Consider the following 57,671-nt stretch of genomic DNA (forward strand, 5'->3'; position numbering starts at 1 on the left):
ACAGCACCGGGCATTCCTGATGCTGACTTTGTGACGGACAAAGGTGACGGAAAAGGCATGATCACTAAGCGAGAAGTTCGTCTGGCGATTTTGTCTTATATGAACATAGACGATGGTGACACGGTTTGGGACATCGGCGCAGGTTGCGGTGGTGTGAGTGTGGAACTGGCTTATTGGCATCCGCGCAGTCGAATTGTCGCCATTGAACACCATCCTGAACGTTTAGCTTGTTTAACGGAGAACCAAGAACGTTTCGGTGTTGTGCAGAATTTGTCGATTGTTGCGGGGCGAGCACCCGATGTGCTGGTGGATTTACCGTCTCAAGTTGATACGCCTAACAAGGTATTTATTGGCGGTAGCGATGGTGAACTCAGTGATTTGATGGCACAAGTTTGGGCACGATTACCTGTTGGCGGTAGCTTGATGGTGAGCGCCGTTACTGAAGATACAAAATTCCAAGTGATACAGTTCGCACAGATTAGAGAAGCCGCCAATGATGCTGACGAACAAAGTTTGCAAGTGTCGGTAGCCAAAGGTGAGCGTTTAGCAGGACAACGACTTTATCGTCCGAGTTTACCCGTGACACTGTTCCATTTTAAAAAGCATTCTGAGAAAGATTTGATAGAGACGAATAAGGACACCGCATAATGAGCGTGACAGAAAAGCAAGCCACCCACGGCCGATTTATTGGTGTAGGCGTTGGCCCCGGTGATCCAGAATTGATTACATTGAAAGCTCTGCGTTTGATTCAAGGTGCCAGTGTGGTGAGCTATCTTGCCAATGATCAAGGTGGCTCCCAAGCAAAAAGCATTGCTAGCGAAGCCTTTGCCGGTGTGACGCATACGCAAAATGAGATTGCCATTGTGATGCCTATGTCGACCGACCGTTCGCTTGCGAATGAGGCTTATGACAATGGCGCAAAAGCCATTGCCAAAGAGCTTAAAGAAGGAAAGGACGTTGTATTCTTGTGCGAAGGCGACCCATTGTTTTTTGGCTCTTTTGCCTATTTATTAGAGCGTCTTGAAGGCGATTTTCAGTGCCAAGTTGTACCTGGTGTGTCATCGATTAATGCGGCGTCTTCGGCTCTGAATCATCCTTTGACGGTATTGAAAGAATCTTTTGCAGTTGTGAGTGGTCGCCATTCAGCTCTGCAAATTGATACAGCACTGGAGCAACATGACAGTGTGGTCATCATGAAAGCAGGGCGAGCGCGCCCGAGAATCTTAACGGCATTGCGTAAAACTAATCGTATGCAGGACGCTAAGTATCTTGAATATATTGGTCGAGACAATGAGCGTATCGTGCAAGACGTATCGACTTTGGAGGATAAAGCCGGCCCTTATTTTTCTCTGTTTGTTGTGACTAAAAGCGAGCGAGGCACACGTTGATTCGCATTATTGCGTTAACGCCAGCTGGTGAGAAATTGGCTAAAAAGCTTCAAGGTCGTTGGTCGAATGGAAACAGCTCTGATGGAAATAAGCTTGAGGCGAGTGTGGAATACAAGCCTAAGCCTTTTGCTGAGTTCGTTCAGAATGCTTTTCAGCAAGGGGATTGGCTGGTGTTTATTTGCGCCACGGGCATTGTGATGCGAACCCTTGCGCCAGTGCTTCAAGACAAGTATCAGGATCCACCAGTGTTGGTTTTAGATGAAGAAGGTAAGTTCGTGATTCCGCTATTATCGGGCCACGAAGGTGGCGCCAATGAGTGGGGCGCTCAAGTAGCAGATCGACTTGGCGCGCAATTAGTGATGACTACCGCGAAACCTTATCTGAACCCGATTTATACGCTGGGCATGGGCTGCGAACGAGATTGTCCATTGGAATTTATTGAAAGTCTGATGTTGGCGGCTCTTGAGCAAAAAGGTCTAACGCCAAGCGACATTCATTCTCTAAACAGTATTGATATAAAAGCCGACGAAACTAACTTGATTGCCTTGACCCAAAAGTATCATTGGGACTTCAATACCTACAGCGCCCAAGAGCTTGCCCCAATGGAGTCATTACTCAGCACAAAATCTGACTACATCTTCAAAACAGTGGGCGTCTACGGCGTCGCTGAATCCGCTGCTTTGCTTGCAGCACAAAATGAGTCAGGTTCAGAACCTGAGCTAGTATTAAACAAAATCAAAAATGCCAAAGCGACTGTCGCGATTGCGAGAGGGTTTGTTAATACAAAAAAGAAGCCCCTTGATGGGCTTCTTTAGTTTTTACTGTTTTTCTAAGTCGCTTCTACTCGTTAGACGATTTTGAATTGGCTTAGAAGGTCTTTTTGGTGAGTGGCGAGTTTTGATAAGCCTTCACTGTCTTTTTCACTTTGATCCGATCCTGTTGCGGCTTGTTCAGACATTTCAGAGATGTCTTGAATGTTCTGCCTGATTTCCTGTGCTACGGCGGATTGTTCTTCTGCTGCTGTGGCAATTTGAGTACTTAGGTCTCGGATTTCTGTCATGTTGCGCTGTAGCTCAGTTAAGGCTGTGCCTACAAGGCGTGCTTCTTCCACACTGGCATTGGCGCTGGTGTGACTTTCGTTCATGCTGCTGACTGTCTTGGTGACACCTTCTTGAAGTTGGGTGATGACTCGTTGGATTTCTTCTGTTGAGCTTTGAGTCCGAGTAGCAAGCGTACGAACTTCGTCGGCGACAACGGCAAACCCTCGGCCTTGCTCGCCTGCACGTGCGGCTTCAATGGCAGCGTTGAGCGCTAGTAGGTTTGTTTGTTCTGCGATTTGTTCAATCACATCCAAAATGTTGCCGATATCTTTTGAGTATTCATCCAGCTGATTCACAACGACAGTTGATTCTTCGATTCTTGCGAGTAATTGCTCATTCTTTTGTATATTCGCATCCATTTGAGCGCGGCTTTTTGTTGCGCCTTGGTCAACGGATTGAATTTGGTGAAGAATGGTTTCAGAGCTTTTGGCTACCTGTTCCACGGTGGATGTCATCTCATTCATGGAAGAGGCGACTTCTGTTGTACGCTGGTTTTGTGCGCTCATGAGACGTTTAGAATCGCTCGCGAGACGAACATTATTCGCTGCGGAATCTGCCACTTTATTGGAAGATTGATCAATATCTTTCATAACAGATTGCAGCTTTGAGACAAGTTCGTTTACCCAGCGAGAAAGTTCGCCAAATTCATCTTGTGTGTTTACTTGGCTTCTTTGAGTGAAATCACCGTCGGAAATTTTTCCTAATACGGTCATGACCTCTTTCAATGGATTTTTGATACTACGACTTACCCATAAAGTGACAAGAACTGCTATGGCAATAGAGATGATCAATACAATGCCGATAATGAGGATGGACAAAGACGCCGCTGTGCTGGCTTCTGCCTTTGCGCTTTCTCCCATGTGCTCTGTTTCAGAAAGCAGTTGCTCTACTTCTGTGTTTATTTTGTCCATGCTGGCGGATAGGTTTTTCGCTAGAACCTCGGACTCTTGTTCTAGGCTCACACTTTCATAATGTTTTGCTATTACGCCTTCGTCAGACAAGATGGCAAATTCCAGCTCTTCAATTAGGCTATCGATATTGTCGCTATTGAGGATGGCTTGTTTATCTTTTAATGCTTCAAAAGTGGAAGACATGCTGTCACGCAGAGATTGCATATCTTGTAGGTCTTGTGACTCAAAGTAGTTAACAACAGAGGTTTCTATATTTTGTATGCTGTTTTGTAAGAAGGAAGCGGAAGAGCGAATTTCAAAATCTTCCTCTTCTTGCATGAAGCTTAAATCTTCCAAGGTAAAGAGAAGAGAGCTTTTAAGGTAGCCTTTTTCTTCTTTTACTAGGAGTTGAGTATCCAGCATTTTTTTATAATTAGAAAATGCCATATCTGTGTATGTGAAAAAATGGTTGGCTTCATTATTGATGTTGCTTAGAGCGCTGCGCATGACATCAAGGTTTTCCAGCTGACTTTCTAGTCTTGCAGAAACCTCAGTGTATTCACTTTTTTGCGTTTGAAAGCGTTGAGATAAGCCTTCTAATGAGTCTGGGGATTTGCTCAGTAGATATTGCAGGACAGCGGAATTCGCTAAACTCAAATCGTCTTTGAGGGCGTGGCTTGTAGAAGTAATATCAGAAACCTTTCCTGTCACGATATCCAGTCTACTTTCTATTTTGCTGACTCCCCAAAAGCCTGAAGCGGCAATTAAAAAGAGTAAGAGTAATAAGACGCTGAAACCGCACAGAATTCGTTGAATAACGGATAATGACATAGTAACTCCATGGCTTTTATTTTTTTATTTGTATTACTAATATTCTATAACAATAGTCGATCGGATTCAGCCTGCCTTATTTAAAATAAAATGCGTTTTCTACTGGTAGTTTTTCTTGGCCTTGGTGACTTTTTCTAAGTAATACTGAGACTCGGAGCGTGGGTGATCGTATCTTAATTTTTGATAAACACTGCTTGCTGAGTTTTGATTAAGCTTTTCCATTGCAACCGTTCTGTCGCTGTCAAAAGTCTTCAATACATTTCCTGTTCCGCCGTTATAAGCGGAGATCATTGAGTATTCCTGGCTGAGTTTGTTTGTCACTTTTACAAGGTATCGAGTTTGCAAAATGTACAAATAAGCACTGCCAATATCGATGTTGTTTTCTGGTTGAAATAAGGTTTCTTTGGTTGGTTCGTCAGAGCGCTGTTTTACTAGGTTGTAAACGTCTTTACCTGCTGTGGCTGGCACGACTTGCATTAATCCGTAAGCATTTGCAGGACTGACAGCATAAGGGTTAAAAGAGCTTTCTGTTTCAATAATGCCATAAATAAGCGCTGGATCTAGGTTGTAGCGGTTTGCAGCGGCGATGACATATTCGCTGTATTTTTCTTGGCGAAGGTGTTGATGCTGTTCCACAAGATTAAATTCAACAGCGTAGACGGTTTTGCCATTTTCTTGGCTCTTTAGCAGTTTATTGTTAATTAAATAGTCTGCATAACGTCCCGCTCGCCATGCGTATTGAACGACTTTTCCATCGTGATCAATGACTTGAGGGTATAAGAATGGAACACCTTCAGTATTGGGTGCAGAGCTGGAAAAAATGTCTGTTTTGGTTGGATCTGCTGTTGTTAATAGTGTCGTGGTTATGGCTTCTTTTAATGACGCTAGCGGATTACTTGAAGCAATGCTTTCAACTCGCACTGAGCCTTGGTCAAAGTCCACTACGGTTCTTGCTTGGTAGTCGTTCACGTATTTTACATAGGTTTTTTTGTCTGGCAGAGCACTGTTGTTTGAGCCCCATCTCTGATTCACTTCTTGGTCAAGGTTTTCATATAAGGCTTTAATGGCTTTGATATCTGAGCGGATAAGATTGTGTGTGACTTTCGCTTGTTCTGCGATGGCTTTTACATCTTCTATGCTGTTTGCACTTTTGATTTGAGTGGAAAGCTGTTCTACGGAGTCAACTGAATCGAAGGATAAAAGGGATTGGCAGCCAGCGAGAAACAAAGAGAGAAAGCTGATGACTGGCAATGTGAGTAATGATGGATGAGTGTGCTTTTGCATCGATTGTTGTACTCAAATTAGAAGATAAATTTTTCAGGGCTCATTTTTAATAAATTATATCAGAGTGATTATTTATAGGGGAAAGAGAGCCAATAAGAAAGTTATCTCTTTGTTTAATTTAAGGTTTAGCTATTTTGGTTGCTGAATAGAAGTCAAGCGGTAGCAAAGCGTTAAGTATCTTGTATACTCAATGGCTTTGATATTTTGATGCAAAATTTTTAGACGGTTTTAGAGGTTGAAGATGGTTTCATTCATTATTTTTATGGTGTCGTTAGAACTGACGATATTTTTCTTGTTTTCTAGTTGCGTAAAGATAGTTGGTTTACCTCAAAGTCGGTTTCATGCGCATTTATCTTTCTTTAAAACCTGTGGCCTGAATCAAGGGGCATTATTGACTGTAGGAATGTTAGAGCTATTTGGCGCTGCTACTTTATGGTTTCCTAATTATTTGGGGATACTTGGTGTGTTGGCGTTATGTATTACCTCGGCAGGAATCGCCTACGCTCGTATTCAATTCGACACTTGGAAAAACGGCCTTGTGGCAATGACAACCTTTATTTTATCTAGCTGGGTTTTATACGAAAAGTGCTTTGGTGTACTTGCCTGAATTTTAGGTGTGCTTAGAGAGTCAGTAAAAGAAGGTAAATTATAATGCTTTCAATTTAATGGATTCAGTATGCTCTGACTCTTTATAGATTGTATATGACGGAAAGGAATATGAATGAAAACTTCTAGCTCTTCTATTATAGGCTCGGTTTTAGTGGCTCTCGCTATCATCGCTGTTCTAGTTATCGGTGTGATGATGTTCGGTGCTAAATTGGGTTTGTGGCAGCCAATTGTTGGTTTTGGGTTGGTGCGTAACTATATGAATCCTATTGCTTATGCTGTTTTGGGGCTGGGCATTCTTGGTATTATTTATTATTTGGTTGTGAAAAGCCGTTGTGGCCTAGGCAAGTCGCTTTTCACTGCTGTTGTTGGTATTGCATTATTAGCACCGACAATCTACGGAAAAATAAACCCACCAGTGCGTGTTCCGCCGATTCATGACATTACGACAGACACGACTAATCCTCCGCTTTTTCAAGTACTTGATGAGTCTCGTGAAGGCGCAAGAAATACTTTGGTTTATGGTGGCCCAGAAGTCGCTGCTTTCCAACAACAAGCCTATCCTGATATTGCTCCGATCTTTTCTGAGAAATCAGCTCAAGCGGCTTTCCAAGAAGCCCTAAGAGTAGCAAAGGAAATGGGGTGGGAAATGGTTGCTGAAGATCAAAATGCATTGCGTTTTGAAGCCAGTGCTAAAACGTCGGTTTATCAGTTTGTCGATGATGTTGTAGTGGTTGTATCGTCTGTAGAAGGGCAAAGCCGTGTAGATATTCGCAGCGTATCGCGAATTGGCCGTAGTGACCGCGGTGTGAATGCTGAGAGAATTCGAACCTTTATCAGCTTATTTAATAAATAGTTTAAATCTCGCTATCGAATGCAAAATATAAAGCTCTATCAGACATGATAGAGCTTTATATTTATTGGCTTTTAGTAAGCACCGTCACTGTATATCAATTCATAGCTGTGGCTATAAATTTCCAGAATATTACCGAATGGGTCTTCCATGTAGATCATGCGATAAGGTTTTTCGCCAGGGTAGTAGTAGCGAGGCTCAGGCATGCGTTTTTTACCGCCAGCAGCAACAATCTTGTCAGCTAACTCTTCAACATTTGGGTCTTGTACGCAAAAGTGGAAGATACCTGTTTTCCAATATTCAAAATTGTTTTCTGGGTTTTCTTGGCCTTTAAATTCAAAAATCTCAACACCAATTCTGTCACCTGTTGACAGGTGGGCAATACGGAATTTTTCCCAACCAGCACCGAATACGTCTGTACACATTTCACCAATGGCACTTTTGTCTTCCGTTATTTCTGTTGGCTTCATGATGAGATACCACCCCATAACTTCTGTATAGAATTTAACAGCGGCTTCTAGGTCTGGTACTGAAATCCCAATATGGGAAAAATTGCGTGGATAAACATTGCTCATAATTCACTCCTCTTTTAAAGATGTGGCTAGTTTACAAAGGAGAGGTGATTAAGTTAAATTATCATTTAAAATAGATATGAGTATTTTTTGTAATGATTAATCCCTTTTGGCTACGCACTTTTTGTACCTTGGTTGAAGTTGGTCATTTCACTCGGACGGCAGAAAAATTAAATATGACGCAATCTGGTGTGAGTCAGCAGGTGCGAAAATTAGAAGAGCAAATAGGGACATCTTTGTTATTGCGCCAAGGTAAGCAATTTATGCTGACGGATGCAGGAGATCGGCTTTACCAAGAAGGAAGAGAGCTGCTTAAAGGGTTATCTGAGCTTGAAAAAGGTTTAGGAGAAGACCCTAAATTTGAAGGTGTCGTTAGAGTCGCTTCGCCAGGCAGTGTTGGATTAAAGCTCTATCAGCAGTTGCTTTTGTTGCAGCAGCGTCATCCTAAATTGATTATTCATTATCGCTTTGCGCCCAACCAAGAAATAGAGAAGTTGGTGGCAGAACATAAGGTTGATCTGGGTTTCATGACGCGTTTATCGAGTCTTAAAGATGTGCATATAAAACCAATAGGGCAAGAGGAATTGCTTCTGGTAACGCCGCATACCACTCATGATGCAAGCTGGAACGAGTTACAGCAGCTTGGCTTTATTGACCACCCTGACGGGGATTACCATGTCAGGCTGTTGATTGGCGCCAATTATCCGGAATTTGAAGAAGGGAAGGCGTTTAAAAGAACAGGTTTTTCCAACCAAATTAGTTTGATTCTTGAACCTGTGGCGATGGGACTCGGTTTTACAGTATTACCTCGTCATGCTGTTGGCGCTTTTAATAAACCGAATAATATTAAAGTTCATCGATTGGCTGAGCCAGTAAGTGAAACCTTGTACTTATGCACCCACAGTCAGAAGCGTATTCCGAATCGCGTAAAAATGGTGATAGAGGAAGCAGAAAAAACATTAAGGTAATTTAAGAAAGAGACCAAAATAGAAACTTGTGTGTCTAGTTTGGTCTCTTGAAAAGGCTTTATTTGGTGAGCTTTTGTCGAATAGATGCTTCTATGCCAGAGGCATCCAAGCCAACGCGTTTTAGCATGGCGCTATGGCTAGCATGTTCTTCGTATTGGTCAGGTAAACCTAGATGAAGAACCGGTACATTAATATTGTTTGCTTGTAAAAACTCGCTGACAGCAGAGCCCGCACCGCCCATAATGGCGTTTTCTTCAATCGTTACGATAAGTTTTGCGTCTCGTTGAGCTAACAGGGCTTGCTCATCAATCGGCTTCACAAAACGCATGTCTATTAATGTAGCGTCTAGATTTTTTGCTGCTTCTAGGGCGTCATAAGTAGGGCGACCAAAGCTACAGATAACAATACCAGATTGACCTGTATGTAATGTGCGCGATTGGCCAATATGGATGGTTTCTAGATTGTCTTCGAGCTTGATTCCCTGCCCCGTTCCACGCGGATAACGCACCGCTGCAGGTCCTTCATATTGATAGCCTGTTTGCAGCATTTTTCGACATTCATCTTCGTCTGATGGCGCCATAACAATCATGTTAGGAATGCAGCGTAAATAGCTCAAATCATAGACGCCAGCATGGGTCGGTCCGTCTTCTCCTACTAAGCCAGCACGATCAATGGCAAACAACACATCAAGGTTTTGTAAAGCCACATCATGAATCAACTGGTCATAAGCCCGTTGTAAGAAGGTAGAGTAAATTGCCACGACGGGTTTTAATCCATCGCACGCCATACCAGCAGCCAAGGTCACTGCGTGTTGTTCCGCAATGGCAACATCAAAGTATCGGTCTGGAAAGCGGTCAGCGAAAGCAATTAAATCGGAGCCTTCTTTCATCGCTGGCGTAATGGCAACCAATTTGTTGTCATGCTCAGCGGCATCGCAAACCCATTGTCCAAACACATTGCAATATTTAGGTAAGCTGCTTTTTTCTTGGCTTGGTTTTGGGTCAGGTTCGATTTTATTGATGGCGTGATAGCCAATAGGGTCGCCTTCAGCGGGTTCAAAGCCTTTGCCTTTCTTTGTGATAACGTGAAGAAATTGTGGGCCGGATCGATCTTTTAGATTGGCGATGGTAGTTAACAAATGATCCAAGTCGTGACCGTCGATTGGGCCAATGTAGTTGAAGCCCAATTCTTCAAACATCATGCCCGGCGACACCATGCCTTTCATATGTTCTTCAGCTTTTCGAGCCAGCTCCAAAGCAGAAGGCAAACCGGAAAAAACTTTCTGACCGCTTTTGCGAATATGGTCATAAGTTTTGCTGGCCCAGATACGAGCAAAATAGCTAGAAAGCGCACCAACAGGTTTGGATATGGACATTTCGTTATCGTTTAAGATAACGAGCATGTCAGCTTTTGCATCGCCAGCGTGATTAAGTGCTTCGAATGCCATGCCGGCAGACATAGCACCATCACCAATCACGGCAACTGCTTTACGACCAGTTTTAAGTTGTCGAGCAGCGAGCGACATGCCTAACGCGGCTCCAATAGATGTACTTGAGTGGCCTACACCAAAGGTATCGTATTCACTTTCATCTCGTTTTGGGAAGCCAGAGATACCATTTTCTTGGCGGATATTAAGAAGTGCTTCACGACGACCTGTGAGGATTTTATGTGGGTAAGCTTGATGGCCTACATCCCAAACAATGCGGTCTTCTGGTGTGTTATACAGATAATGTAGTGCGACAGTAAGTTCAACCACACCAAGGCCTGCACCAAAGTGACCACCAGTTTGTCCGACGCTGTATAGCATGAATTCTCTTAGTTCACGCACAAGCTGTGGCAGTTGCTCTTTACTCAAAGCACGCAGATCAGCCGGAATATTGGCTTGGTCCAGTAAAGGCGTGTCAGGTCGTGTTGTTGGTATTTCTTCAAACATTGGCACAGGTTAGGTCACACTCTGTTAATTTAAAAACGCGGTTGTTAAAAAGCGGGTAAGTATATCAGTGGTTGCGCCCAATAATATAGTTTGCCAATTCAATTAACGGCTGTGCCGCGTCACCAAAAGGTGAAATCGAGGTGACGGCTTGATCATGTAAGCTCTTCGCCAGTTCTTGAGCGCCCTGTAAACCGAGTAATTTAGGGTAAGTGGGTTTGTTGGCATCTTCGTCAGAAAACTGTGTTTTGCCCAATGTGGAGGTGTCGCTGGTGATGTCTATGATGTCATCTTGAACCTGAAAAGCGAGGCCAATTGCATTGGCGTACGTGTCTAATGCGGCAAAGTCTGCTGGCGTTGTCGCTCCTGTGCTGATGGCTCCCATACGGACGCTTGCACGAATGAGAGCGCCTGTTTTATGTTGATGCATTTCTTCTAAAGCCTGAACATCAATATTTTTCCCAACACTTGCAAGGTCGATCATTTGGCCTGTCACCATGCCATGACGTCCAGAAGAGTGCGTTAATTCTTGAATGAGCTGTAGTTGTAGAGCAGCGTTCTTATGCTTGGCTTGGCTCAATAACTCAAAAGCAAAGGTTTGCAGAGCATCACCTGCAAGGATGGCGGTCGCTTCGTCATATTTTATATGAGAGGTTGGTTTGCCTCTGCGCAAGTCGTCATCGTCCATGGCTGGCAAATCATCATGGATTAAAGAATAAGCGTGAATGGATTCAATCGCCGCGGCGCTGGCGTCTGTCAGGTCGTTTACATCGCCAAATAATGAAGCGGCGGCATACGTCAGCATAGGACGAACACGTTTGCCGCCATTAAATAGGCTGTACGCCATGGCATCTTGCAAATGCGTCGCGGGTTTGTATTCGTTTAGATGTTGAACAAGATAGCTGTCTACTCGATGGCGAGCGTATTGTGAAAAATCGTCTAAAGTCACGAATTGGTTTCCGGATCAAATGTTTCTAAATGCTCACCATCTTGTTTTTCAAGCAAAATTTGAACTTTTTGTTCTGCTTGGGTGAGGACAGACTGACAGTCTTGGCTCAGTTTAACACCTTTTTCAAAGGCTTTTAGAGACTCTTCAAGAGAAAGTTGATTAGACTCAAGTTGAGTGACGATGTTGTCCAATTCTTTTAGGTTTTCTTCAAAATGGCGGACATTAGTTTTTCGAGACATGGAAGTTACTCTTGATAAAATGACATTTTCTAATGGAAAGATACTCACTTTTTAAGAGAGAGTTAATGAAAATTACAAAAATTACGCAAGAAGATGTCATGGTTAGTGTTTCTTTCGTATAGAATCATATTAATATATTGATCGCATTATAGCTTTTTGTTGGGAGACGTGTGTGGATATCGCAACGTTATTAGGACTTATAGGGTCTTTTGTAGTTGTTGGGGCTGCCATTTTTTTGGGTGGGTCTGCAGGGATGTTTATTGATACCACCTCAATACTTATCGTATTGGTTGGATCAAGTTTGGTTACTTTAATGCAATATCCACTGGGGCAGTTTCTTGGTGCTGGTAAAGTTGCAGGTAAAGCCTTCATGTTCAAAAGTGTTCCAATGGACACATTGATTGATGAAATTTACGGATTAGCAGATGAAGCTCGTAAGGGCGGGTTACTGTCTCTAGAGGGAAAAGAAGTTAGCCATCCTTTTTTATCTACTGGTATACAAATGTTAGTAGATGGTCATGATAGTTCTGTTGTTAAAAATCAGCTTAGTAAAGAAATGAGCCAAGCCTACAACCGTCATAGTAGCGGCGCCAAAATCTTTAAAGCTTTTGGTGATGTGGCTCCAGCGATGGGGATGATAGGAACCTTGGTTGGTTTGGTACAAATGTTAGCCAACTTATCGGATCCAAGCTCTATTGGACCTGCCATGGCGATTGCACTTTTAACGACACTGTATGGTGCGATGGTGGCAAACATGGTGTGTCTACCGATTCAAGCCAAACTCAATGCTCGTGCCGAAGAAGAATTAACCTGTCAAAAATTAATATTAGATGCTTTGCTGGCCATTCAATCGGGTCAAAACCCTCGTGTGCTTGATGATGCATTGAAGTCTTATTTGGCGGAAGGGAAGCGAACTGCACGCGAATAGTGTTAGTTATAAATCATGTTAGTTGTAAGTGGATTCTATAATGAGTGATGAAGAAGAATCAGATTGCCCTGAATGTATAGAGGGTTTACCTGCTTACATGGGAACCTTTGCTGATCTCATGTCGTTATTGCTGTGCTTCTTTGTACTTCTATTGTCATTCGCAGAAATGGATGTCATCAAGTTCAAACAGTTGGCGGGTTCATTAAAATACGCTTTTGGTGTGCAAAGAGAAGTGGAAGCCGATGCGATTCCTATGGGGACGTCTGTTATCGCTTTGGAATTTAGTCCAGGTCGACCTGAACCAACGCCAATTAATGAGGTTAGACAAAAAGTAGACTCTGTTCCAGAGCATACTTTGGAAGTACTTTGTAAGCCGGATACGGCAGAGCTGAATCAGCAGGAAGATTCTGGGCAGCCTTCAGAGGTCACTTATGTCAATAAATCTCAAGCAGATATAGAACGAGAGCAAAAAATTCAAGAAACAGAAGAAGATGCTCAGCAAATTGCTTCTGTGCTACGAGAAGAAATCTCGAAAGGTACGGTCGAGATAGAAACTCAAGAAGAAACCATTACGATTCGAATTAAAGATCAGGGCTCTTTTGACTCAGGATCGGCGGAATTAAACTATGATTTCATTCCGGTTATCGACTTAATACGTGATGTATTGGTTGGGATTCAAGGAACGATTTCAGTCGAAGGGCACACAGATAATATACCGATTGATAGTGTTCGATTTCGTTCGAATTGGCAGCTGTCTTCCGCTCGTGCTATCTCAGTTGCGGAAGAGCTTTTTGCTACAGGTCAGCTAGATCAAGGGCGCTTTGCTGTAACAGGCTTTGCAGATACTCGTCCTCTTGTTCCAAATGATACGGTGAGGAATCGAGGGACTAACCGTCGAGTAGAAATTGTGATTAAACAGAATGATCAATCTCGACCAGCTGTACGTCAAAGCTTAGATGACTTGCCGGAAGAAGGTGTGATTGAGTTTGATTTGGAAACCATTGAAGAATTAAGGCCTAATGAAATCTTTTAATCATTGATTCTTCGTAAAAGGGAGCTTTGGCTCCTTTTTTTATGCCTTCTAAGTCATCTTAATAATTTTAAGGGCTGAGATTTAGGTCATTTTTTGTTATGGTTTGCGAAATTTTTTGAGGAAGACAAGATAATGCGAATAGCAGTGATTGGTGCGTCTGGGCGCATGGGTAAGTATTTGATTACAGCCATTAACGATGCTGAAGGTGCTTCTTTAGGTGCCGCTATTTTGAGACCTGGTAGCAGTTTAGTTGGAGCAGATGCAGGTGAAATCGCAGGTGTCGGCAAATTAGGAGTTGCGGCTGTTGCTAGCTTAGCTGATTGCGTTGGTGACTTTGACGTGCTTATTGATTTTACGACGCCTGCGCTGACACTAGAAAATGCTGCGTTTTGTGTGAAGCATCAAAAAGCCATCGTGGTTGGTACAACGGGTTTAAACGATGAAGAAAAAGCATCCTTGAATCAGGCTGCAGCTCATTCTCCTGTGGTTTTTGCGCCAAACATGAGTGTTGGTGTGAATTTGACTCTTAAGCTGCTTGCAACGGCTGCAGAGATCTTAGGCGATGATTACGATGTAGAGATTGTTGAAGCGCATCACCGTCACAAGGTTGATTCACCTTCTGGTACGGCTTTGCGTATGGGCGAAGTGGTTGCAGATGCATTAGGTCGAGATTTAAAAGAATGCGCTGTGTATGGCCGTGAAGGCCAAACAGGAGCTCGCACACAAAAAGAGATTGGCTTTGAAACCATTCGTGCTGGTGATGTTGTAGGTGAGCACACAGTGTGGTTCGCGACAGAGGGTGAGCGCATTGAAATCACTCACAAAGCGAGCAGCCGTATGACATTTGCAAAAGGCGCTGTGCGCGCAGCAAGCTGGCTTGAAGGTAAAGCAGCTGGCATGTATGACATGCAAGACGTTCTAGATTTAAATTAAGCGATGACTTTTATCTTGGTCGATAAAGCTTATTGACCAAAGTGTCGTGCAGATATAAAAAAACCGCATTCATGTTGAAAAGTGAATGCGGTTTTTTTGAGTGAAAACAAAAAAGCCTAAGTTAATTACTCAGCGCTGTATTCAAGTGTTTCAGCTAAACTTTCAGAACTTAGATCACCCACACATTTACCATTCTCATCCAGAACGGGTAGAGAGTAGTCGGATGTCAATGAGTCAGACAGTGCTTCTTGCAAGAGCATATCAGGCATTAGAACAGGTATCTTGGTGATATCTTCAGGCGTGATTCGGCCTTCTGGACGTAGTTTAATGGCTGCTTCCAATTTCTTGCGAGTCAGAATGCCATGGAACCCAGATTCTGTTTGATAAAACGCGTAACCTTGCTTAGGCAGTTTAGTGATCGCTTCTGCTAAGTTATCTGATTTTATAATCGGCACCGACTGCTGCATGATTGTTTTGACTGGTACCGCACGAGCACGGTTTACATCTTTAACAAAAGCTTCAACGTAGTCATCTGCAGGGTTTAGAAGAATATCCACTGGTGTACCAATTTGTGACAATACACCATCGTTTAGAATGGCTATTCGGTCACCAATTCGTAATGCTTCATCCAAATCGTGAGTAATGAAAATAATGGTTTTCTTCAGCTTTTCTTGTAGCTCAAGTAATTGACCTTGCATTTCACTACGAATCAAAGGGTCAAGCGCCGAGAAAGCTTCGTCCATTAGCAGGATTTCGGCATCAGTACAAAGAGCACGAGCCAAGCCAACACGCTGTTGTTGACCGCCTGATAGCTGGCCAGGATATTGTTCTTCGTAACCCGCCAAGCCGACAGTTGCTAGCCATTTTACGGCTTTTTCAGAGCGTTCTTTTTTCGGAACTTTTTGAATTTGTAAACCGTAAGCAACATTTTCCAGAACCGTTCTATGTGGTAAAAGCCCGAAATTTTGGAAAACCATGGACATTTTGTGTCGTCTAAATTCGATTAACTCTTCTTTAGACAATTTCATAATGTCTTCGCCTTCAACTTTTATTTGACCGGAAGTCGGGTCAATAAGGCGGTTGAAGTGACGAATAAGCGTAGATTTACCAGAGCCTGAAAGCCCCATGATTACGAAGATTTCGCCTTGGTGTACGTCAAGGTTAATGTCTCGTAAACCTACTGTGTGGCCAGTTTCTGCTAGTATGTCTTTTTTGTTTTTACCTGTTTCTAGCATAGGTAAAATACTTTGCTCTTTGGGGCCAAAGATTTTGTATAAACCGTTTATTTCGATGAGAGGACTCGTCGTTTGGTTATCTGTGTTTGTGCTAGTCATGACGATTTCCTAGATGTTTTTGTGAGCGTTTAGCATAAGCCTGAGAGACTCGATCAAAAATAATAGCAAGCGCTACAATGGCCAATCCGTTTAGTAAACCCAAAGTAAAGTATTGGTTGGTAATGGATTTTAAAACAGGTTGCCCTAAGCCTTTTACACCGATCATAGAGGCTACAACCACCATAGCGAGAGCCATCATGATAGTTTGGTTGATACCGGCCATAATGGTTGGCATAGCTAGGGGTAATTGAACACCAAATAATTTCTGGGTATTTGTGGCCCCGAATGATGTTGCTGCTTCCATGATTTCTTTGTCGACTAAACGAATACCTAAGTTGGTTAAGCGAATAACTGGTGGAACAGCATAAATAATAACGGCTATAACACCTGGGATCTTACCAATGCCCAATAGCATAACAACGGGTATTAAGTAGACGAATGCGGGCATGGTCTGCATAATGTCTAATATGGGCGTTATGATGGACTGCATTCTATTTGAACGTGACATCAAAATGCCGGTAGGCACACCAATGACGATTGAGAGTATCGTACAAACGGTAATGACACTTAAAGTACGCATGGTGTCATCCCACATGCCAAATATACCAATGGCAAGTAAAGACGCCAGTACGCCAGTGCAAAGCTTCCATGAGCGAGTTGCGCTGTATACAACAGCCAAAATCACACCTATGGTTAACCACCAAGGGGAAGCTAATAATAATTTTTCGAACCAGACTAAAAATGAGAGTAATGGATCAAAAAAGCTTTCAATAAGTTCACCGTAATTACGAGAAAACTCACGATAGGCACCGTCTAGTGTCTTTTTTACGGTGGTGAGGTCTTTCCTATCTAATTCTGGGAAGCTAGTAAACCAAGAGCTGTCGGCCATTTTTATTGGAACCTTGTTGTGTATTAGGAAAAGTAAAAAAGCACTATCGACATTTATTTCATGACTCTAGTGCTTTGTCATATAAGTTACTTTTAGTTAAGAGCGGCTTTTATTTTCTCTGCAGCGTCTTTAGTAACCCAAGTAGACCAAATGTCTTCATTATTTTCTAAGAAGTATTCAGCAGCAATGTAACCTTCAGCTTGGTTGTCTTCCATCCAAGCCAACAAAGTGTTCATTTTTGCGTTTGTGAATGAACGTTTTGTTAAGTATTCATATACAGCTGGCTTTTCGCTTGCTAATGCTTCTGTTGTGATCGTATCAACAGGGGAAGGTGGGTACATGCTTGGTTTTGGATCTTCACAGTATTCTTGTGTTAAACAAGTTTGGAAGTGTTCCAAGTTAACGCCAGAACCAAAGTCTACTTTTACCATTTCATATTTACCTAAAACAGCAGTAGGCGCCCAGTAGTAACCTAACCAACCTTCTTTACGCTCATATGCTTTAGCGATAGAGCCTGAAAGGCCAGCAGATGAACCTGGATCAATTAGGTCAAAGCCACGCTCTTCCATGTTGAATGCTTCGTATAAGTGGCCAGTAGAGATTTGGCAGTTCCAGCCTGCTGGGCAGCTGTACAATGCGCCCAATGAATCATCTTCTGGATGTTTAAACAATTCAGGGTGTTTTAGGATTTCTTCCATAGAAACAAGTTTAGGATTTTCGTCCACTAAGTATTTTGGAATCCAAAAACCTTCTTCACCACCATCTGATAATGATTTACCAGCGAAACGGATACGTTTGTCTGCAGCACCTTTGTTTAATGCTTCGGCCATAGAATTTGACCATAATTCTGGAGCAATATCAGGCTCGCCTCGTTCGATGATTGAAGCACCTGTTGCGTTTGTATCACCAGGAACTAGTTCAACGTCACAGTCATAGCCTTCACTAAGGATAAAGCTGTCGATGTTTGCGATTAGCGTTGCTGAGTTCCAAGTCATGTCAGCAATTGTTAGATCGCCACATTCATTGTTTGCTGCAAAAGCCGAAGATGCTGAAAGCATTACCGTCAGTGCAGAAAGAGTCTTTATATGCATGATTTGGTTCCTTTGGGTATCGTAAAGAGATTGATTTAATTGTAATTACTTTATAGATCTAATATTTATACATCAAATCTAATCGTCTGACAAATCACGAAAAAACGAATAAGGCTTCTTTGAAACCCAGTATTCACAAGGATTTTCATTATAGATCAATAAAAAAAGTAGTTAGATAAGAATGGGTTTTAGGGGGATTTATTGCAAAATAAGGCAAAAAAGTGACGTTTTTAGTATGAAAATCTAAAAAAAGTATCTTCTTTTTTAGACTCCCATACTAATGAATGAGGCTATTGTGATGTCTTTCTTAAGGTTTTGTAATGATTATGCATTAGGGGAATTAATAACGAGCAAAGGTGCTGCATCCAGAGACTCTGCATCCATCATAACCGCAACTCGTTGTAATGAAGATAGGACTTGGGTTTGTTCCCAGTCGTCTAATGATCCAAATTCGTCGATGAATTTTTCATGCAGCAACGGCGGTGCTGTTTTCAGTATGTCTTGTCCTAAACTTGTTAATCGAGCATTAACAATGCGTTTGTCTTTTTGTGCTCTGACACGTTCTACGAATTTCCTGTCTTCCAAGCGATTTAAGATAGTTGTAACGGTTGCCTGACTTAATGAAACGCTGTCTGAAATACGTCTTACAGTTACGTCACCAAGCTCTTCAATAGAGCGCAGCACCATAATTTGTGGAATGGTTAGGCCGCAGGCTTTAACAACGCGCTTTGATTGCAAATCCGTTGCTCGGATAATGCGTCGTAAGTTAACAAGTACATCATGTAGGTGTTGTGAATCAGACATAACGATAAGAGGGTCCAGAAAGTGTTGTAGAAATTGCTTTTCGAAAGCGTTTATCGCGCTAAGTTTAAATCTATTAGAGTTCAAAGTATAGATGGGGTTTTCGGTATTAGAAAGGTCTAGAAGAAAAACTTTGTTATCGCGTGTTTTTCCCCTAGACCAAAAGGGGGTTATGAAAGGTTTTTTAACTCGTCAAAGGCTGCAATAGCAGCCAATCTAGCAGATTTATAATCCACAATAGGTTCTGGGTAATGACATTTGGCTCTTTGTTCTGAGCTCGGATTGTGTATTGATTTTGAGTCTAGTTCGGCGAGTTCTGGTACAAAGCGTTTAATGAAGTCACCTGTTTTATCGTAAGTTTCAGATTGCCTTGTTGGGTTAAAAACTCGGAAATAAGGTACAGCATCACATCCAGTTGATGCACTCCATTGCCAGCCGCCATTATTCGCTGAAAATTCACCGTCAATCAGCTTGCTCATAAAATACGCTTCGCCTTTTCGCCAATCAGCAAAAAGCAACTTGGTAAAAAAGCTTGCTGTGATCATTCTAAGGCGATTATGCATCCAACCTGTCTGATTGAGCTGTCTCATGGCGGCATCTACGATAGGGAATCCTGTTCTGCCTTCGCACCATGCGTGAAACTCATCTTGATTGTTGCTCCAACGTAATAGGTTGGTGTCTGGTTTAAAAGGTTGATTCATGGACAGCAAAGGGAAGTGTCCCATTAGCTGACGATAAAAGTCTCGCCATGCCAGTTCTTTTAACCAAATGCTGTCTTGCCAATCTCTTTCTTCTTGGTCACAAGTATAAAAAATAGCTTCTAAACATTGCCTTGGTCCTAAGGCGCCTAATGCGAGATAAGGAGAGATGGTACTGGTAGCAGGCTGTATCGGATAATCTCTGCCATCTTGATAATGGCGCTCTTTATGATGACAAAACTGCCAAAGACGTTGTTTGGCAATGTCTTGGTCTGCTGGCCATAAATCTTCCCTGAACGGTTTGCTCCAATTTAAGTCGAGTAAGATAGGTTCTATCGGTTCGGATTGAGGCTCAGGGGCTGGAAATGGTGTGATGTCTTGTTGAGCTAGCAGCGTAACCCAACGTTTAAAAAAAGGCGTGAAGACTTTAAAGGGTGTGCCTTGTTGGCTCAATACAGCTTGAGGAACAATCAAATCTACAGATTGAACATGTGTCTCAATATTGTGCTTTTTTAATGCTTCAAAAACGGCTTGGTCTCTCTGTTGCTCATGCACAGGTAAATCATGGTTGAACCAAAGGTGCTTGATGTCATGTTCCAAACAGAATTGCGTTATTTTATCTGGAAGCTGTGCAAATTTTTCGGCATGAATGACATATAACGGAATGCCAAGCGTTGTCAAAGTCTCATTCAGGGTTTGAATCAAACCTGCTCTCAAGCCTGTTTTTGCATCAGATTCGTTATGCTCTTTCCATTGTTGTGGTGTAATTGTAATAACAACAGCCACTTTACCTTGCTTAGAAGCATGGTAAAGCGCTGGATTATCTATGCTACGGAGATCATTCCTTAGCCAAACTAGGTGTTCAATTTTCATTCGATGTCTGAGTCCTGCTATTCGATGTTTTACTAAATAGTGTTGCGAATACCTAATGGCGTTGGGTACGGAGCAAAGTAGCTTTGTTGATTGATGTATTCGCTGCCGTAATGTTTTAAATAATGTTGAAGTAGCGTCATTGGTGTCGCCAGATTCACTTCCCCACGACGATACTGCTCGACCACATTAATAATGTCTTTTCGTACTGAAACATCGACAGCATGTTTCAGATAACCAATCAAATGCATTAATACGTTACAGTGATTTTTACGCTGTGCTGGTTTAGACAATGTGGTCATTAATATTTCAAAGTACGCACCTCTTAATTCACTCACTGGTCTTGGATCGTTCCCAGAAAGTAGACGACCAAGTTGGCGATATACTGGTTGAGAATGCGCCATCACCATGTATTTGTATCGGCTATGGAATGCAATTAGGTCTTTCATTTGAGTTGATTCACCGACACTGTGACGGAAGTCATGGTGGGTAAATACTCGTAGCAAAAAGTTCTCTCTTAACTTTGGGTCATTCAGACGGCCATCTTCTTCGATTGGCAAAAGAGGGTAGCGCTTTTGTAACTCTTTAGTGAAAAGGCCAGCACTTCTTTGCATGTGAGGATGTCCATTTTCTTGGTACACCTTAATTCGCTCTAAGCCACAGCTTGGTGAGTTTTTCATCACAATGTAGCCATCAAGATGAGAAAGCTTTTCAAGATATGCGTTTGAGCTGGCCATAAAAACATCTGAGACGTTTTTGTCTGTTTGTTTTGTGAAGACCATTCTAGGGTCTTTTGGATCACCTTCTAAACGCAATGTTGGGCGAGGCGTGCCAAATCCGGCCGCTACTTCTGGGCAAAATTTTTGATATTCGAAGTAGTCGGTCAGTACTTTATTGCAATAGTCGGAGTTACTGTGTCCACCATTAAAACGGACATTGTCTCCTAACAAACAAGCGCTGATTCCAACTGGTATTTTTTGTTCTAGCTGATCTGGTGTATGAAATAATGGCATTTTTATTCTCCAAAAGATGAGTTGTTAACTAAAAATAAACGGATAGTTCAACGGCTGTCTTTTATTGCATTTGTGAGGAAAAAGGCGCTTAAAAGGGCACCCTCAGCATCACCTTGAAATAACCAATCGCCAGCCAATCCAACATTGTGTTCGGGGGACCAGGCAAAAGGTTGATTACCTTTGTTTTGTTCAAATCGGCCTAATAACCATCTATGTGGCTCGCCGTGTTTTATCGCTCTTTGTTCTGTATGCTCCGAAAAAGCTTGAAGAAGTGCTTGAGTGATTTGTTTTTTATCAGCATCAAGGTGTTCACTTGTCCACTTTGTATCGGCTTGAATAACCCAGCGATCTACATCATCGCCTTTACGCATAGGCTTATGGTTATCTTTTATCATTCGAGCAATAGGACCTTGATCGAATTCGATCAAAGCATTCAAGTTGCTGCTGCTTGCTTCTAACCACATGGCCCATTGTGACTGATATGCTTTGCTTGCCTGATTTGCTCTTAATAATAGAACGGCTAAATCAGCATGGGTGGCCAATATCATCGCTGCTTGTGGCGCTGGTGCTGTGATGATGATCTTTTTAGCATGGACCACTTTTTGATATTTATCGTCTCTTAACAACCAAGTGGGTTGGCTGTTGTCACTGTGAACCTGATCTATGTGATGAACTCGTGTTTCAGTAATGATTGTCGATTGATTTAGCCAATGGCGAGTAATTGCACTCATTTTTGGTACGCCAACAAAAGCTTGAGCCTCAGGCTTGCTGAATTGTTTCCACGGCGCTGCAATATTTTCTTTTGCTAGCTTTTCCAATATTTCTTTTGATTCTGGTCGGTGTGCGTAGATAAAAGGGGTGCCCAGATCACAGCTGATGTCGTCCGCGATTTTTTTGCTGCTTGCTCGGCCACCGCTTCCGCGGCCTTTTTCTATAACACATACCTTGTAGCCAGATTCTGATAACAGATGAGCGGATAAGCTTCCGGCTAGACCAGCACCAACAATGGCAATATCAAAGATGATCGCTTCATTCTTGTCTCTTGTCTGTGTGCTCATAATGATATTGCTCCGCTTTCTTTGTTGTCTTTCTTATACAATATAGAAACTTGTACAATAAAAGCAAGTTTATTGTACAAAAAAATATTTGTATAGATTTTGCCTGTTGAATAAGTTTAGGTCACAATAGGTTTTATTGTGTGTATCTCTGTTTTTAGTGTTGATATTTATTGGAAATGAAAATGAGCCAATCAAACCAGAATGAAGAAGTGGCGAATGCCGACGCGTCAGATGTGTTGGATGAATCTCTTGTTTTAGACAGTTCTTCTTACTTTCCTATTAGAGAGTTGTCTTTGAAGACCGGTGTGAACTCCGTCACCTTACGAGCTTGGGAGCGTCGTTATGGCTTGTTGAAACCAAAGCGTACAAAGAAAGGTCATCGCCTTTATGATCAAGGTGATGTGCAGCGTGTGGAAGGAATACTGCGTTGGATTCAGCAAGGTGTTGCAGTGAGCAAGGTGCGTGCTTTGTTAGATCAAGGAACGGCCGTTGAAGGTGTTTCGCCATCAAATGAGTGGTTAGATTGGCAGGCGTCTTTGTTAAAAGCATCACAAGGCTTTCAAGAGGAAAAAATAGAGCAGCTTTATCAGCAAGTGTTTTCGCAATATCCCGCTGATATTGCTGTGCGAGACTGGTTGTTGCCCAGTTTTGAAAAGTTGGGTAAAGGAGCGGCATTAGCGTTTTGCGAGTCCGTTATTCTGTCGTGTCTTATTGCGCGAACAAATAATTTTCGATCTCAAGTAAAGCACGCGCCTAAGGTATTGATTACAGGTTTGATGTCTCAGCGAGTGCTTTGGTGTTATATGGCGGCTGCTATGTTGTTAGACAAGGGAATATCTTGTCGAGTTGTGCCAAACGCTCAGCAAGCAGATGACTGGTCTCGCCTAGTTGAAGGTGTTGATGCGCAATCTATATTGGTATTTTGCGAAAATGAACAGGCTCCGAAGTCGTTAGACCTCATCTCACAAATGCAGCAATGGGAAAAGCCTGTTACAGCAGTGGGCGCAGGTTTCTGGTTGGCAGCCCATGAATTAAATATAACCATGCAAGGTAGTGTGGAAGTGTATTCCGAAGCGTTGGAAGGGGTAAGCAGTTTTATAAAACGTATTTAATAAAAAAACTATCAGACAAATATTAATAATATATTTTGGTTATTTAATTTTCTCATCTAATATCTTTATTAAATCAAACGAGGAGATTCAAATGACTAAAACTATTACATTCGCTGTTATGCACTTTTCAATTGCCTTCACTGTGGCTTACTTGATTACAGGAAGCTTTATTGTTGGTGGCTTGGTTGCCATTGTTGAGCCAGCAATCAACACTGTGGCGTTTTACTTCCACGAAGTATTTTGGAACAAATTTCAAAAGCTAAAAGAAGAAAAAGGGTCAAATGCTCAGTCATTTTACTCAGACGCTGAAGCGGCTATTACTAAGACATTTCAATCTGCAGGAGAGAGCTACGCTTTAAGATCTATGTAGGTTTATTGAGTGATTTGGAATCTTCAAAACACCCACTAAAGAGAACTTTAGTGGGTGATGAAGAACTCAAATTAAGACATAGGGAACAGAAGGAAATATAAAACAATAGCGACAGCAACTGGCGCTGTAAATTTCATCGAAACTTTCCAAAGTTTAAATACTGTGTCCGATAGTTCTAGCTCGTCCTGAGCAAACTTGTCTTTTACTACCCAACCGGCAAACAATGCGATCAAGATGCCGCCTAATGGCAACATGATGTTGGCAGTAATATAGTCTAATAAATCAAATGTGTTCTTACCGAAGAAAGTAACATCGGAGATGACATTGAATGATCCTAGGCAAGCTAAGCCCAACGCCCACACACCAGAACCAAGAAGAATAGACGCGGAAGTACGTTTCATTTCAAACTTTTCAACTAAGAAAGCAACAGTTGGCTCTAATAGAGAAATAGCTGAAGTCCAAGCGGCAATGCCGACTAAGACAAAGAACAATACACCGAATAATTGACCGAAAGGCATTTGTCCGAACGCCACTGGTAAGGACATAAACATCAACCCTGGCCCTGCAGCTGGGTCCATATTGTTGGCAAAAATGATTGGGAAAATAGCCAAACCTGCAACCAAAGCCACAATCGTGTCCAATGCACCGATAGCCAATACTGTCTTACCAATAGAGGCTTTCTTCGTCATGTAAGAGCCGTATGCCATGATGGTTCCCATACCCAAAGATAAGGTAAAGAAAGAGTGGCCTAAAGCAACAAGAACGGCATTCCAAGATAGTTGGCTTACGTCAAAATGGAACATGAAATCAACGCCAGCAGCAAAGCCATCTGTCGTCATTGCATAGCCAAGAAGAATTAATAATAGAACGAACAAAGCTGGCATCATGATGCGAGTTGCTGTCTCGATACCTTTGTTGATACCTGCAGCAACAACAGCGATCGACATAACACTAAAAATAGTGTGCCAGATTAGTAGAGTGGCAGGATCAGAAAGCAATGCACCGAAAGCGGCGCTGGCTTGTTCTGAAGTAACATTAGCCATTTCACCTGTCAGCATGACTTTTATGTAATGTAGAACCCAGCCTGCGACAACAGAGTAGAAAGAGAAAATAAACACGCCTGATAGCATGCCCATCAGACCGATAAGTCCCCATTTTTTAGAGCCTTCAGATTCTTCGGCTACATCAACGAGGGCATTGATTGGATTTTTTCGAGCACGACGACCAATAAACACTTCGGCCATCATAATAGGAATACCAACTAATACGATACAAACAAGGTAAACCAAAACGAACGCGCCGCCGCCATTTTCACCTGTAATGTATGGGAACTTCCAAATATTACCTAAACCAACGGCAGAACCCGTTGCTGCCAAAATGAATATCCAACGACTCGCCCAGGAGCCTTGGATAGATGTTTTATTTGTCATAATTATCTCTAAATGATTAAAAAAATAAAAAATATATTGTAGTCAAAGTTTGTTTTGCGACTGCTTTTACACTCTTGTTGCATCAGGAGCAAATGAACGCTTAATAAGCCAAACTTTGAAATCCGGCAGGATTTTCCAAACTTCTGCGTCTATATGCAACAAAAAAAGGCAATTTTGCTTATCTTTCTTTCCCCTCAAAGGCTTATTAATCGTATTTATTGTGTGTTTTTTACCTGCTCTTGATGTGTATATGGTTAGATCTCTAACTATCTTCTAGACGAAATAATATTTTTAGGTATAATGTTTAGACATCAAACTATAGTTTCTGTTGTTTAAAGCGAAGTTTTTAATTTTCTCTTTGTTTATAAATAACTTTTTCTAGTAGTAGATAGATATATCGTTTTCTAAATAATTTGTTTTCTAATGGATGTGGCTATGAATGGCAAAAAAATACTTTTTGATAAACCGAGCGCAATGGATGGAATGGCTGTCCATAAACTGATTGCTTCTTGCCCACCATTGGACACAAATTCTGTTTATTGCAACTTACTACAAGCCAGCCATTTTAGTGAAACTTCTATCATGGCTCGTTTAGAAGATGGTGAGCTAGTTGGCTTTATTTCTGGATACATATTGCCGAATGCTCAAAATACTTTATTTGTTTGGCAGGTTGCTGTGAGCGATCAGATGCGAGGACAAGGGTTAGCTAAGAAGATGTTATCAGCTTTGCTTGAAAGACCTTTTTGTCGTGATGTAACGCATATAGAAACGAGCATTACAGCAGATAACCAAGGATCTTGGGCTTTGTTCAGAAGTTTGACTAATGAGTTAGGCGCCGTATTAGAAAAGTCGGTGATGTTCGATAAAGAACAACATTTCAAAGGACAACATGATACTGAGCACCTTGCCAAAATCGGCCCTATCCCACGCTAAAAAGCGACATGACTAAGACGTTTTATTTTTCTCTTCTAACACTTTTAACTTAACAGGGTACTTAATATGAAAATTTTTGATGAAATTGAATCTGAAGTTCAATCTTACGCACGTTCTTTTCCGCGAGTTTTCCATAGAGCGCAAGGCGCGCATTTATACGATCAAGAGGGCAATAAGTATCTGGACTTTTTGGCTGGTGCAGGGACTCTGAATTACGGGCATAACAACCCAATCTTTAAGGAAAAGCTTATAGAGTACATCTTGGAAGATGGTATTACCCACGGTTTGGATATGCACACAAAAGCCAAAGGTGAGTTTTTGGAAACCTTTAAAAAGCACATTTTAGAGCCTCGTGGCTTTGAGTACATGATGCAGTTTACTGGGCCAACTGGAACCAATGCGGTTGAAGCGGCATTGAAGCTGGCGCGTAACGTCACAGGTCGAGAAAATATCATCAGTTTTACCAATGGCTTTCACGGTTGTAGCTTAGGCGCTTTGTCTGTTACGGGGAACTCGCATCACCGTGGCGCGGCAGGTATGACATTAGGTGCAGGTGTATCGACTGTGCCATTTGATGGCTATTTAGGTGAAGGCATAGAAACTACAGAGTATTTGGACAAAGTGCTTACTGATTCTAGTAGTGGTGTTGATTTGCCGGCTGCCGTGATTGTTGAAACAGTACAAGGTGAGGGTGGCATTAATGTGGCTGGTTTTGAGTGGTTACAGAACCTTGAAGCGGTGTGTAAAAAGCATGGTGTGTTGCTGATTGTGGATGACATCCAAGCTGGTTGTGGTCGCACAGGCACTTTCTTTAGTTTTGAAGGTGCAGGCATTCAGCCTGATATTGTCACCATGTCTAAATCATTAAGTGGTTATGGTTTGCCATTCGCCGTGGTATTGATGCGACCTGAGCTTGATGAATGGAAACCTGGTGAGCATAACGGTACTTTCCGAGGTAATAACCTTGCTTTCGTGACAGCAAAAGCGGCGATTGAAACCTATTGGAAAGACGATGCCTTCGAGAAAGACATTAAGCGTAAGGGTGATTACATCCATCAGCGTACGCAAGCTATCGTAAATGAGTTTGGTGAAGGGAACTTCACTGTTCAAGGTAGAGGCATGATGCGTGGTATTAACTGCGTTAGCGGCGAATTAGCCGATAAAATCACAAAGAAATGTTTCCAGAATGGTTTGATGATTGAGACGTCTGGAGCGGATGATCAGGTAGTGAAATTCCTATGTCCTTTGATTATTAAAGACGAAGATTTAGAGCAGGGCATTGATATTTTAGAGCGCGCTATTCGTGATGTATGTGCGAAAGAAGACGATATGCCAGAAGCCAAAAGCTACTTTGATGAAAATTACGATATTGCCGTTTAAAGATTAACGATAAGAACACGTTTGTTAACCAGCAGGCGTGTTTTTTAGAACAAAATTAGGAGTGAGACATGTTTGCACGAGACCTAGCTCAATGCGAAAAAACAGAACGCCGAGTGGTTTCTCCCGACGGAAACTGGGAAAGTACTCGACTTTTATTAAAAGAAGACAAGATGGGGTTTTCTTTTCATATTACGACGATTTATGAAGGTAAAGACTTCGACATGCATTATCAAAACCACCTTGAATCTGTGTATTGCATTGAAGGTGAAGGTGAAGTGGAAAGCCGTGAAACTGGACAGAAACATTCGATCAAACCGGGTGTTGTGTATGTTTTAGATAAGCATGATGCTCATACATTAAGAGCGTTTAAAGAGTTGAAATTGGCTTGTGTGTTTAATCCACCAATTACTGGAAAGGAAGTTCATAATGCCGAAGGGGCGTATGAAATTCTAGAATAATAATTTGGACTATTTGAGTGCAATTCATACAAAAGTGCTTAAGTTTTTTGCACTATTATGACACTATAGCGATCATTTTTTATTCTGAGCGAATAACGTACTTTTTCGCTTCTAGGCCTTTTAAGAATTGGGTAAGTAATGGGACAGCACACAGTTGAAAAGATCGGCGGTACGTCTATGAGCGACTACCGTTCGGTTAGAGATAATATCATTTTTAAACCGACTCAAGCACATAGCATGTATCAGCGAATTTTTGTGGTGTCTGCTTATGCTGGCATGACAGATAAACTGTTGGAACATAAGAAAACAGGCGACGCTGGTGTGTATGCTTTGTTTGCTTATGACCGTCAGCAGAACCATTGGTTGCCAGCATTAGAAGAAGTGCGCGCCGCCATGCTTGAGATCAACCATAGCCTGTTTGATGCGGGCAAGTTACGCGATCAAGCGGATGCTTTTTTACTTGAGCGTTTAAAAGATGCTCAAGAGTGCCTTGAAGACTTGTATCGTCTTTGTCAGCATGGCCATTTCTCAATCAGTGAGCACCTTGCAACAGTACGAGAAATGCTAGCCAGTATTGGTGAAGCACACAGTGCTTGGAACACTGCGCATTTGTTAAAGCGAGACGGCGTGAATGCTGTTTTTGTTGATCTGACTGGCTGGAACAGCCCAAGTCAAATGTCGCTTGATGAGCGCATTGTTGATGCATTTAAAGATGTTGATCTACATAAAGAATTACCTATTGCTACAGGTTATGCTCATAGTGAGACTGGTCTAATGTCAACATTCGACCGTGGCTACAGTGAAATGACTTTTAGCCGTATTGCTGTTTTGACAGAAGCGCGTGAAGCAGTGATCCACAAAGAGTTTCATTTGAGCAGTGCAGACCCACGTTTGGTCGGCGAAGCGAAAGCTGTGCCAATCGGTCGTACTAACTATGACGTAGCGGATCAGCTGGCTAACCTTGGGATGGAAGCAATTCACCCTAAAGCCGCTAAAGGTTTGCGTCAGAGTAATATTTCTCTTCGTGTTAAAAATACCTTCGAACCAGACCACACTGGTACTTTAATCACAGGCGATTATGTCAGTGATGCGCCTTGTGTTGAGATCATTGCTGGTTGTCGTGGAGTGTTCGCGGTTGAAATATTTGACCAAGAAATGGCGGGCGATATCGATAAATTTGATATGGCGATTCTTAAAGTACTGAGCCAATTTAATGTCCATATTATTGCTAAAGACATTAACGCTAACACCATTACGCACTATTTAGCGATTAACTTAAAAATCCTAAAGCGGGTTATGCAAGTTTTACAAGAGCGCTTTGAAGGTGCTGAGATCACCCAACGTAAAGTGGCGATTGTGTCAGCGATTGGTAGTGATATGAAGACGACTGGTATGTTGGCAAAAGCTGTAAAAGCGATTGCAGAGCAAGAGGTTAATGTCTTGGCTATGCACCAATCTATGCGTCAAGTAGACATGCAATTTGTCGTTGATGAAGAAGACTATGAAAAAGCGATTTGCAGTTTACATAAAGAGCTTGTCGAGTCTCATAATCATGGGCGTGCAATTTGTTTAGCGTCTTAATATAGGCGTTAGAAAATCAAAAAAGCCCCAAGTGCATTTGTACTTGGGGCTTTTTCATGTCTGTTACCTTAATAAACTGCAATTAAGCGTATTCGTTAGATGTTTGGTGTTTAATGGTCAGAGGGATCCTGTAAAAATCAGATCCAGATACGGCTTTGCTGACATAATAGCCTTGACCTAAGTTGCAATGGAAAGACTCAAGCATCTCCCATTGTGATTTTGTCTCTATTCCCTCTGCTAACACTTTTATATGTAGTTTGTGTGCCATGGCAATAATGGCTTCAATGATTTTTCTATCGTTAATGTCATGCTCCAAATCCATAACAAAGCTACGATCAATTTTAAGCAGACTAACAGGCAGATGTTTAAGTTGTGCAAGCGATGAATAGCCTGTGCCAAAATCATCAATAGCAATACACATCCCCATATTTTTGAAGGTCTGAAGTACACGCTTAGCCAGTTTTAAATCCTCAAGTATCAATGTTTCTGTGATTTCAAAGCCAACAGACGATGCTGATACCTGATACTTTAAAAGTAACTCTTGGACAAATTGAACAAGGTTAGGGTCAGAAATCTGCTTCGAAGATAAATTAATATGCAATAAAATTTCTGGTTGTCCATCACGCTTGCGTTTGGCTTGGTAAGCGATGGCATTTTCTAAAATCCAGTAGCCTAACTCAACGATTTTGCCAGAGCTTTCGGCAAGAGGAATAAAGTGGTCTGGAAAAACTAACCCTTTTTCTGGGTGATTCCAGCGAATCAGTGCTTCAGCTGCACATATTTTATTTGTTTTTAGATCGAACTGAGGTTGGTAATACAGCTCGAATTCGTTTTCTCGTATAGCTTGGTCCAGATCATACTCACTTTGCATTTGTGTATAGGCATTCATTTTTATGCTTTCATTGTAAAAAGCATATTGGTTTTTGCCTTCTAGTTTGGCTTGATATAAAGCCATGTCAGAGTTTTGCATTATGGTGACAAGGTCATGCCCGTGCTCTGGGATCATGGCAACGCCAAGTGATGTTGTCAGCGTGAACTTATTGTTATTGATAACAATGGGTTCCTTTATATTGTCTAATATTTTGTTTGCATACTCAGCTGCTTCTTCATAGCTTTGAATATCGTTTAGAATGATTCCGAATTCATCACCACCTAGTCGTATAACTAGGTTAGAGTTGCCTTTTAGAGTGTTGAGACGGTTTGCTACGATAACCAGGATTTGATCTCCGACATCATGTCCAAGGGTATCGTTTATGCGTTTAAAGTTATCTAAATCAAAATAGATAAAAGCAGAGGTCTTTTGGCGCTTTTGAGTCTTATATAAAGCATCAGGTAAATAATTTTGTAAGTAGCGACGGTTTGGTAAGCCAGTTAAAGGGTCTTTGTAAGCAAGCTCTTCTAATTCTTTTGTTTTTTCTTTAACTAAGATTCTGAGGCGCTGAGGCTGTATCAATATTAGATACAATCCAATGGCAATGGTGATGGCCATTAAAAGGCTAATAGAGTAGCCAGTTACATTTCTATTGAATAGCTGCTCTTCCATTGGTTTGCTGATGGTAAGCTTCCATTGTCCGGCAGGAATAATAAGGTCAGCAGAGGCTTGCACTTCTGTAAGAGGTTGTTCGGATTTAGACAACATAACTTCTTGGCCAGAAATGATGTTAATTCTCGAAAGATCGTATCTGTAACCTTCATTAATGAGTTCTTTGAGTTGAGTTGCTTCAATTAACTTATTGAGATTAATAACAGCGGAAGCGAATCCCCAAAAAATTTCCCTTTGAGTGCCTCTATAAAGATAGACTGGTGCGCGACCTATAACAGCGATTCCACCTTGTACAAGGTTTACAGGCCCAACACTAATGAGTTTACGGTTCTTAATAGCAGATAGAGCTTCTTCTTTATGTTGCGTATTGGATAGGATATTAAGACCAATAGCCGCTTCATTTCCTTCTAAAGGAAATATTTTATTGATAATGGCGTCTTGAGCTAGCTGTAAGCTCTCAATGCCATCAATTGAATTTAAAAGAGTATCTGAATACTCATCAAACCAATAATATTCGCCATCATGGTGTTCTACTTCATAAGCCAGAATTTGAGTCGCAGTAAAAGCAGTAGATAAACGACGTTCTAAAAAAGCAGCTTGTGAACGAGACAAGCTACTCAATGTGGAAGTCTGTTGGTTGATTGCTGCTTTATTCATTGAATGAGTCCAATACCCACCTAATGCCACAATGCTTATGAAAGCTGTGCATGCAATAAAAGTAGCAAACAACTTTGTTGCTTTTAATTCTTTCAATCCAAATCCCTGCTTTAAGGTTGTTTAAAATTTATACTTAAATGATACCTATAAACCCTGTATTGATATTTCATATTTTGTAAATAGATGTCATGAATGTTAAGAGGGTAAAGGCTTAATGGAAACTTTTGTAAGTGGAGTGAGATGATTGCGAAGTTTAGTAACTTGATTGTTACAAATATGAAGCGCCATAAAACTTTCGTATAGGAAACTGTATTTTATGGCGCTACATAGAAATTATGCGATTGCTAGAAATAAGCCTGTTAGTGCAATAACACCACCAGTAATGCGTGTTGCAATGTTTACTTGTAAACGGGCAATGAGACTACCAAAGCCAAGGCCGATAAGGTGCAATAGAGCGGTCGCAGAAGCAAAGCCGAATGCGTACAAAGCGCCATTTGCATTCAACGGCATTTCCAAACCGTGTGCTGCACCATGGAACAAAGCAAATGAACCAGCTACTAAAGCACAAACTGCCGTTGGGAAGCGAGTGCTGCCAACCAATAAAGCGCCCATCAAGATAACAGATAACAAAATACCTTGTTCAATAAATGGAACCTGTATTCCAGCAACAGCCATACCACCACCAACTAACATAGCGCCAACGAACGCCAAAGGCACGGTAAACAAAGCTCGACCACCAAGACTTGCTGCCCAAATACCAACTGCCAACATAGCCAACAAATGGTCAAGACCACCGATAGGATGCATAAAACCAGTCATGAAGCTGGAAGAGTGTTCGTGACCAGCGTGAGCCAATGCAAGAGTAGGTAAAGCTGCAAACAATGCCGCTAATCCGATTTTAAGCGTATTAAGACGCATGGTTTAATCTCCTAGATAATAATGAGTAATGAAAGCTTGATTGTAAAAAAGGCTTTCCTTAAACCACCGCTCTTGCGGCTGGTATGGTCGATGATTCTAACATACCTAAGTTGAGGGTAAATTAAATGATGCCTCCTAGTCGCAGAAAGAGAGTTTGTGTTTGATAAACAACTGAATTTTATCTGCTTGGGAGGCGTGGTTATGGTAAGGTTCTGCCTAATAAAAGTAGAGAGAAGGAAAAGGTTGTGGCAGATTCTCAATCTATACAGATCGAAAAATTAGAAAAGCTTCGCACGGCTTGGTTGCCTGCTGTTGAGTTTCTTTTTGGTGAGGCAGTGGCGGAAGCAAAGTTTGATGGCTTTGATGTACTGGATAATATTGCCAAGCCGACAGTGGTATTTGAATACGCTAATGAACCTTATCGTTATAAGGTTCAAATCCCTGCAAGAAGTTTCACAAATGACGTCATGCTATTGGCAGATGTGATTCAAGAAATGGTCAGAGGTCTTTATCCTCTAGGTTCTGGAGAGCAGAAAGTGCCCGCGCTTTGTGAAGGCGTTGCTGTATTTGGCGCCATTACAGCGATTAAGCAAGTCTTTGGTGAAGGTACAGTCGATTCTTACTTGAATGCTCTACGTGAACAGGCGTTCCCTTACTATGATGCTTTTTCTTATGTTGCCGTGCTGCTAGCAGAAGATCCACAAGCCATTAAAAAGCTAAGAAATGTTCAGCCATTTTTATACAAGGTTGAGCGTGAGGATTTTGAAGCGGCTGGTGTGGAATTAGAGCGAAAAATGAAAGACATACTTTTGTTGTCGTTTCGTGCGTGATAGAAGGCTTTTAAGTCTTAACAATAAATGTAAAATGCCCAGTCACTTGCTTGAGTGACTGGGCATTTTTTTATTTTGGTTGAAGCTCGTGTAGCTCTTCACTGAACCAAATTTTGCGTTTAAAGCGAGGGTTCTTAGAAGACATGTCAATTTTATATGGATTCGGCTCCTGAGTATTTGGTAGATCAAGAATATTGCACAGTTCTTGAGCTAGCCATTTCTCTACTTTCAGAACGACCATTTTCTTACGTAGTCTACCTTGCTCATCTCGGTTCAAAATAGTTGGTAGTGTATTCAGGGTTAAGATTTCACCCAAGGCTGGATGTGCCATTCTTTCTCGACCTTCATCACTTGCGTAAAAGTGAGATACAGCAAATACCATGCGTTGCGGGTTAATTTGCTTCAAAAATTGGCAAGATTTAACGACGGTAGAGCCAGTACGAACCATGTCGTCGAACAAGATAATACTAGCACCATCTAAACCATCAAACGTGTGTTCGCTTTCTTTGTGAAGTGTTATTTCTACTTTACGTTCAGCGGTACGTTCTTTATCAAGCATGATGAATTTTGCTTTGCTCAAACCAAGGCGGTTAAACATTTCTTTTACGAAATCTCGAGCGCCTTTGTCTGGTGCACAAAGAACTAAGCCTTCGCCATCTTCGCCGTAATGTAAAATGTCTGAATTCAGCAAGTAATGAGCGTAAATCTCATAGGGAATGAGGTTGTGGAAGTCCCCTTCAAATACTTCTGTAAAAATCTTCTGTACTGAGTCAGAGTGATTGTGAATAGTCATCACAGTGTCCACACCTGACAGTTTCAGCATTTGCGCGTAAAGCTTGGCCGTAAAAGGTTGTCCGTCGAACTTCTTAATATCGTTAATATCTCGTTCGAAACTGGTTTCGCCTAAGCTTTTGTGAGGGCCGCGATCTTGTGCGCTGTAGAACAAATCTGGCTCTACTAGAATAACGCGAGCAGCGCCATTCTCTTTAGCGGCACGAGCAATAATCAAATTCGCCATTGCCAGTTCTTGACGGCTTTTAATGTGGCTGCCTGTACTAACAATAATGACGGATTTATCTTTTAGCTTACGGCCTATGTTTTCAAAGTCGGCTTCATCTGAAATAAATCGAGGACAGAACTCGGAGTTCATGAATTGCTTCATACTGATTAAATCAGCAATGTCATCGTATTGGCCCATTGCATAAGCAACATCAATAGCGAATGGGTTATCTGAAGAGTTACTAACAACTACGACATTGCTTGACTGACTGGTCGACAAAGTCATTAAAGATCCTTAACGAAGGGGTAGGGGATTTGCGCAGATTTTAATACTTGTTGGCAGTTTTCGATAGGGTTGATTGCATATAAATGACATTTTCATGGCCTATGGCTGGTATGTCGCTTTTCGTTTGCTCGTCTTTTAAATAATGATTCTTATTTAAGTTGGTTTGGCTTTTTTCAGACCCAATTTAGCGGTTTCTTAAAAAAGGTATTTTTTACTTCATTGCTAGGAGAGGTTGTTTTCCTCTGCTATCTTTACTCTGTTACGCGGCAGATTTCATAGAGAGCTGTCTCGATTTAAGTTAGATGAGTTAGGTTTTATTGCAATCGCAAGGAATTTTTATATGTTCAAATCTCTCAAGTTGAGAATTTATCTTCTATCATTTGGGCCTTTTTTGTTAATTGCTCTGATCGGTGCCATCACTCAAGTACATACATTAACTAGAGTGAATAATGGTGTTTCTGTTTTAGTTGAAGAAGCGACGATTGAAACAGAAAAAAATCGTTTGGTAACGGTTTTAGATTCAGCTATCAGTATTATCCAGCCAGAGATTAATAAGCCTGGAAAAGAAGGTATGGCTGCAGGCTTAGCTCTGTTAAACACCTATAAGTACGATGGTGGCGAAGGGTATTTATACGCTTACGCGACAGATGGTATGCGATTGATGCATGGGGCAGGCGGAAAAGTCGATGTTAACTTATATGACTTAAAAGACTCTCAAGGGAATCTATTAATACAAGACATTATCAATTCCGCAATGAAGGGAGATGGTTTCAGTCAATTTTACTTCCCTAAGCCGGGAGAAACCGAATCAAGTAAAAAATACGGCTATGGTGTTTATGTTCAGAAATGGGATCTTGTGATTGGAACGGGTTTCTACATTGATAGTGCTGAAAAAATTGTATCTAACATTCAGGACTCTGTAGGTGGAATTCAACAGGAGAGTCAGTGGTTCGCATTTGGCATCTTGGCTGTTGTTTTTGGCGTGTTAACTGCCATTGTACTTTTATCAACGCAAACTGTTTTAGGTCCGTTGGCAACATTGGGTGACGCCGTGAAAAAGCTCGCTGGTGGTCAAGGTGATTTAACGAAAAAATTACCAGCAAGCTCCATCGATATTTTGAATAATATCTCGACAGACTTTAATACTTTCTTAGACAGCATGGCGGTGGATATTAGTTATCTAAAAAGTTCGAGTGACAGCTTGTTATCGATTTCAACTAAATCGAATGAGCAACGAGAAAAGTTAGCGCAAGTATCTGATCGACAAATTAACGAGACGAATCTGGTTGCAAGTGCTATCGAAGAAATGAAGGCAAACTCTAATGAGATTGCAGGAAATGCTGAATCCACTAAACGCTCTGCAGAAAGTACTGAGCTTGAGATTCAAGAAGTCTTGCAGCAGGTTCAATTGTCGAGTCGTCAATTAGATGAGTTGAGCTCTGTATTGAACACGGTTGAAGAATCTATTCATGTGCTGGGCGGAAATGTTGACGAAATCAATACGGCGTTAGGTGTGATTCAAGGTATTTCTGAACAAACTAACTTACTGGCTCTGAACGCTGCCATTGAAGCCGCAAGAGCGGGTGAACAAGGTCGAGGCTTCGCGGTTGTTGCGGATGAAGTTCGAGGTTTGGCGCAACGTAGCCAGCAAAGTACGGTTGAAATTAAGGACATTCTAGAGAAGTTACAAGCCAGTGCATTAAAAGCAACAGAAGATATGCATGGCTCTCTTCAGCGCCGTGAAATGGTTGTTGAGGCCATGGCGAAAATCAGTGAAATTATTCATTCCAGCACGGAATCGATTAAGAATCTGACTCAAATGAATGTACAGGTTTCAACAGCAGCTCATCAGCAATCAGAAGTGGCAACAGATATTGCTAAAAACGTTGTGGGCATTGCTGAACTGGCTGAAAATATTGGACATGAGTCTAATCAAACAGCAGAACAAATGGATCTGTTAGAAGTTCAAGCGAAATCAATTAAAGAAATCAGCGACAAATTTAAAGTGTAAAAGTAAGCTGGTTTAGTTAATGAATAAAAAAGAGTACCTTTGTGTACTCTTTTTTATGTTCTATTTATAGGGAGAGAGGTTTTATTTAGACCATTCCAAGCGATTTCGCCCTTTGTCTTTACCTCTATAAAGCGCCTTGTCTGCTCGTTTGATTACTTTCAATATCAGGTCATTCTCTTGGCTTGTTTCTGTGAGGCCTAGTGTAATAGTCAGAGGCAACTTAAGTGAACTATAAACGCCTTCAGAAATAGTTTGTCTGATATTTTCTGCAATTACTGTTGCTTCAATTTTAGGTGTGTTGGGAAGCACAATAATGAACTCTTCGCCTCCAAATCGAGCGATAATGTCATTCTCTCTGAGGCTTTCTTTGAGTGTGGAAGCAACTTCGACTAAGCAAGCATCTCCCACATCGTGTCCGTGTTCATCATTGATTTGTTTGAAGTAATCCACATCAATTAGCATTAAGCTTAAAGGGGATGTCTCAGAAACTGATTCTAGTGCCTTGCCAAAATGCAGTTCTAAACCTCTTCTATTGAGCAACCCTGTCAGATGATCCTGTAGATTTTCATCTTTCAACTGATCGGTTAATTCAGTGTGTTTTTGTGAGAAAAAACGGCCAAAAAACATACTGAAAATAATGGTGATAACTAGCCAAAAACCACGGCTATAAGACTTTTCATGAGTGTATATTCCGTCGCTAAAATCAATAATATGCTCGCTGTAGTAGGTGAACGTCAGGACAATAATAACCAGTAAAAAGCCTATCAGTAGAGACTCTAAACGGCCGCCCAATAGCGCTGACATGACTGGAATAAGAGGTAAGAAGTAGGCTACTTGGCTATTTACGCCACCAGATATTGCTAAGATGGGCAACAATAGAAATATTGCTGTGACTAAGGCTATGGAGATTTCCCACTTTGCAAATTTTTGGGTTCGGATGATGAAGTAAAGTGAGCTTACGATGACTAAGTCGAATCCAGATACCCAGATAAAATAATGATGGATATCAAATAGAAGAGGTCTGATCGTTAGAGAAATAATCAAGGTTGAGATGGTTAGTTCTACAATGCGTAGGAGTAACTTATGATTGAGCTTGTATTGTCTAGAATTAATCATAAATTTTTATCAACCTGCTTTCACTGTGCAGTATCCAATAAGCATTGCGTTAAAGAATGCTTATCAAGATATGCATTTTTAGTATTTCTTATATATTAGTTGTTTTTATCGGATTATATCAGAAGTCTTCACTTTTTCTTCAAGTTGTTGTGCTTCTGAAGTTTGGTTTTCTTGTTGGGTAGAAATGAAATGGAAGGCTGGAATGAGGGTCGTACTTTTTGATATGAAAAGTGATGTTGCTCGTTGGTGCTGTAATGCACCGCATATCATGACTTTTAATATGGTCTTTTATCTGTTTTTTATTATTTTGTTTCGGTGATATTTGATATGTTTCATTCCATTCAATTTTTAATGGTTTATTTGGAATAAACATGACAGATGTGCAATTGATTGAGCTTGAGTCTCAATGTCGAATATTTCTTGAGTCACTAAATGTATCGGATGCGGCGCACGATTTGAATCATATTCTGCGAGTAGTAAAAATCGCAAAGCAATTGGCCATAGAAGAGAATGCAGAGTTAGCCGTGGTGGTTCCTGCCGCTTGGTTACATGATTGCGTTAACTTACCGAAGAATCATCCGCAGCGTCATTTGGCTTCGCAATTGGCTGGTGACAAGGCAGTTGAGTTTCTGGCGTTTATTGATTACCCCTCTGAGTATTATGCTGGGATACATCATGCTATTTGCGCTCATAGTTTTAGTGCACAAATTGCTCCTGAAAGTATTGAGGCAAAGATTGTACAAGATGCAGATCGTTTGGATGCGCTAGGCGCTGTGGGCGTTGCTCGTTGTATGCAAGTGAGTGGCTCATTAAATCGGGCTTTGTACTCTCTTGATGATCCTTTTTGTGAAACAAGAACACCAGATGATGCAAATTACTCGATCGATCATTTCTATAAGAAGCTATTTAACATCACCGAGACGCTACAAACAGCGTCTGCTCAGCAGGAAGGTAAAAGGCGTGAGGTTTTTATGCACACTTTTTTGAGTGAGTTATCTCGAGAGATTTAAGTTTCTAATTATCTGATTTATTTAAGCAGTTATCTTTGTAAAGCCACAGATTTGATTTGTGCGATGAGAGACTGACCTTTTTCTAGTTTTAATTTGTGCGCAGACAAGGTGGTCACTCTGGCTAAAATGGGTGTGTTTCCAGCTAGGAGGCGAATCATCATCATATTTGGTTCTAGTGTATCTTCAACCATATCATCTAATGTGACCGATAAACGATTGAGGATACTGGAGTCATCCTGGGAACTTAAGGAAAGGCTGACATCTCTTGATTGTATTCTGACACGTAGTTGATCGCCAATTTGTTCTCTTCCTTTTTTGATCATTATGGTGTGCTCGCCAAAGCTAAGCCATGAAAGCCCCCATTCAGCAGATTGCTGAGTTATCTGGCCTGATATAAGGACGCTAGCGTCTTGATGGCTGGAGAATGATGTACCTAATTTACTCAGTAATGGCTGTATTTTACCTTCTTCTTGAACTCTGCCTTTCTCTAATACAAGCATGTAATCGGCCAGACGAATGACTTCATCTAAAGAGTGACTGACATAGAGAATTGGGATCTTTGTTTTATGACAAAGGCGCTCTAGATAAGGAAGAATTTCTTGCTTTAGGCGATTGTCTAAAGCGGCTAAAGGCTCGTCCATAAGAAGAAGTTTGGGCTGAATTAATAACGCTCTTGCAATGGCGACACGTTGTCGCTCTCCGCCAGACAGTTGGGCTGGGTATTGGGACAAAATGGGTGCAATTTCCAGTAAATTAACCACTTCATCATAGGTTATGATTGAATGGCTTTTATCTGCTCTTCGAATAGCAAACTGTAGGTTTTCTTTTGCGGTTAGGTGCGGGAAGAGGTTTGCTTCTTGGAAGACGTAACCGATTGGGCGCTTGTGTGCAGGCAAGGATGTGTCGCTATTTTGCCAGACGTCATTGTTTAGGCTGATTTGATTCTGTTGGCTTCTTTCCAGTCCTGCAATGCAACGTAGCAAGGTGGTTTTGCCAGAACCAGATGGCCCAAAAATCGCAGTGACGCCTGTGTTCGGAAGACAAGTGTCGATTTCCAAAACGAAATTCGAGGCGTGCTGCTGGTGCTTAATTTGGACTTTTAGGATTTGCTTGTCGTTTGTCATCAGTTCTGGGGTCATAAGATGTTGCCTATAACCGATTTATTCTTTTGACGCTTTTGAATGGCGTATAAAAAAGTAAGCACAACAAAGGCAAAAGCGACCATCATGAGAGCCAAACTATGGGCTTGCTCATAAGCGAGAGCTTCGACATGATCGTAAATTTGTACAGAAATAACTCGCGTTTCTTTTGGAATATTGCCGCCTATCATCAAGACCACGCCAAACTCCCCAACAGTGTGAGCAAAGCCTAAAATAGCCGCACTGATATAACCGGGTTTTGCCAAAGGGAGTACTACATACAAAAAGCAATCCCAAGGTGATGAGCGCAATGTTGCTGCCGCTTCCAGAGTTTTGTCGTTAATGGCAAGGAAAGCGTTTTGAATTGGCTGAACGACAAAGGGTAAGGAATAGACCATTGAAGCAATCACAAGGCCTGAAAAACTGAACGGCAAAGGTGAAATTCCTAATGTACTTAATAGGGATCCTGCTGGACCTTCTGGGCCTAAAAATAGCAATAAGTAAAAACCCAAAACGGTGGGAGGAAGCACCAAAGGCATGGCAACAATGGCATTAACTGGGCCTTTTAGCCAAGAACCAGTGCGGGCTAACCACCAAGCAATTGGCGTGCTTATGATTATGAGCAAGAAGGTCACCAAGCTAGCAAGCTTTAATGTTAGCCATATTGCGTCAATGTCTTCTGAGCTAAGCTGCATTTTTGATTAGCCTAATGGTATTGCGTGCTAGGGCACATAGAGTGGTGGATATAACCTTGGTTTAATCGGTTGCTCTGTTAGCGTAACCAGACTCAACAATTTTAGCTTGGTTATCCGCACGCATTAAAAATGCCATAAAAGAAGCTGCCAATACAGGTTTTTGTGTTCTTGATAGAATCACAGCCGCTTGATTTATATCTTTGTAGAGCGACTTTGGTAATTCGAGTACATACTCTTTATTGTCGCCTGATAAGACTTGCGACAAGGCAACGAATCCAATATCTGCGTTTTTCGAATAGGTAAACTGATAGGTTTGCCCTATGTTTTCGCCTAGCACTAATTTGTTTTGGATGTTATCCCAAAGGCTTAAGTTGCGCAGACTTTCTTCTGCCGCTTTTCCATAAGGGGCGAATCTAGGATTCGCCATTGCGATTCGATTTGTATTTAATAATGTTTCTTTCAGGCCATTTGTCGGAATCGGGGTTTGCGACCAGAGAACCAATTGTCCTTTAGCATAAATCGCTAGGCTGTCTGCAATAGCCAGCTGTTTGGTGATCAGCGCTTGTGGTTTACTTTCATCCGCAGAGAGGAAAATATCGTAAGGCGCATGGTTTTGGATTTGAGCGAAGAGCTTACCTGAAGAACCGAAGGACAAAGTGATGGAATGTCCTGTTTCTTGTTCAAAATCCTTTGCGAGCTGTTTGATTGGCGATATGAAATTGGAGGCAACAGCCAAATGCAAAGAATCCGATAGCGCCTGAGAGGGAAGAATGCTCCCGCCTAAAGAGACAAAAAACAAAAGAGTGAATTTTATTTTTCTTAAAAAAATATGCTTCTTTGAGGTCGCTTTTACTCTCATATTTTAGTCAGCTAGTCTTTTTGAATCATGATATGTGAACTAAGCAAAGAGGAGATAGCATTCACCTTGCTCTATACCTATAGTGGCTTTTTTGAGTTGGCTACCTTGACATGGGCCAGTGATACAAGCGCCATCTTTTGGCGAAAATAGTGCGCCATGATGATGACATTTTAGGTAATCGCCATCTTCGTCCAAGGCTTCTTCTGAAGACCAATTTAATCGCCTGTTTTGATGTGGGCAAAGATTCTCATAGGCAATAATACGACCTTGATGTTTAGTAATAAGGAAGTCGTTCTCTGCTACTTTTATATTTAACGCTTTACCTTCTGGGAGGTTATGCGCGTTAGGAATTAAATGCTTCTTAAACACGTGATGACCGCACTTTTTATAATTAGTTATATTGATCCGTTAAAGAAAATTGCCTTGATTAAAAAGGAAAAAAGCTTCGTTCCTTTTTAATTTTATTACGGATTCTCATTGGTAAAGTTCAGGAAAATGTCAGATGTATAAATTTTCCGTGACGGAAGACTCTAAAGCGCTAAGAAGAATGAGTCAATATGCAAGAATTGAGTTAGTTCTATTTTGTAGATTGCTTGCCTGCTTTAAGCTCCTTATACTTGCAGCCTATGAGCAAAAAAACTCCTGTAAAATCTCCACGAAAGTCTTCTCGTAAGCCTTCCAAATCTAAAAAAAAGACCTCAAAACCTTCGTTACTAAGGAGGATGATTCGTTTCTGTTTCAAATGGGGGATGATTGTCGCCTTAATTGCGAGTATTCCATTTGCCATTTGGGTGTGGTGGTTAAACGATCAAGTTGTGAGTCGTTTCGAAGGGCAAAAATGGCAAGTCCCTTCTGAGGTTTACAGTGCGCCAGTTATTCTCAAAAGTGGTGCGCCTTGGAAAAAGCAAGATCTCGAGAACTTGCTGGAGGAAACTGGATATCGTTTTGGACGCAACAGTCAAAAAGTCGGTTGGGCGGCTCGCAGTCAAACCAAAGTCAGTGCGCATTTACGCTCCTATGTTGATCATTTAGGCTTTCATGAAAGCCAACGTCGTATTTTCTCCTTTGAGAATGGTCGTTTGGTCATTCAAGCGCTGAATGGTGATCAAATAGAAGAGGCACGTATAGAGCCTCAACGAATTGGCTTTTTATATGGCGGTAACACAGAAAGCCGTCAAATATTGAAATACGATGAAATACCAGTGCCTTTAATCGATATTCTTATCGCCGTGGAAGACCGAGAGTTTTACCAGCATTGGGGGATTTCTTTAACAGGTATTGCCCGCGCGGTTGTTGTGAACTTAACACACGGCTCTCGTCGCCAAGGTGGTTCTACGCTTACTCAGCAGCTGGTTAAAAACATGTATTTGAGTTCCGAGAGAACTTATACGCGTAAATTAACGGAAGTGGTGATGAGCTTGTTGCTTGAATACCACTATTCCAAAGAAGCGATTATTACCGCTTACATCAATGAAGTGTATTTGGCTCAGTTAGGCAGCAGTGCTTTGCATGGTTTTGCTGCGGCCAGTCAGCATTTTTTCGGTCGACCTGTGAATGAATTAAATATCGATGAGTTTGCTCTTCTTGTCGGTATGGTAAAAGGCCCATCGCTTTATAACCCTGAACGCTCTCCAAATCGTGCAAAAGCGAGACGAAATACAGTGCTTGCTGTTTTGAAAGAGCAAGGGCGCTTAACCAACGCTGATTACAACAGCCTAATCAATCAACCTATCCGTTTGGCTAAGAAACAAAAGTCACGATCTGTTTATGGGGATTATTTAGACCTTGTTGCCATGCAGCTGTCCCGTGACTTTGATGAAACGACTTTGGCGACAAAGAATCTGAAAATTTACACAGGTGTTGATATCCGAGCTCAGCGTGAGGCGAGTTTGGCTATGCAGCGTCAAGTAGCGAGCTTAGAAAAACGTGATCCTAAGTTAAAAGGCCTTCAAGGTGCGATGGTGGTGACGGACAGATTGTCTGGCCAAGTGAGAGCGGTTGTTGGTTCAAGCGGTGATTACTACACAGGCTTTAACCGTGCGTTAGGCGCTGTTAGGCCAATAGGCTCATTAGTGAAACCTCCTTTGTATTTAGCCGCCTTGGCAACGGGGCGCTATACCTGGTGGACGCAAGTGGAAGATAAACGATTACGTTTTCAGGTCGGTGGACAAATCTGGGAGCCAGAGAATTATGATCGTAGAACCCATGGCGTGGTTCATCTATATGAAGCTATGGCGAAATCTTATAACTTGGCGACCGTCGCTGTCGCGCAAGATATTGGTTTTGATCGAGTAGGTGACACGTTAAGGCAGTTGGGCGTGAAACGTCCATTTACTATGCATCCGGCAACCGCTCTTGGTGCTCTTGAGCTTTCCCCGTTCGAGGTGTCCCGTTTGTATCAGCCGATTGCTTCTCAAGGTAGAAGCAGTGAATTAGGAGTTGTTCTGGCCGTAATGGATCAAAACGATCAGTTAATGAAGCGTTTTAATCAAGATACAGAAGTGCCTTTCACGGATGCTGTTTTAGCTGTCACGTTAGACGGTATGACAAAAACACCAAAAATTGGAACGGCGCGTGCGGCACAAGCGGTTTTCCCTAACTTGAACTTTGCGGCCAAAACAGGAACCACCAATCAGCAAAAAGACAGTTGGTATGTGGGAATCACAGGCGATTACGCTTCCACTATTTGGCTTGGCGATGATGAAAACGTTCCGTTAAGTATTACCGGGAGCAGCGGCGCTCAGAAAGTGTGGATCGACTTTACCAAGAATGTGAACCCTAGGTCTTTGCCGGACGATTTGCCAAGTGGTGCGGCACGTTTTAATGTGTTGAATGACAAATTTGAGATTGCGGCAGATCGTTGTGATGATAAAACTACGTTGAGTTTTATTTTAGGAACGGAACCGAAAAGCAGCAGTTCTTGCTTGTGGCCTTTTTAATGTTAGGTTGATGTTGTCGAAATAATATTGATTCTTGTCTTTTTAGTTTGTTTCTTATATTAATGGGTAGAGTCAATATTTAATGACAGAACATAGAATATGAAAAAGTCTACAAAAGGGAAGCGTTAGCGTAGTTGTAGCTAAGTTCAGCTATAGGGGAGGGATGACGTAATTGTTTTTATAAATACGCTATTTTTCAGTTAAAAAAGAGTATTTATATTTTATTAGTCGTGCTTTTGGGAATGACATTTTATGTGGTTACGCAAACATCTTGTACTTTTGCTTCTATCGGCGAGTATTTTCAAAATTGAATTGGCATTAGCCGAGAGTCAAATAGCTTCTGACGAGCAGTGTACCTCGCTGACGGCGTCGGGTAACTCAGAATATCCTCCTTTTTTATGGCGTAAAGATCCTTCATCTGATGAGCTATTAGGCGTGAATCGTCTGATCATGGATGAAATTAGCCGCCGCATTCATATTCCTATTAAATTGATGCATGTTGGGCCTTGGTCTCGTGCTCAGACGGAAGTTAAGAATGGTAATGTTGATCTTATGGCGGGGGCTTTTTATACCAATGAGCGCGCCAATTATATGGATTACTTTACGCCTGTAATGCTGCATACAACGAGCGTTGTTTGGCAGCATAAGGACAAGAGATTTCCCTTCAATAAAAAAGAAGACTTAGAAGGAAAATGGGGCGTCACTGTTATTAATAACAGCTTTGGTCAGGAGTTTGATAAATACGCTTTGCGTCATTTGAATATATTAACTGTGGCGAGTTTATCGCAAGCTTTAGAGATGTTGGCTGCTCACCGTGTTGATTATGTTCTTTACGAAAAAAGCCCTGCTATGGCCTATGCGAATCAAATGAAGTTGGCGAATTCGCTTACCTCTGTAGAGCCTTATATCAGCAGTGAAGGCTTGTATTTAACGATTTCAAAGCAGTCATCTTGTAATCAAGGGGCGCTGAAGTACCATATTGCCAGCGCTTTACAGGAAATGAAGCAAGATGGTTTTATGGAGCAAGCATTGCTTGAGGGAATACAAGAATGGGACAACCAAAACGCCACAAATACCTTTATAAACTAGATTGATTTTAGTGTTTACTTTATGAGCTTCTATTTTTGTATTGTTATCCCCGCAACTTGTGGATAACCCTATTAGTGGAACTGTGATAACTTTCGCTAAGCTAGGTATCCTGCCCCTTTGCGTAAGATTGGTTAATTCTTCTTCTCCCTTTGTTTTTTCATATTTTATTTGGCTAACCTAGCTCATATTTTGATCTATAAATGAGGTTTTCATGTTTACGGGTATTGTACAAGGCACAGCAACAGTTCAAACCATTCAGAGTCTTGGGCGTAATAAGCGCTTAGAAGTCACATTTCCTGCCGGCGTCATGTTGGGGCAACAACTGGGAGCGAGTGTTGCTATTAATGGCGTGTGTTTGACTGTTTCTGAAATAGCTCATGATGTGCTTACTTTTGATGTTATTGATACAACATTGGCCTTGACCAATATTGGTCTTTTGCAGACTGGCGATAGCGTTAATTTTGAACGTGCCGCTAAAATGGGTGATGAAGTGGGCGGGCATGTTATGTCTGGTCATATTATGACGACGGTGAGTGTTTCTCGTATCGAAAAAGTAGAAGAGAGTGTTCATATTCGCTTCACCACAGACCGTCAAAAAGAAGTGGACGCTCGACGTTATTTATTCAATAAAGGGTATGTTGGCTTGAATGGCTCTAGTCTAACTATCAGTGATATTGGTGATGATTGGATTGAGGTGTCTTTGATACCAGAAACCTTACGACTGACAACCTTTGGCCATCTGGCATTGGGTGACAGAGTGAATTTGGAAATCGATGCTCATACTCAAGCAACAGTAGATACGGTTGAGCGAGTGTTGAAAGAGAAAGGGATCATTCTTCCTTAAGTTTTGCTCTGCTTCTAGACTTTCTGTAAAGCCCCAAGAATGAAGGGGCTTTTTTACATTTTCTTAAGAACTTTCTAGTCTATCAACTCCTTCGAACTCCCTGTATAATCCCGAAAATTATTTTCACTGTTTTCTTAGTCTTGTCTAAAAGTCGGTACATTTATGGGTGCGAGGCTTCTTAGAACGACACATTTAGAGTAAAAAATGTCTAATAATCTCAAGCACATACGAAATTTTTCGATCATTGCACACATTGACCATGGTAAATCCACTTTAGCTGACCGTTTTATTCAAACGTGTGAAGGCTTGAGTGAGCGTGAGATGTCTGCTCAGGTTCTTGACTCTATGGATATAGAGCGTGAACGAGGCATTACCATCAAAGCACAAAGTGTGACTTTGGATTATCACGCAAAAGACGGCCAAACTTATCAGTTAAACTTCATCGACACTCCTGGACACGTGGATTTCTCTTATGAGGTGTCTCGTTCTCTCGCTGCTTGTGAAGGTGCTTTGCTGGTGGTTGATGCGGCTCAGGGTGTTGAAGCTCAGTCGGTTGCGAATTGTTATACGGCGATCGAGCAAGGTCTTGAAGTTATGCCTGTATTGAACAAGATCGATTTGCCTCAGGCCGAGCCAGAACGTGTTTGCGAAGAGATCGAAGAAATCATTGGCATCGACGCTATGGACGCGGTGACTTGTTCTGCCAAAACAGGTATGGGTGTAGACGATGTATTAGAGCGCTTGGTTGCTACTATTCCACCGCCAGAAGGTGATGTAGATGCACCTTTACAAGCTTTGATTATCGACTCATGGTTTGATAACTACCTTGGTGTTGTGTCTTTGGTGCGAATTAAGCAAGGTACTTTGCGCAAGAAAGATAAGATCTTTATCAAATCCACGAAACAGGTTCACCCTGTTGATATGGCTGGCATATTCACACCAAAACGCAAAGAAACTGGCGTCCTGAAAGCTGGCGAAGTGGGTTATGTTGTTGCTGGTATTAAAGACATTCATGGTGCGCCAGTGGGTGATACTATTACTCATTCTTCTACGCCTGATGTAGAGCAGCTTGCTGGTTTCCAAAAAGTGAAACCTCAGGTGTATGCAGGTTTATTCCCTGTCAGTTCTGATGATTACGAAGATTTCCGTGTTGCTCTTGATAAACTTACTCTGAATGATGCTTCTTTGTTTTTTGAGCCAGAAAGTTCAGATGCGTTAGGTTTTGGTTTTCGTTGTGGCTTCTTAGGTATGTTGCACATGGAAATCATACAAGAGCGTCTGGAACGTGAGTACGATTTGGACCTGATTACAACAGCGCCAACGGTAGTGTTTGAAGTTGAGATGAACAATGGCGACGTTATTAACGTTGATAGCCCTTCAAAAATGCCAGACCCTGGTAGTATCAGAGAAATGCGTGAGCCAATTGTTGAAGCTAATATTTTGGTTCCACAAGAATACCTTGGTAATGTGATTACCTTGTGTGTAGAGAAACGCGGATTGCAAAAAGACATGCAGTATGTAGGTCAGCAAGTTCAATTGCGCTATGAATTGCCAATGAATGAAGTGGTTATGGACTTCTTCGATAAGCTTAAATCTTGTAGCCGTGGTTTTGCGTCGTTGGATTACAGCTTTAGTCACTTCAGTCCAGCGCCTTTATGTCGTTTGGATATTCTTATTAATGGTGAGCGAGTTGATGCGCTTGCTCTCATTATGCATAAAGATAACGTGCAATATAAAGGCCGTGCTTTATGTGAAAAAATGAAAGACTTAATTCCTCGTCAAATGTTTGATGTAGCTATACAAGGTGCAGTGGGCGCTAAAATTATTTCGCGTACTACAGTAAAAGCCTTGCGTAAGAACGTTATTGCCAAGTGTTACGGCGGTGACGTGAGTCGTAAGAAGAAGCTTTTACAGAAGCAGAAAGAAGGTAAAAAGCGAATGAAGCAGGTGGGTAATGTAGAAGTTCCTCAATCCGCTTTCTTGGCCGCTTTACAAATTGATAACTAGACATTAACAGTGACACCGGCACAAGTTTGCTTTGTGTCGTGATGGAGAGATGTAATGGGTTTTGATTTCGAACTAATTTTAGCCATCGCTTTTTTGGTGACTGGTGCGGTTTGGGTTTACGATCGAGTCGTTTATTTGCCGAAGCGTAAATTGGCATTAGCGGAAATGACACCGGAAGCTCGTAATGCGATTAGTAAAGACGTTAAACAAACACTGGCTCAGACGCCTAAGCTTGTAACAGAAGTTAAATCCTACTTTGTTATTATTGCCGTTATTTTTGGTTTGCGTTCTTTCGTGGTGGAACCTTTTCAGATTCCATCCGGCTCTATGTTGCCGACATTGAAAATAGGTGACTTCATTCTTGTGAATAAATTTGAATACGGTGTCAGGTTGCCTGTACTGAATTCTACAATCATTCCTACCAATGAGCCTGAGCGTGGCGATGTTGTAGTGTTTAAATACCCACAAGACCCAAGCTTGAACTATATTAAACGATTAGTTGGTTTACCTGGTGATAAAGTCGCTTACCGAAATAAAGAGTTAACAGTAAACGGCGAAAAGATCAGTAAGACGCTATTGGCGAAGCTGTCCGTTTCTTTGAACCCAAGCGGAGAGCCGGTTGAAGTGTTTAATGAAACCTTGGGTGATGCGCAACACGAGATATACAACAGCTATCGTTTTACGCCTCATGAAGGTGAATGGGTTGTGCCTGAAGGTCATTACTTTGTTATGGGTGATAACAGAGACAATAGTGCTGACAGTCGATTCTGGGGATTTGTACCAGAAGAAAATATGAAAGGTCGTGCTTTTTATGTGTGGCTGCATTGGGATGACTTTTTCAGCATTCCAAGCTTTAAAAACAATGGTTTGATTGAATAAGTATTTTTTGGAGAAATTTTGAGCTCACTGTATCAGAAGTTGAGTCGCCGCATAGGTTACTTTTTTGCGGATCTTGGATTGCTAGAATTAGCACTTACACACCGTAGTTTTGGTGGAAAGAATAACGAACGCCTCGAGTTTTTAGGTGACTCTATTCTTAATTATGTTATTGCTGAAGACCTTTTTCATCGTTTCCCAAAAGCGAAAGAAGGAGAGCTTAGCCGTTTACGTGCCTCTTTGGTAAAAGGGGATACCCTAGCTGAATTGGCGCGAGAATTTCAATTGGGCGACTTTTTGAAGCTTGGAGCAGGTGAATTAAAAAGCGGTGGTTTCAGACGCGATTCGATTCTTGCGGATGCAGTAGAAGGCATCATAGGTGCTATTTATCTGGATGCGGGAATGGACGTTTGTCGTCAACATATTTTGGATTGGTATAAAGACCGTCTAGACGCAACGTCATTAAAGATTGTCACAAAAGATGCAAAAACCCGCCTTCAAGAGTATCTGCAAGCACGTAAATATGGTTTGCCTCAGTATGAAGTGGTGAAGATTGCGGGCGAGCCTCATGACCAAACATTTTATGTTAATTGTCAGGTTGAAGCCTACGATGGCGTTATCGAAGGTAAAGGTAATAGCCGAAGAATTGCAGAGCAAAATGCTGCAGCCAAAGCCCTAAAAAAATTGGAAAAGAAAGATGTCTGAGGTTGAAGTTGAGATTACCCATTGTGGGTACATTGCCATTGTAGGACGTCCTAATGTTGGTAAGTCTACTTTACTAAACCATATTTTAGGTCAAAAGTTATCTATTACTTCGCGTAAGCCGCAGACAACACGAGATCAAATTTTAGGTGTAAAAACAGAAGGGCATGTTCAAGCTATTTACGTAGACACACCCGGATTGCACTTAGGCGAAAGCAAAACCATCAACCGCATTATGAATAAAACCGCTGCGGCCGCATTAAAAGATGTGGATGTGGTGTTGTTTGTTATTGATGCAGATCGCTGGACTGAGGAAGATGAGTCTGTTCTTCAGAAGGTAAAAAATGCTCGTTGTCCTGTTATCTTGGTAGTAAACAAAGTCGATCAATTGGATCAGAAGGAAGACTTATTGCCTCGTTTGGCGAATTTATCTGACCGCATGAACTTTGCTCAAATTGTACCGATTTCAGCGTTGCGTAATGATAACTTAGACAGACTAGAGCGATTGGTAGAAAGCTACATACCTGAAGGTACTCAGTTTTACCCAGAAGATCAGATTACCAATCGAAGCTCTCGCTTTTTGGCCGCAGAAATCGTACGTGAAAAAATCACTCGTCAACTCGGACAAGAAGTGCCTTATGAAGTAGCAGTTCAAATTGAAGAGTTTACTTACGAAGAGTCAGCGATACACATCAGTGCTTTGATTCTTGTCGAACGTAATGGCCAAAAGCGCATTATTATTGGTGAGCGTGGCGAAAAAATTAAACTGATTGGCAAAGAAGCACGCATCGATATGGAGAACTTGTTTCAACATAAAGTCATGCTGAATCTTTGGATCAAGGTGCGAGCTGGTTGGTCTGATGACACTCGTGCATTAGCCAGCTTAGGTTATCAGGAAGAATAATTGCGATGCGCGCTGCTGCGTATGTGATACATACTCGCCCTTTTCAAGACAGCAAGATCTTGTTGGATGTGCTCACTTATGAGCAAGGGTTAGTACGCGGAGTATGGCGCTTACCAAAAAAAGAGGCTCGGGTGATTCCTGGGCCTTTTTTGTGTTACGAAATAGACTATGTTGGCCGCAGTGATCTGAAAACCGTCAAAAGTTTAGAAGCGGTTAAGTCGGCGTTTCCTCTTGAAGGTTTGTCTTTGTATGCGGCGCTTTATGTCCATGAATTATTGGTAAAGCTTTTACCGCTTAATTTGCCGTTGCCGGATGTGTTTACGCTTTATCGATGGCTGATTGAAAATTTGCACTCAGGCGCACCCATTGCGCCTTTGTTGCGGCGTTTTGAAGTCGGACTGTTTTCAGAGCTTGGCATGGCGATTGATATGTCTTCTACTGGAAGAGGTGAAGCGCTAGAAGCTGAGCAGATGTACCAATTTCATTATAAGTTTGGCCTGCGCCCCTATTATGGTGACATACCTAAGCAAACTCCTATGTTGTTTGTCGAGGGACGGGTCGCATTGAATTATCATTCGGGCCATTGGACAGACAAACAAGTGTTGAGTCTTGCAAAAGAGTTACATCGAAACTGGCTTGATGGCTTGTTGAATGGAAAACCGATCGCATCTAGGCGTTTATTACCTCAACAGCCTTTTCAAGGTGAACGTCATTTAGGCGTGCCCATCTTTCGTTCTCTATGAGCGCTTTTGATCTTTAAAGGAGTGTCAGTTTGATTATTGGTATTGGGACAGATTTGGTGGATATTGCTCGAATTGCTCAATCTGTTGAGCGTTTGGGAGAGCGTTTTATTGACCGTATTTTAACAGAGGAGGAAAAGCTTCGTTGGTCAGACATTCAACATGCAGACCAAGCGAATGCCTTTGTTGCCAAACGCTTCGCGGCAAAAGAAGCGGCGGTAAAAGCATTAGGTACAGGTATAGGTTCAGGCGTTAGTTTTCAGCATTTTTCTGTCAGTAATTTGCCTTCGGGCCAGCCTGTTTTGACAGTTGATGACAGTATTCTTTCCCGTTTCGATTTTTCTGTTACTTGGCATTTGAGTCTGACGGATGAGAAAGCCTATGCTCAAGCGTTTGTGATATTAGAATCTAAAGGTTGAGGCCAAGCAATGAGTTTGCGATGGCTGACCAGTTCTTCTATCGCTTCCATGAAATCTTCAACAACGCCTTCTACTTCTTCTAGTCCTAATTCCTTTAAGTGTGTTTCTAAAAAGCCTGCATGGCGCGCTAAGTTAATCGTTCCTGTATATTTTGATGCGCCATGTATTCGGTGGATCACTTCAATCAGCTTGTCGGTGTCTTGGTTTTCTAGGTGATGTTTGATGAGTTTTTTCTCAGCGTCCAATGAATCGGCCAGCATATCGAACATTTCTTTTGCGATGTCTGCTCTGCCATCCACAATATTAAGAGCCTTCTCTAACGAGAAGATGTCCTGCATTTTTTCATCGACTTGATCTTGGAAGGAGTCTGTATTGGTATGCCATGTTTCAATGGTGTTGAGTAAGATTTCTTCGTCAACTGGTTTGGTTAAATAGGCATTCATACCGCTAGCAAGGATTTGCTGTTGTTCTGATCCTAACGCGTGAGCAGTTAAAGCGATAATCGGCGTGTCTTTATAGCTTTCTAAAAGGCGTAACTGTTGAGTGGTTTCCATGCCGTCCATTTCTGGCATTTGAATGTCCATGAAGATAATGTCGTATTTATCCTGTGTTGCCATTTCGATAGCTTGATGACCACTGTAAGCAAGTGATACTTCCAATCCTTTTGGAGTGAGCCAATGTTTTAGTAGTTGAAGGTTAATTGGGCTGTCGTCCACAGCCAGAACCTTTATGCCTTCCAGTTTCTCCATTTGCACTTCTGGAGCGGGTGCTTCTATAAGGACTGTGTGATCCACATTTTGCAGTACAGTATATAGCCTGCTTTGGCTGACAGGTTTGAGCAAAATGTCTTTGCAAACATCTTTCAGGTCGGTGTAATGGGAGATTTGGCCTGGTGGTTGAATCATCAAGATAGAAGGAATGCCGTGTTGTTGAGACGCATAAAGGATTAACTCTTTTGCCTCTGCAATGCTTTGGGCGTCTGGTGTGACACTTAATAAAATGGCGTTAGTTTCATTGTGCTGTTTGTTAATGAGAGCAATGACTTGTTCTAAATCTGAGCAAGAAGAGCAGCCCACACCAATGTCTTGAAGGTGTTTGTTGATATAGCCGCGATAAGTCGCACTAGGTTCTAATAAAATGACATGACGGTTCAGTGGTTCGTAAGTGTTTTTGGCTTTGGGTGATATCTTTAAGCGCAAGGTAAAGCGGAATGTAGAGCCTATTCTCGGGTCGCTGCTGACTTCGATTCTTCCATTCATCTGCTCTACAAGTTTTTTCGTAATGACCAGTCCTAAACCTGTGCCACCAAATTGTCGAGTGGTGCTCGTGTCTATCTGAGAAAATGGTTTGAATAAGCGGTTTATTTTTTGCTCAGGTATGCCTATTCCAGTATCAATGACTTGAAAGGACAGTGTCATATTGTCTTCGTGTTCAGACAAGAGGGATACTTTCGTGCGAATGGAACCTTGGTGAGTAAATTTGATGGCGTTACCAATGAGGTTTGTCAGAATCTGGCGGACTCGTACGCTGTCACCGATAAACCATTCTGGTACGTTTTGACCGAACTCAGGTACAAGATCAATGTGTTTTTCTTTGGAAAGCAGGTTGATACTAAGTGTTTGATATACTTCATCAATTAGGAATTTTAGATTGAAATGATTACTTTCTAAGCTCAGTTTTCCGGCTTCAATTTTTGAGAAGTCTAAAATGTCTCCAATAATTGCGAGTAGGCTGTTGGTTGATTGTTGAATGGTATCCACATACAGCTTTTGTTGGGGCTCTCTAATTTCTTTCTGTAGTGTCTTTGTGTAGCCCAAAATAGCATTGAGAGGGGTGCGTACTTCATGGCTGATATTCGCCAGAAACTGTGATTTTAAACGGTTGGATTCGATGGCTTCACGGTTGGCAATATGAAGTTGAGCGCTTTTTTCTTCCATGCTGTCCATGCTGCGGCGGATGTCTTCTGTGGCTTGATCTATACCTGTAATCAGTTCTTCTGTGTGGTTTTCTAAGCGTTCGGTTAAATCTAATAAATCTTTTTGAAGGTCGCTGTATTCAACGGGAAGCTTCATTAATTTAACTGTGGAAAACTGCCCTTTGACTAATCGGTTTAAGGCGCTAGAAAGCTTATTGATTGGTTGAGATAGTTTTCTTGAAATTCGAAAAGCGCCTACTGCCATGAGAACGTTGTAGGCGATCAAGATAAAGATAACGATGCTCGCGTATTGGTATTTTTTGATTTGAGCAACGGATTTACTTGCTTCAATTCTCACCCAGCCGATTAAGTTGCGCTGATTTTGAGAATCAAAAAGAGCCGCCTGAGAAGGGAAGGCGCTATCCAGTGTGTTATTGGAGTAGTAAATCTGTCTTATGGATTCTAGATGTTCGCCGTATTCGGTTATGCGATCAGCTTCGACTGCAAGCGTATTGTCTTGCAAGGTGGGCGGCTTGCCTAGTTCGGCGATGATTTGCTGTTCACTGTCGAATATTTGAACGCTACTTATGTCTTCATGGCTTAAGGCGCTTTGTAGGATTCTATGAATCATTCTTTCATCGGAAAAAACGATGGCATATTCGCTTGTTGTGGCAACCTGTTCTGTTATGTGTTCAGTGCGTTCGTATAAACTTTTATCTAAGTCACTAAAGCGGGATGAAAGCAGGAAGAAGCAGGCAAGTAGTGAGACAACAAATGCAGGCGTGAACAGAGCCCAAAATAGTTTGTTGCTTACACTTAGTTGAACCGATAATTTCATAATATCAAGAATCTGTTTGATGAATTAATCACAGGTGTTTTGTATGAAGACTAACCGCACCAAGATAGAGAAAACCGTGATATTCATGTTTTTTATCTTAAATACGAATTAAACACTAAGTTTATAACGCTTTCTTATTGTACTGTTTGGCGTAAGTGTTTTTAAATAGGTAGCATGTGTTAAGTGTCATTCCCTATGTCATCAATGTCAATGAAGTTTTTTTATGATCGAATATCCTACTATCGAGTCCTTAATCGGACAGACTCCTTTGGTTCGTTTGCAGCGCATTAACCCGAACCCAAGCAATACCATTCTTTTAAAGTTGGAAGGGCAAAACCCAGCAGGCTCAGTAAAAGATCGACCCGCTTTGAATATGATTCATCAAGCTGAATTGCGTGGCGATATTAAGCCTGGAGACAGCTTGATTGAGGCTACAAGCGGAAACACAGGGATTGCTCTGGCAATGGTGGCTGCGATTAAAGGCTATAAAATGCATTTGATTATGCCTGACAATATGAGTCAGGAGCGCAAATCAGCGATGTCGGCTTATGGCGCGATTTTGCACTTGGTTAGCAAAGAAGAAGGTATGGAACGAGCGAGAGATCTTGCCCAAGAAATGCAAGAACAAGGTGTTGGTATTGTCTTGAATCAGTTTGCGAACCAAGACAATCCTAACGCTCATTACCTGACCACGGGCCCTGAAATTTGGCAACAAACACAAGGCACAGTGACGCACTTTGTTAGCTCTATGGGAACTACTGGCACCATCATGGGGGTTTCAAAGTATCTTAAAGAGCAAAATAAAGACATTCAAATTGTCGGCCTACAACCGCAAGATGGCGCCAGCATCCCAGGTATTCGTCGTTGGAATAAGGATTATTTGCCAGCTATTTTTGATGAAACTCGTGTTGATACTGTGATGGACGTTGCTCAAAGCGACGCTGAAATAACCATGCGCCGTTTAGCGACAGAAGAAGGGATTTTCTGTGGCGTATCTTCTGGTGGCTCTGTCGCTATGGCGCTGGCGTTATCAGAGAAAGTAAATAATGCGGTTATTGTTGCGATTATATGCGATCGTGGCGATCGATATTTATCAACAGGTGTTTTCGAATCAAAGAGTTAACTTGCTTTGCCCTCAACCTTAAGGAATGAATTGAGGGCAACTTTAAGCATGTTGATCTATAGACAGATGCGATAGAATGTCCCGCAATAAATCGTAACCTCTGAGAAAGAGAGTCTCCTTTGAGAAGAAGAACACATTCACGCCGCCAACCAAAAGCCCAGCCAATTGGGCCACTCCAAACCTTTCATATTGATGGTTTAACTCATGAAGCCAAAGGCGTTGCTCGTTTGGATGGTAAGGTCGTTTTTATTGACGGCGCTTTACCAGGTGAAGCGGTGAGTGCTCAAATCACAAAAACAGGTCGCCACTTTGACGAGGCTAGATTATCGGAAGTAATTGAACCTAGCCAATACAGAATAGACCCTGCTTGTCAGCATTTCTCCGAATGTGGTGGATGCAGTTTTCAACATTTGTCTTGGCAAGAACAGGTTTCTGCTAAATCTACTTGGCTTAAAGGCCAGCTGCGAAATGTTGTATCTGATGAAGATATGCATATTTTGGCGGATAAAGGCGAGGGTTATAGACGCCGTGCAAGAATCGCCATCGATTATAAAAGTAGTGGGTTAGGGTTTCGCGGCAAAGCTTCGAAAGAAATCATTTCCATTGAACAATGTGTCGTTCTCACAGAGTCTTTGCAGGCTGTATTTTCTTCATTGAAGGCGGCTTTATCTAATGACGAATTGGTAAGATCGCTCGGCCACATCGAGTTATTAGAAGACTCAAAAGGTGTGTCGGTATTGTTTCGACTCACGTCTGTAATTGCTGACTCGCTGACTGCTCAATGGCAAAGCTGGGCGAAATCGGAAGAGATTGTTTTGTATTGGCAAGCACCAAAAGAGAGCAAAGCGCGCGTTGAATTAGAAGACATGCGTTATTATGATTTAGATAGCATGCGCTTTAATTATCATCCTCAAGACTTTATTCAAGTGAATACGATGATGAACCAGAAAATGGTAGCGCAAGCGATAGAGTGGCTTAATCCTACTCGAGAAGATGTAATTTTAGACCTGTTCTGTGGTGTGGGAAATTTCTCTTTGCCTTTAGCGAAACGAGCTCAATCTGTGATTGGCGTTGAAGTACAAGAAACTATGGTACAAGCGGCGCAGAACAATGCAGCGCTTAATGGCTTGGATAATGTGTCATTTATTGCAGCGGATTTAACTCAGCCGATCGCTAAAAAGTTTATTAAAGATAAGGTGACAAAAATTTTATTGGATCCGCCTCGTGCCGGTGCCTTTGAATTTTTGGATACGATAATAAAAATTAAACCTCTGCAAATATTGTATGTTTCTTGCAACGCTTCCACTTTAGCGAGAGATGCAGAATACTTAGTTACGAAGGGATATCGTGTATTACGTGTTAGTTTAATGGATATGTTTCCTCAGACCTCGCACGTTGAGACGATGATGTTACTGCAAAGAAAGAAGTAATTCGAAGGGCGGATACATGGTTACGGTAAGAAAAGATCACCCTGTTTTAGATGATGGTAATGTAGATATTGATGCTTGGATGGGACACTTTTCCCATTTAATTGATGACAGTACACGAGTGCCGTTGCGCATGGCTTGTGAGTTAGCTCGTCAAGCTGAGTCACAATCCTCTCGACCTTCATATTGGGGGCCACAGGCAAGCACTTTCCGCGCAGGGCTTGAGATGGTTGAAATCCTCTCTGGTTTTCGTGCTGATCAAG

Annotated in this window: 53 protein-coding genes (2 of these 53 only partly in view); 30 read left to right on the forward strand and 23 right to left on the reverse strand. The window is 41.7% G+C overall.

From position 1 onward, the window contains the following. The 3 genes in view from cbiE to AC0L46_RS12435 are tightly spaced (each overlapping or abutting the next) and all read left to right on the forward strand, a layout consistent with a single transcriptional unit that may run on beyond the window. A protein-coding gene (gene cbiE, locus AC0L46_RS12425) for a precorrin-6y C5,15-methyltransferase (decarboxylating) subunit CbiE (RefSeq protein ID WP_473503988.1) crosses the window boundary here: on the forward strand, positions 1-648 show its 3' end. The gene continues 684 nt to the left of window position 1, outside the view; only the last 648 of its 1,332 coding nucleotides appear in the window; its start codon lies beyond the left edge, outside the window; the stop codon is at positions 646-648. After that, positions 648-1,388: a precorrin-2 C(20)-methyltransferase gene (gene cobI / locus AC0L46_RS12430; protein ID WP_473503990.1), complete on the forward strand. Its 741-nt coding sequence runs from the start codon at positions 648-650 to the stop codon at positions 1,386-1,388. The genes cbiE and cobI overlap by 1 nt, the downstream gene beginning before the upstream one ends. After that, the gene (locus AC0L46_RS12435; RefSeq protein ID WP_473503992.1) at positions 1,385-2,203 is read left to right on the forward strand and encodes a cobalt-precorrin 5A hydrolase; all 819 of its coding nucleotides are present in this window, start codon (positions 1,385-1,387) and stop codon (positions 2,201-2,203) included. The genes cobI and AC0L46_RS12435 overlap by 4 nt, the downstream gene beginning before the upstream one ends. A 32-nt stretch (positions 2,204-2,235) precedes the next feature. Here AC0L46_RS12435 and AC0L46_RS12440 read toward each other — a convergent pair whose 3' ends face one another. Together AC0L46_RS12440 and AC0L46_RS12445 are read right to left on the reverse strand one after the other, a co-directional pair. After that, a complete protein-coding gene (locus AC0L46_RS12440; protein WP_473503994.1) occupies positions 2,236-4,209 on the reverse strand; it encodes a methyl-accepting chemotaxis protein in 1,974 nt (657 codons plus the stop codon). Between the two features lie 99 nt (positions 4,210-4,308). Further along, complete coding sequence (locus tag AC0L46_RS12445) at positions 4,309-5,493, reverse strand: murein transglycosylase domain-containing protein (protein ID WP_473503996.1); 1,185 nt, start codon at positions 5,491-5,493, stop codon at positions 4,309-4,311. Between the two features lie 241 nt (positions 5,494-5,734). On the opposite strand from AC0L46_RS12445, the gene AC0L46_RS12450 reads away from it, so the two are divergent. Next, the gene (locus AC0L46_RS12450) at positions 5,735-6,100 is read left to right on the forward strand and encodes a DoxX family protein (protein WP_317003095.1); all 366 of its coding nucleotides are present in this window, start codon (positions 5,735-5,737) and stop codon (positions 6,098-6,100) included. Between the two features lie 114 nt (positions 6,101-6,214). Continuing rightward, entirely contained in the window at positions 6,215-6,955 is a 741-nt protein-coding gene (locus AC0L46_RS12455; protein ID WP_473503998.1) for a DUF1499 domain-containing protein, read from the forward strand. Between the two features lie 71 nt (positions 6,956-7,026). On the opposite strand, the gene AC0L46_RS12460 is transcribed toward AC0L46_RS12455, so the two are convergent. Next, a complete protein-coding gene (locus AC0L46_RS12460) occupies positions 7,027-7,527 on the reverse strand; it encodes a lactoylglutathione lyase family protein (RefSeq protein ID WP_317003097.1) in 501 nt (166 codons plus the stop codon). A gap of 92 nt (positions 7,528-7,619) precedes the next feature. On the opposite strand from AC0L46_RS12460, the gene AC0L46_RS12465 reads away from it, so the two are divergent. After that, a complete protein-coding gene (locus tag AC0L46_RS12465; RefSeq protein ID WP_473504000.1) occupies positions 7,620-8,492 on the forward strand; it encodes a LysR family transcriptional regulator in 873 nt (290 codons plus the stop codon). 58 nt (positions 8,493-8,550) lie between these two features. Here the strand turns inward: AC0L46_RS12465 and dxs are convergent, their stop codons facing one another. The 3 genes from dxs to AC0L46_RS12480 all read right to left on the reverse strand — a co-directional run bounded on the left by dxs (position 8,551) and on the right by AC0L46_RS12480 (position 11,610). Beyond that, positions 8,551-10,425: a 1-deoxy-D-xylulose-5-phosphate synthase gene (dxs, locus tag AC0L46_RS12470; RefSeq protein ID WP_473507142.1), complete on the reverse strand. Its 1,875-nt coding sequence runs from the start codon at positions 10,423-10,425 to the stop codon at positions 8,551-8,553. A 64-nt stretch (positions 10,426-10,489) separates the two neighbouring features. Continuing rightward, complete coding sequence (locus tag AC0L46_RS12475) at positions 10,490-11,371, reverse strand: polyprenyl synthetase family protein (RefSeq protein WP_473504002.1); 882 nt, start codon at positions 11,369-11,371, stop codon at positions 10,490-10,492. Further along, entirely contained in the window at positions 11,368-11,610 is a 243-nt protein-coding gene (locus tag AC0L46_RS12480) for an exodeoxyribonuclease VII small subunit (protein WP_317003100.1), read from the reverse strand. The genes AC0L46_RS12475 and AC0L46_RS12480 overlap by 4 nt, the downstream gene beginning before the upstream one ends. A gap of 172 nt (positions 11,611-11,782) precedes the next feature. Here AC0L46_RS12480 and pomA point away from each other — a divergent pair, with 172 nt between their 5' ends. The 3 genes from pomA (at position 11,783) to dapB (ending at position 14,504) form a co-directional block, all read left to right on the forward strand. Next, positions 11,783-12,538, forward strand: coding sequence for a flagellar motor protein PomA (pomA, locus tag AC0L46_RS12485; protein ID WP_414680423.1), 756 nt, complete (start codon positions 11,783-11,785; stop codon positions 12,536-12,538). Positions 12,539-12,578: 40 nt separating this feature from the next. Beyond that, positions 12,579-13,571 (forward strand): flagellar motor protein MotB, encoded by a 993-nt coding sequence (locus tag AC0L46_RS12490; RefSeq protein ID WP_414680422.1) that lies wholly within the window; start codon positions 12,579-12,581, stop codon positions 13,569-13,571. Positions 13,572-13,703: 132 nt separating this feature from the next. After that, positions 13,704-14,504: a 4-hydroxy-tetrahydrodipicolinate reductase gene (dapB, locus tag AC0L46_RS12495; RefSeq protein ID WP_473504005.1), complete on the forward strand. Its 801-nt coding sequence runs from the start codon at positions 13,704-13,706 to the stop codon at positions 14,502-14,504. Between the two features lie 125 nt (positions 14,505-14,629). On the opposite strand, the gene AC0L46_RS12500 is transcribed toward dapB, so the two are convergent. The 7 genes from AC0L46_RS12500 to AC0L46_RS12530 all read right to left on the reverse strand — a co-directional run bounded on the left by AC0L46_RS12500 (position 14,630) and on the right by AC0L46_RS12530 (position 22,258). Further along, entirely contained in the window at positions 14,630-15,838 is a 1,209-nt protein-coding gene (locus AC0L46_RS12500; protein WP_473504007.1) for a quaternary amine ABC transporter ATP-binding protein, read from the reverse strand. Further along, entirely contained in the window at positions 15,831-16,727 is an 897-nt protein-coding gene (locus tag AC0L46_RS12505) for an ABC transporter permease (protein WP_414680419.1), read from the reverse strand. The genes AC0L46_RS12500 and AC0L46_RS12505 overlap by 8 nt, the downstream gene beginning before the upstream one ends. A gap of 92 nt (positions 16,728-16,819) precedes the next feature. Then, on the reverse strand, positions 16,820-17,818 hold the full coding sequence (locus AC0L46_RS12510) for an ABC transporter substrate-binding protein (RefSeq protein WP_414680418.1): 999 nt from the start codon (positions 17,816-17,818) through the stop codon (positions 16,820-16,822). A 324-nt stretch (positions 17,819-18,142) separates the two neighbouring features. After that, entirely contained in the window at positions 18,143-18,622 is a 480-nt protein-coding gene (locus tag AC0L46_RS12515) for a MarR family winged helix-turn-helix transcriptional regulator (RefSeq protein ID WP_414680417.1), read from the reverse strand. A gap of 167 nt (positions 18,623-18,789) precedes the next feature. After that, positions 18,790-20,190, reverse strand: coding sequence for a deoxyribodipyrimidine photo-lyase (gene phrB, locus AC0L46_RS12520; protein ID WP_473504010.1), 1,401 nt, complete (start codon positions 20,188-20,190; stop codon positions 18,790-18,792). Positions 20,191-20,222: 32 nt separating this feature from the next. Continuing rightward, complete coding sequence (locus tag AC0L46_RS12525) at positions 20,223-21,200, reverse strand: YbgA family protein (RefSeq protein WP_473504012.1); 978 nt, start codon at positions 21,198-21,200, stop codon at positions 20,223-20,225. 47 nt (positions 21,201-21,247) lie between these two features. Then, entirely contained in the window at positions 21,248-22,258 is a 1,011-nt protein-coding gene (locus AC0L46_RS12530) for an NAD(P)/FAD-dependent oxidoreductase (protein ID WP_473504014.1), read from the reverse strand. Positions 22,259-22,440: 182 nt separating this feature from the next. On the opposite strand from AC0L46_RS12530, the gene AC0L46_RS12535 reads away from it, so the two are divergent. After that, complete coding sequence (locus tag AC0L46_RS12535; RefSeq protein ID WP_473504016.1) at positions 22,441-23,370, forward strand: MerR family transcriptional regulator; 930 nt, start codon at positions 22,441-22,443, stop codon at positions 23,368-23,370. 91 nt (positions 23,371-23,461) lie between these two features. After that, positions 23,462-23,740: a DUF2061 domain-containing protein gene (locus tag AC0L46_RS12540; protein WP_473504018.1), complete on the forward strand. Its 279-nt coding sequence runs from the start codon at positions 23,462-23,464 to the stop codon at positions 23,738-23,740. A gap of 71 nt (positions 23,741-23,811) precedes the next feature. On the opposite strand, the gene AC0L46_RS12545 is transcribed toward AC0L46_RS12540, so the two are convergent. Continuing rightward, on the reverse strand, positions 23,812-25,170 hold the full coding sequence (locus tag AC0L46_RS12545; RefSeq protein WP_414680411.1) for a sodium-dependent transporter: 1,359 nt from the start codon (positions 25,168-25,170) through the stop codon (positions 23,812-23,814). A gap of 435 nt (positions 25,171-25,605) precedes the next feature. Here AC0L46_RS12545 and ectA point away from each other — a divergent pair, with 435 nt between their 5' ends. From ectA to AC0L46_RS12565, 4 genes are all read left to right on the forward strand, one after another. Continuing rightward, positions 25,606-26,103 (forward strand): diaminobutyrate acetyltransferase, encoded by a 498-nt coding sequence (ectA, locus tag AC0L46_RS12550; RefSeq protein ID WP_473504020.1) that lies wholly within the window; start codon positions 25,606-25,608, stop codon positions 26,101-26,103. A gap of 66 nt (positions 26,104-26,169) precedes the next feature. Then, a complete protein-coding gene (gene ectB / locus AC0L46_RS12555; RefSeq protein WP_473504022.1) occupies positions 26,170-27,483 on the forward strand; it encodes a diaminobutyrate--2-oxoglutarate transaminase in 1,314 nt (437 codons plus the stop codon). A gap of 68 nt (positions 27,484-27,551) precedes the next feature. After that, entirely contained in the window at positions 27,552-27,941 is a 390-nt protein-coding gene (locus AC0L46_RS12560; RefSeq protein ID WP_473504024.1) for an ectoine synthase, read from the forward strand. A gap of 138 nt (positions 27,942-28,079) precedes the next feature. Further along, entirely contained in the window at positions 28,080-29,522 is a 1,443-nt protein-coding gene (locus tag AC0L46_RS12565) for an aspartate kinase (RefSeq protein WP_473504026.1), read from the forward strand. Positions 29,523-29,604: 82 nt separating this feature from the next. Here AC0L46_RS12565 and AC0L46_RS12570 read toward each other — a convergent pair whose 3' ends face one another. Beyond that, positions 29,605-31,818, reverse strand: coding sequence for a bifunctional diguanylate cyclase/phosphodiesterase (locus AC0L46_RS12570; RefSeq protein ID WP_473504028.1), 2,214 nt, complete (start codon positions 31,816-31,818; stop codon positions 29,605-29,607). Positions 31,819-32,055: 237 nt separating this feature from the next. Beyond that, entirely contained in the window at positions 32,056-32,640 is a 585-nt protein-coding gene (locus AC0L46_RS12575; RefSeq protein WP_414680406.1) for a HupE/UreJ family protein, read from the reverse strand. A 245-nt stretch (positions 32,641-32,885) separates the two neighbouring features. Here AC0L46_RS12575 and AC0L46_RS12580 point away from each other — a divergent pair, with 245 nt between their 5' ends. After that, positions 32,886-33,470, forward strand: a complete 585-nt coding sequence (locus AC0L46_RS12580; RefSeq protein ID WP_473504030.1) for a hypothetical protein — start codon at positions 32,886-32,888, stop codon at positions 33,468-33,470. A 70-nt stretch (positions 33,471-33,540) separates the two neighbouring features. On the opposite strand, the gene AC0L46_RS12585 is transcribed toward AC0L46_RS12580, so the two are convergent. Further along, positions 33,541-34,755 carry a phosphoribosyltransferase family protein gene (locus tag AC0L46_RS12585; protein WP_414680404.1) on the reverse strand — a complete coding sequence of 405 codons (1,215 nt, stop codon included), beginning with the start codon at positions 34,753-34,755 and terminating at the stop codon, positions 33,541-33,543. A 340-nt stretch (positions 34,756-35,095) separates the two neighbouring features. On the opposite strand from AC0L46_RS12585, the gene AC0L46_RS12590 reads away from it, so the two are divergent. Then, complete coding sequence (locus AC0L46_RS12590) at positions 35,096-36,766, forward strand: methyl-accepting chemotaxis protein (RefSeq protein WP_473504032.1); 1,671 nt, start codon at positions 35,096-35,098, stop codon at positions 36,764-36,766. Positions 36,767-36,847: 81 nt separating this feature from the next. On the opposite strand, the gene AC0L46_RS12595 is transcribed toward AC0L46_RS12590, so the two are convergent. Then, positions 36,848-37,882, reverse strand: coding sequence for a GGDEF domain-containing protein (locus tag AC0L46_RS12595; protein WP_473504034.1), 1,035 nt, complete (start codon positions 37,880-37,882; stop codon positions 36,848-36,850). Positions 37,883-38,253: 371 nt separating this feature from the next. Between AC0L46_RS12595 and AC0L46_RS12600 the strand changes: the two genes are divergently transcribed. Beyond that, on the forward strand, positions 38,254-38,892 hold the full coding sequence (locus AC0L46_RS12600) for an HD domain-containing protein (RefSeq protein WP_473504036.1): 639 nt from the start codon (positions 38,254-38,256) through the stop codon (positions 38,890-38,892). A gap of 29 nt (positions 38,893-38,921) precedes the next feature. On the opposite strand, the gene modC is transcribed toward AC0L46_RS12600, so the two are convergent. The 4 genes from modC to AC0L46_RS12620 all read right to left on the reverse strand — a co-directional run bounded on the left by modC (position 38,922) and on the right by AC0L46_RS12620 (position 41,954). Next, on the reverse strand, positions 38,922-40,031 hold the full coding sequence (gene modC / locus AC0L46_RS12605; RefSeq protein ID WP_473504038.1) for a molybdenum ABC transporter ATP-binding protein: 1,110 nt from the start codon (positions 40,029-40,031) through the stop codon (positions 38,922-38,924). Then, on the reverse strand, positions 40,028-40,726 hold the full coding sequence (modB, locus tag AC0L46_RS12610) for a molybdate ABC transporter permease subunit (protein WP_473504040.1): 699 nt from the start codon (positions 40,724-40,726) through the stop codon (positions 40,028-40,030). The genes modC and modB overlap by 4 nt, the downstream gene beginning before the upstream one ends. A gap of 61 nt (positions 40,727-40,787) precedes the next feature. Beyond that, positions 40,788-41,525 carry a molybdate ABC transporter substrate-binding protein gene (modA, locus tag AC0L46_RS12615; RefSeq protein ID WP_473504042.1) on the reverse strand — a complete coding sequence of 246 codons (738 nt, stop codon included), beginning with the start codon at positions 41,523-41,525 and terminating at the stop codon, positions 40,788-40,790. A gap of 99 nt (positions 41,526-41,624) precedes the next feature. Beyond that, complete coding sequence (locus AC0L46_RS12620; protein ID WP_414680397.1) at positions 41,625-41,954, reverse strand: Rieske (2Fe-2S) protein; 330 nt, start codon at positions 41,952-41,954, stop codon at positions 41,625-41,627. 353 nt (positions 41,955-42,307) lie between these two features. On the opposite strand from AC0L46_RS12620, the gene AC0L46_RS12625 reads away from it, so the two are divergent. The 9 genes from AC0L46_RS12625 to acpS all read left to right on the forward strand — a co-directional run bounded on the left by AC0L46_RS12625 (position 42,308) and on the right by acpS (position 52,105). Continuing rightward, on the forward strand, positions 42,308-44,524 hold the full coding sequence (locus tag AC0L46_RS12625) for a transglycosylase domain-containing protein (protein WP_473504044.1): 2,217 nt from the start codon (positions 42,308-42,310) through the stop codon (positions 44,522-44,524). A 252-nt stretch (positions 44,525-44,776) separates the two neighbouring features. Then, complete coding sequence (locus tag AC0L46_RS12630) at positions 44,777-45,613, forward strand: substrate-binding periplasmic protein (RefSeq protein WP_414680395.1); 837 nt, start codon at positions 44,777-44,779, stop codon at positions 45,611-45,613. A 211-nt stretch (positions 45,614-45,824) separates the two neighbouring features. Next, positions 45,825-46,457, forward strand: coding sequence for a riboflavin synthase subunit alpha (locus tag AC0L46_RS12635; protein ID WP_473504046.1), 633 nt, complete (start codon positions 45,825-45,827; stop codon positions 46,455-46,457). Between the two features lie 204 nt (positions 46,458-46,661). Continuing rightward, positions 46,662-48,464: a translation elongation factor 4 gene (gene lepA / locus AC0L46_RS12640; RefSeq protein ID WP_414680393.1), complete on the forward strand. Its 1,803-nt coding sequence runs from the start codon at positions 46,662-46,664 to the stop codon at positions 48,462-48,464. A 54-nt stretch (positions 48,465-48,518) separates the two neighbouring features. Further along, positions 48,519-49,343 (forward strand): signal peptidase I, encoded by an 825-nt coding sequence (gene lepB, locus AC0L46_RS12645; RefSeq protein ID WP_473504048.1) that lies wholly within the window; start codon positions 48,519-48,521, stop codon positions 49,341-49,343. An 18-nt stretch (positions 49,344-49,361) separates the two neighbouring features. Further along, positions 49,362-50,045, forward strand: coding sequence for a ribonuclease III (rnc, locus tag AC0L46_RS12650; RefSeq protein WP_414680391.1), 684 nt, complete (start codon positions 49,362-49,364; stop codon positions 50,043-50,045). Continuing rightward, positions 50,038-50,946 carry a GTPase Era gene (gene era, locus AC0L46_RS12655; RefSeq protein WP_317003275.1) on the forward strand — a complete coding sequence of 303 codons (909 nt, stop codon included), beginning with the start codon at positions 50,038-50,040 and terminating at the stop codon, positions 50,944-50,946. The genes rnc and era overlap by 8 nt, the downstream gene beginning before the upstream one ends. 5 nt (positions 50,947-50,951) lie before the next feature. Continuing rightward, complete coding sequence (gene recO, locus AC0L46_RS12660) at positions 50,952-51,689, forward strand: DNA repair protein RecO (protein WP_473504050.1); 738 nt, start codon at positions 50,952-50,954, stop codon at positions 51,687-51,689. A gap of 29 nt (positions 51,690-51,718) precedes the next feature. Continuing rightward, positions 51,719-52,105: a holo-ACP synthase gene (acpS, locus tag AC0L46_RS12665; RefSeq protein ID WP_473504052.1), complete on the forward strand. Its 387-nt coding sequence runs from the start codon at positions 51,719-51,721 to the stop codon at positions 52,103-52,105. Here the strand turns inward: acpS and AC0L46_RS12670 are convergent. Further along, complete coding sequence (locus tag AC0L46_RS12670) at positions 52,072-54,858, reverse strand: response regulator (RefSeq protein WP_473504054.1); 2,787 nt, start codon at positions 54,856-54,858, stop codon at positions 52,072-52,074. The genes acpS and AC0L46_RS12670 overlap by 34 nt on opposite strands. 223 nt (positions 54,859-55,081) lie before the next feature. Here AC0L46_RS12670 and cysM point away from each other — a divergent pair, with 223 nt between their 5' ends. The 3 genes from cysM to relA all read left to right on the forward strand — a co-directional run. Beyond that, a complete protein-coding gene (gene cysM, locus AC0L46_RS12675) occupies positions 55,082-55,981 on the forward strand; it encodes a cysteine synthase CysM (RefSeq protein ID WP_473504055.1) in 900 nt (299 codons plus the stop codon). A 119-nt stretch (positions 55,982-56,100) separates the two neighbouring features. Beyond that, positions 56,101-57,411 (forward strand): 23S rRNA (uracil(1939)-C(5))-methyltransferase RlmD, encoded by a 1,311-nt coding sequence (gene rlmD / locus AC0L46_RS12680; protein WP_473504057.1) that lies wholly within the window; start codon positions 56,101-56,103, stop codon positions 57,409-57,411. Positions 57,412-57,427: 16 nt separating this feature from the next. After that, on the forward strand, positions 57,428-57,671 hold the beginning of the coding sequence (relA, locus tag AC0L46_RS12685) for a GTP diphosphokinase (RefSeq protein ID WP_414680384.1). It continues 2,006 nt past the right edge of the window; only the first 244 of its 2,250 coding nucleotides appear in the window; the start codon lies at positions 57,428-57,430; the stop codon falls past the right edge of the window.

It is taken from the genome of Marinomonas sp. 15G6-16 (assembly GCF_055809555.1).

Bases quoted from the DNA above. Each gene is read 5' to 3' on its own strand.
- cobI (WP_473503990.1), top strand. From the start codon at position 648: ATGAGCGTGACAGAAAAGCAAGCCACCCACGGCCGATTTATTGGTGTA.
- AC0L46_RS12440 (WP_473503994.1), bottom strand. From the start codon at position 4,209: ATGTCATTATCCGTTATTCAACGAATTCTGTGCGGTTTCAGCGTCTTA.
- AC0L46_RS12445 (WP_473503996.1), bottom strand. From the start codon at position 5,493: ATGCAAAAGCACACTCATCCATCATTACTCACATTGCCAGTCATCAGC.
- AC0L46_RS12450 (WP_317003095.1), top strand. From the start codon at position 5,735: ATGGTTTCATTCATTATTTTTATGGTGTCGTTAGAACTGACGATATTT.
- AC0L46_RS12455 (WP_473503998.1), top strand. From the start codon at position 6,215: ATGAAAACTTCTAGCTCTTCTATTATAGGCTCGGTTTTAGTGGCTCTC.
- AC0L46_RS12460 (WP_317003097.1), bottom strand. From the start codon at position 7,527: ATGAGCAATGTTTATCCACGCAATTTTTCCCATATTGGGATTTCAGTA.
- AC0L46_RS12465 (WP_473504000.1), top strand. From the start codon at position 7,620: ATGATTAATCCCTTTTGGCTACGCACTTTTTGTACCTTGGTTGAAGTT.
- dxs (WP_473507142.1), bottom strand. From the start codon at position 10,425: ATGTTTGAAGAAATACCAACAACACGACCTGACACGCCTTTACTGGAC.
- AC0L46_RS12480 (WP_317003100.1), bottom strand. From the start codon at position 11,610: ATGTCTCGAAAAACTAATGTCCGCCATTTTGAAGAAAACCTAAAAGAA.
- AC0L46_RS12490 (WP_414680422.1), top strand. From the start codon at position 12,579: ATGAGTGATGAAGAAGAATCAGATTGCCCTGAATGTATAGAGGGTTTA.
- dapB (WP_473504005.1), top strand. From the start codon at position 13,704: ATGCGAATAGCAGTGATTGGTGCGTCTGGGCGCATGGGTAAGTATTTG.
- AC0L46_RS12500 (WP_473504007.1), bottom strand. From the start codon at position 15,838: ATGACTAGCACAAACACAGATAACCAAACGACGAGTCCTCTCATCGAA.
- AC0L46_RS12505 (WP_414680419.1), bottom strand. From the start codon at position 16,727: ATGGCCGACAGCTCTTGGTTTACTAGCTTCCCAGAATTAGATAGGAAA.
- AC0L46_RS12510 (WP_414680418.1), bottom strand. From the start codon at position 17,818: ATGCATATAAAGACTCTTTCTGCACTGACGGTAATGCTTTCAGCATCT.
- AC0L46_RS12515 (WP_414680417.1), bottom strand. From the start codon at position 18,622: ATGTCTGATTCACAACACCTACATGATGTACTTGTTAACTTACGACGC.
- phrB (WP_473504010.1), bottom strand. From the start codon at position 20,190: ATGAAAATTGAACACCTAGTTTGGCTAAGGAATGATCTCCGTAGCATA.
- AC0L46_RS12525 (WP_473504012.1), bottom strand. From the start codon at position 21,200: ATGCCATTATTTCATACACCAGATCAGCTAGAACAAAAAATACCAGTT.
- AC0L46_RS12530 (WP_473504014.1), bottom strand. From the start codon at position 22,258: ATGAGCACACAGACAAGAGACAAGAATGAAGCGATCATCTTTGATATT.
- AC0L46_RS12535 (WP_473504016.1), top strand. From the start codon at position 22,441: ATGAGCCAATCAAACCAGAATGAAGAAGTGGCGAATGCCGACGCGTCA.
- AC0L46_RS12540 (WP_473504018.1), top strand. From the start codon at position 23,462: ATGACTAAAACTATTACATTCGCTGTTATGCACTTTTCAATTGCCTTC.
- AC0L46_RS12545 (WP_414680411.1), bottom strand. From the start codon at position 25,170: ATGACAAATAAAACATCTATCCAAGGCTCCTGGGCGAGTCGTTGGATA.
- ectA (WP_473504020.1), top strand. From the start codon at position 25,606: ATGAATGGCAAAAAAATACTTTTTGATAAACCGAGCGCAATGGATGGA.
- ectB (WP_473504022.1), top strand. From the start codon at position 26,170: ATGAAAATTTTTGATGAAATTGAATCTGAAGTTCAATCTTACGCACGT.
- AC0L46_RS12560 (WP_473504024.1), top strand. From the start codon at position 27,552: ATGTTTGCACGAGACCTAGCTCAATGCGAAAAAACAGAACGCCGAGTG.
- AC0L46_RS12565 (WP_473504026.1), top strand. From the start codon at position 28,080: ATGGGACAGCACACAGTTGAAAAGATCGGCGGTACGTCTATGAGCGAC.
- AC0L46_RS12575 (WP_414680406.1), bottom strand. From the start codon at position 32,640: ATGCGTCTTAATACGCTTAAAATCGGATTAGCGGCATTGTTTGCAGCT.
- AC0L46_RS12585 (WP_414680404.1), bottom strand. From the start codon at position 34,755: ATGACTTTGTCGACCAGTCAGTCAAGCAATGTCGTAGTTGTTAGTAAC.
- AC0L46_RS12590 (WP_473504032.1), top strand. From the start codon at position 35,096: ATGTTCAAATCTCTCAAGTTGAGAATTTATCTTCTATCATTTGGGCCT.
- AC0L46_RS12595 (WP_473504034.1), bottom strand. From the start codon at position 37,882: ATGATTAATTCTAGACAATACAAGCTCAATCATAAGTTACTCCTACGC.
- AC0L46_RS12600 (WP_473504036.1), top strand. From the start codon at position 38,254: ATGACAGATGTGCAATTGATTGAGCTTGAGTCTCAATGTCGAATATTT.
- modC (WP_473504038.1), bottom strand. From the start codon at position 40,031: ATGACCCCAGAACTGATGACAAACGACAAGCAAATCCTAAAAGTCCAA.
- modB (WP_473504040.1), bottom strand. From the start codon at position 40,726: ATGCAGCTTAGCTCAGAAGACATTGACGCAATATGGCTAACATTAAAG.
- AC0L46_RS12625 (WP_473504044.1), top strand. From the start codon at position 42,308: ATGATTCGTTTCTGTTTCAAATGGGGGATGATTGTCGCCTTAATTGCG.
- AC0L46_RS12630 (WP_414680395.1), top strand. From the start codon at position 44,777: ATGTGGTTACGCAAACATCTTGTACTTTTGCTTCTATCGGCGAGTATT.
- AC0L46_RS12635 (WP_473504046.1), top strand. From the start codon at position 45,825: ATGTTTACGGGTATTGTACAAGGCACAGCAACAGTTCAAACCATTCAG.
- lepA (WP_414680393.1), top strand. From the start codon at position 46,662: ATGTCTAATAATCTCAAGCACATACGAAATTTTTCGATCATTGCACAC.
- lepB (WP_473504048.1), top strand. From the start codon at position 48,519: ATGGGTTTTGATTTCGAACTAATTTTAGCCATCGCTTTTTTGGTGACT.
- era (WP_317003275.1), top strand. From the start codon at position 50,038: ATGTCTGAGGTTGAAGTTGAGATTACCCATTGTGGGTACATTGCCATT.
- recO (WP_473504050.1), top strand. From the start codon at position 50,952: ATGCGCGCTGCTGCGTATGTGATACATACTCGCCCTTTTCAAGACAGC.
- AC0L46_RS12670 (WP_473504054.1), bottom strand. From the start codon at position 54,858: ATGAAATTATCGGTTCAACTAAGTGTAAGCAACAAACTATTTTGGGCT.
- cysM (WP_473504055.1), top strand. From the start codon at position 55,082: ATGATCGAATATCCTACTATCGAGTCCTTAATCGGACAGACTCCTTTG.